The 56320-nt window shown below is 61.5% G+C and carries 50 protein-coding genes, 5 tRNA genes and 2 pseudogenes (2 of these 57 running past the window's edge); 29 read left to right on the top strand and 28 right to left on the bottom strand.

Features of this window, described 5'->3' with window-relative positions; all coding sequences use genetic code 11:
* The 5 genes from ccoG to ccoN form a co-directional block, all read right to left on the bottom strand.
* A protein-coding gene (gene ccoG, locus ACWHVV_RS03230) for a cytochrome c oxidase accessory protein CcoG (RefSeq protein ID WP_447928052.1) crosses the window boundary here: on the bottom strand, positions 1-1276 show its 5' portion. 119 nt of this gene lie to the left of the window's left edge; the window shows 1276 of its 1395 coding nt (coding positions 1-1276); it begins with the start codon at positions 1274-1276; the stop codon falls past the left edge of the window.
* A 118-nt stretch (positions 1277-1394) separates the two neighbouring features.
* Positions 1395-2342 (bottom strand): cytochrome-c oxidase, cbb3-type subunit III, encoded by a 948-nt coding sequence (gene ccoP / locus ACWHVV_RS03235; RefSeq protein WP_447928053.1) that lies wholly within the window; start codon positions 2340-2342, stop codon positions 1395-1397.
* The gene (locus ACWHVV_RS03240) at positions 2339-2521 is read right to left on the bottom strand and encodes a cbb3-type cytochrome oxidase subunit 3 (RefSeq protein ID WP_447928054.1); all 183 of its coding nucleotides are present in this window, start codon (positions 2519-2521) and stop codon (positions 2339-2341) included. Before ACWHVV_RS03240 ends, ccoP begins: the two co-directional genes overlap by 4 nt.
* Complete coding sequence (gene ccoO / locus ACWHVV_RS03245) at positions 2522-3130, bottom strand: cytochrome-c oxidase, cbb3-type subunit II (RefSeq protein ID WP_447928055.1); 609 nt, start codon at positions 3128-3130, stop codon at positions 2522-2524.
* Positions 3120-4592 carry a cytochrome-c oxidase, cbb3-type subunit I gene (gene ccoN, locus ACWHVV_RS03250; protein WP_447929114.1) on the bottom strand — a complete coding sequence of 491 codons (1473 nt, stop codon included), beginning with the start codon at positions 4590-4592 and terminating at the stop codon, positions 3120-3122. Before ccoN ends, ccoO begins: the two co-directional genes overlap by 11 nt.
* Before the next feature lie 299 nt (positions 4593-4891).
* Here ccoN and ACWHVV_RS03255 point away from each other — a divergent pair.
* The 5 genes from ACWHVV_RS03255 (at position 4892) to ACWHVV_RS03275 (ending at position 5455) form a co-directional block, all read left to right on the top strand.
* Positions 4892-4967 (top strand) — tRNA-Val (locus ACWHVV_RS03255).
* Between the two features lie 48 nt (positions 4968-5015).
* Positions 5016-5092, top strand: a tRNA-Asp gene (locus ACWHVV_RS03260).
* Positions 5093-5126: 34 nt separating this feature from the next.
* Positions 5127-5203, top strand: a tRNA-Asp gene (locus ACWHVV_RS03265).
* A 55-nt stretch (positions 5204-5258) separates the two neighbouring features.
* A tRNA-Val gene (locus tag ACWHVV_RS03270) sits at positions 5259-5334 on the top strand.
* Positions 5335-5378: 44 nt separating this feature from the next.
* A tRNA-Asp gene (locus ACWHVV_RS03275) sits at positions 5379-5455 on the top strand.
* Between the two features lie 177 nt (positions 5456-5632).
* On the opposite strand, the gene ACWHVV_RS03280 is transcribed toward ACWHVV_RS03275, so the two are convergent.
* The 4 genes from ACWHVV_RS03280 to glcD are packed head-to-tail and all read right to left on the bottom strand — an operon-like array spanning position 5633 to position 9960.
* On the bottom strand, positions 5633-6034 hold the full coding sequence (locus tag ACWHVV_RS03280) for a heme-binding protein (RefSeq protein WP_447928056.1): 402 nt from the start codon (positions 6032-6034) through the stop codon (positions 5633-5635).
* 57 nt (positions 6035-6091) lie between these two features.
* Positions 6092-7321 (bottom strand): glycolate oxidase subunit GlcF, encoded by a 1230-nt coding sequence (gene glcF, locus ACWHVV_RS03285; RefSeq protein WP_447928057.1) that lies wholly within the window; start codon positions 7319-7321, stop codon positions 6092-6094.
* 11 nt (positions 7322-7332) lie between these two features.
* Positions 7333-8427 carry a glycolate oxidase subunit GlcE gene (gene glcE / locus ACWHVV_RS03290; protein ID WP_447928058.1) on the bottom strand — a complete coding sequence of 365 codons (1095 nt, stop codon included), beginning with the start codon at positions 8425-8427 and terminating at the stop codon, positions 7333-7335.
* Positions 8428-8460: 33 nt separating this feature from the next.
* Positions 8461-9960, bottom strand: a complete 1500-nt coding sequence (gene glcD / locus ACWHVV_RS03295) for a glycolate oxidase subunit GlcD (RefSeq protein WP_447928059.1) — start codon at positions 9958-9960, stop codon at positions 8461-8463.
* 184 nt (positions 9961-10144) lie between these two features.
* Between glcD and glcC the strand changes: the two genes are divergently transcribed.
* On the top strand, positions 10145-10885 hold the full coding sequence (gene glcC / locus ACWHVV_RS03300) for a transcriptional regulator GlcC (RefSeq protein ID WP_447530495.1): 741 nt from the start codon (positions 10145-10147) through the stop codon (positions 10883-10885).
* 106 nt (positions 10886-10991) lie between these two features.
* Entirely contained in the window at positions 10992-11516 is a 525-nt protein-coding gene (locus ACWHVV_RS03305; RefSeq protein WP_447928060.1) for a gamma carbonic anhydrase family protein, read from the top strand.
* Here the strand turns inward: ACWHVV_RS03305 and ACWHVV_RS03310 are convergent.
* The 7 genes and pseudogenes from ACWHVV_RS03310 to ACWHVV_RS03340 form a co-directional block, all read right to left on the bottom strand.
* A pseudogene (locus ACWHVV_RS03310) lies at positions 11500-12844 on the bottom strand (IS4 family transposase). The gene ACWHVV_RS03305 and the pseudogene ACWHVV_RS03310 sit on opposite strands and share 17 nt — an antisense overlap.
* A 117-nt stretch (positions 12845-12961) precedes the next feature.
* A complete protein-coding gene (locus tag ACWHVV_RS03315) occupies positions 12962-13528 on the bottom strand; it encodes a hypothetical protein (protein WP_447928061.1) in 567 nt (188 codons plus the stop codon).
* Position 13529: 1 nt separating this feature from the next.
* On the bottom strand, positions 13530-14249 hold the full coding sequence (locus ACWHVV_RS03320; protein ID WP_447928062.1) for a hypothetical protein: 720 nt from the start codon (positions 14247-14249) through the stop codon (positions 13530-13532).
* Positions 14250-14864: 615 nt separating this feature from the next.
* Positions 14865-15299 (bottom strand): type II toxin-antitoxin system death-on-curing family toxin, encoded by a 435-nt coding sequence (locus ACWHVV_RS03325; protein WP_447928063.1) that lies wholly within the window; start codon positions 15297-15299, stop codon positions 14865-14867.
* A gap of 5 nt (positions 15300-15304) precedes the next feature.
* Positions 15305-15472, bottom strand: a complete 168-nt coding sequence (locus ACWHVV_RS03330) for a hypothetical protein (protein ID WP_447928064.1) — start codon at positions 15470-15472, stop codon at positions 15305-15307.
* Positions 15473-15701: 229 nt separating this feature from the next.
* Positions 15702-16537: pseudogene (locus ACWHVV_RS03335) on the bottom strand (IS4 family transposase).
* A 136-nt stretch (positions 16538-16673) separates the two neighbouring features.
* Entirely contained in the window at positions 16674-18365 is a 1692-nt protein-coding gene (locus ACWHVV_RS03340) for an L-lactate permease (protein ID WP_447928065.1), read from the bottom strand.
* Positions 18366-18727: 362 nt separating this feature from the next.
* Here ACWHVV_RS03340 and ACWHVV_RS03345 point away from each other — a divergent pair, with 362 nt between their 5' ends.
* Positions 18728-19420, top strand: a complete 693-nt coding sequence (locus ACWHVV_RS03345; RefSeq protein ID WP_447928066.1) for a glutathione S-transferase N-terminal domain-containing protein — start codon at positions 18728-18730, stop codon at positions 19418-19420.
* Positions 19421-19560: 140 nt separating this feature from the next.
* A complete protein-coding gene (locus ACWHVV_RS03350; RefSeq protein ID WP_447928067.1) occupies positions 19561-19917 on the top strand; it encodes a phasin family protein in 357 nt (118 codons plus the stop codon).
* 63 nt (positions 19918-19980) lie between these two features.
* Here the strand turns inward: ACWHVV_RS03350 and uraD are convergent, their stop codons facing one another.
* Complete coding sequence (gene uraD, locus ACWHVV_RS03355) at positions 19981-20532, bottom strand: 2-oxo-4-hydroxy-4-carboxy-5-ureidoimidazoline decarboxylase (protein ID WP_447928068.1); 552 nt, start codon at positions 20530-20532, stop codon at positions 19981-19983.
* A 106-nt stretch (positions 20533-20638) separates the two neighbouring features.
* Between uraD and uraH the strand changes: the two genes are divergently transcribed.
* A complete protein-coding gene (uraH, locus tag ACWHVV_RS03360) occupies positions 20639-20992 on the top strand; it encodes a hydroxyisourate hydrolase (protein WP_447928069.1) in 354 nt (117 codons plus the stop codon).
* A 50-nt stretch (positions 20993-21042) separates the two neighbouring features.
* On the top strand, positions 21043-21762 hold the full coding sequence (locus ACWHVV_RS03365; protein WP_447928070.1) for a GntR family transcriptional regulator: 720 nt from the start codon (positions 21043-21045) through the stop codon (positions 21760-21762).
* Positions 21763-21833: 71 nt separating this feature from the next.
* On the opposite strand, the gene ACWHVV_RS03370 is transcribed toward ACWHVV_RS03365, so the two are convergent.
* A complete protein-coding gene (locus ACWHVV_RS03370) occupies positions 21834-22730 on the bottom strand; it encodes a LysR substrate-binding domain-containing protein (RefSeq protein WP_447928071.1) in 897 nt (298 codons plus the stop codon).
* A gap of 131 nt (positions 22731-22861) precedes the next feature.
* Here ACWHVV_RS03370 and ACWHVV_RS03375 point away from each other — a divergent pair, with 131 nt between their 5' ends.
* Positions 22862-23758: a DMT family transporter gene (locus tag ACWHVV_RS03375; protein ID WP_447928072.1), complete on the top strand. Its 897-nt coding sequence runs from the start codon at positions 22862-22864 to the stop codon at positions 23756-23758.
* Positions 23759-23873: 115 nt separating this feature from the next.
* Here ACWHVV_RS03375 and ACWHVV_RS03380 read toward each other — a convergent pair whose 3' ends face one another.
* The 3 genes from ACWHVV_RS03380 to ACWHVV_RS03390 all read right to left on the bottom strand — a co-directional run bounded on the left by ACWHVV_RS03380 (position 23874) and on the right by ACWHVV_RS03390 (position 27647).
* The gene (locus tag ACWHVV_RS03380; protein WP_447928073.1) at positions 23874-25349 is read right to left on the bottom strand and encodes an NCS1 family nucleobase:cation symporter-1; all 1476 of its coding nucleotides are present in this window, start codon (positions 25347-25349) and stop codon (positions 23874-23876) included.
* A 57-nt stretch (positions 25350-25406) separates the two neighbouring features.
* Complete coding sequence (locus ACWHVV_RS03385; protein WP_447928074.1) at positions 25407-26768, bottom strand: NCS1 family transporter; 1362 nt, start codon at positions 26766-26768, stop codon at positions 25407-25409.
* A 123-nt stretch (positions 26769-26891) separates the two neighbouring features.
* Positions 26892-27647: an aspartate/glutamate racemase family protein gene (locus ACWHVV_RS03390; RefSeq protein ID WP_447928075.1), complete on the bottom strand. Its 756-nt coding sequence runs from the start codon at positions 27645-27647 to the stop codon at positions 26892-26894.
* Between the two features lie 260 nt (positions 27648-27907).
* Here ACWHVV_RS03390 and puuE point away from each other — a divergent pair, with 260 nt between their 5' ends.
* The 12 genes from puuE to exaC all read left to right on the top strand — a co-directional run bounded on the left by puuE (position 27908) and on the right by exaC (position 41538).
* Positions 27908-28855 (top strand): allantoinase PuuE, encoded by a 948-nt coding sequence (gene puuE / locus ACWHVV_RS03395; protein WP_447895214.1) that lies wholly within the window; start codon positions 27908-27910, stop codon positions 28853-28855.
* A gap of 12 nt (positions 28856-28867) precedes the next feature.
* Complete coding sequence (locus ACWHVV_RS03400) at positions 28868-29698, top strand: bifunctional allantoicase/(S)-ureidoglycine aminohydrolase (protein WP_447928076.1); 831 nt, start codon at positions 28868-28870, stop codon at positions 29696-29698.
* A 75-nt stretch (positions 29699-29773) separates the two neighbouring features.
* A complete protein-coding gene (locus tag ACWHVV_RS03405; protein WP_447527858.1) occupies positions 29774-30265 on the top strand; it encodes an ureidoglycolate lyase in 492 nt (163 codons plus the stop codon).
* A 71-nt stretch (positions 30266-30336) separates the two neighbouring features.
* On the top strand, positions 30337-31812 hold the full coding sequence (pyk, locus tag ACWHVV_RS03410) for a pyruvate kinase (protein ID WP_447928077.1): 1476 nt from the start codon (positions 30337-30339) through the stop codon (positions 31810-31812).
* Between the two features lie 14 nt (positions 31813-31826).
* The gene (locus ACWHVV_RS03415; protein ID WP_447928078.1) at positions 31827-32357 is read left to right on the top strand and encodes a DUF192 domain-containing protein; all 531 of its coding nucleotides are present in this window, start codon (positions 31827-31829) and stop codon (positions 32355-32357) included.
* A gap of 155 nt (positions 32358-32512) precedes the next feature.
* Positions 32513-33523: a DctP family TRAP transporter solute-binding subunit gene (locus ACWHVV_RS03420; RefSeq protein WP_447928079.1), complete on the top strand. Its 1011-nt coding sequence runs from the start codon at positions 32513-32515 to the stop codon at positions 33521-33523.
* Between the two features lie 61 nt (positions 33524-33584).
* Positions 33585-34064, top strand: a complete 480-nt coding sequence (locus ACWHVV_RS03425; protein WP_447928080.1) for a TRAP transporter small permease — start codon at positions 33585-33587, stop codon at positions 34062-34064.
* Positions 34054-35358, top strand: coding sequence for a TRAP transporter large permease (locus ACWHVV_RS03430; protein WP_447928081.1), 1305 nt, complete (start codon positions 34054-34056; stop codon positions 35356-35358). Before ACWHVV_RS03425 ends, ACWHVV_RS03430 begins: the two co-directional genes overlap by 11 nt.
* Positions 35359-35716: 358 nt before the next feature.
* Positions 35717-36697 carry a TAXI family TRAP transporter solute-binding subunit gene (locus ACWHVV_RS03435; RefSeq protein ID WP_447928082.1) on the top strand — a complete coding sequence of 327 codons (981 nt, stop codon included), beginning with the start codon at positions 35717-35719 and terminating at the stop codon, positions 36695-36697.
* A 141-nt stretch (positions 36698-36838) separates the two neighbouring features.
* On the top strand, positions 36839-39442 hold the full coding sequence (locus ACWHVV_RS03440) for a TRAP transporter permease (protein ID WP_447928083.1): 2604 nt from the start codon (positions 36839-36841) through the stop codon (positions 39440-39442).
* Positions 39443-39454: 12 nt separating this feature from the next.
* The gene (locus ACWHVV_RS03445; protein WP_447527863.1) at positions 39455-39883 is read left to right on the top strand and encodes a universal stress protein; all 429 of its coding nucleotides are present in this window, start codon (positions 39455-39457) and stop codon (positions 39881-39883) included.
* A 134-nt stretch (positions 39884-40017) separates the two neighbouring features.
* Complete coding sequence (exaC, locus tag ACWHVV_RS03450) at positions 40018-41538, top strand: acetaldehyde dehydrogenase ExaC (RefSeq protein WP_447928084.1); 1521 nt, start codon at positions 40018-40020, stop codon at positions 41536-41538.
* A 55-nt stretch (positions 41539-41593) separates the two neighbouring features.
* On the opposite strand, the gene dauA is transcribed toward exaC, so the two are convergent.
* Positions 41594-43354 carry a C4-dicarboxylic acid transporter DauA gene (gene dauA / locus ACWHVV_RS03455; RefSeq protein WP_447928085.1) on the bottom strand — a complete coding sequence of 587 codons (1761 nt, stop codon included), beginning with the start codon at positions 43352-43354 and terminating at the stop codon, positions 41594-41596.
* A 217-nt stretch (positions 43355-43571) separates the two neighbouring features.
* Entirely contained in the window at positions 43572-43958 is a 387-nt protein-coding gene (locus ACWHVV_RS03460) for a hypothetical protein (RefSeq protein WP_447928086.1), read from the bottom strand.
* 151 nt (positions 43959-44109) lie between these two features.
* On the opposite strand from ACWHVV_RS03460, the gene ACWHVV_RS03465 reads away from it, so the two are divergent.
* From ACWHVV_RS03465 to ACWHVV_RS03485, 5 genes are all read left to right on the top strand, one after another.
* Positions 44110-45054 (top strand): alpha/beta hydrolase fold domain-containing protein, encoded by a 945-nt coding sequence (locus ACWHVV_RS03465; protein WP_447928087.1) that lies wholly within the window; start codon positions 44110-44112, stop codon positions 45052-45054.
* 116 nt (positions 45055-45170) lie between these two features.
* Positions 45171-46184 (top strand): Bug family tripartite tricarboxylate transporter substrate binding protein, encoded by a 1014-nt coding sequence (locus ACWHVV_RS03470; RefSeq protein WP_447928088.1) that lies wholly within the window; start codon positions 45171-45173, stop codon positions 46182-46184.
* Positions 46185-46228: 44 nt separating this feature from the next.
* Positions 46229-46681, top strand: a complete 453-nt coding sequence (locus tag ACWHVV_RS03475) for a tripartite tricarboxylate transporter TctB family protein (protein WP_447928089.1) — start codon at positions 46229-46231, stop codon at positions 46679-46681.
* A 9-nt stretch (positions 46682-46690) separates the two neighbouring features.
* Positions 46691-48196 carry a tripartite tricarboxylate transporter permease gene (locus ACWHVV_RS03480; RefSeq protein ID WP_447928090.1) on the top strand — a complete coding sequence of 502 codons (1506 nt, stop codon included), beginning with the start codon at positions 46691-46693 and terminating at the stop codon, positions 48194-48196.
* 3 nt (positions 48197-48199) lie between these two features.
* Positions 48200-49216: an AbrB family transcriptional regulator gene (locus tag ACWHVV_RS03485; protein WP_447928091.1), complete on the top strand. Its 1017-nt coding sequence runs from the start codon at positions 48200-48202 to the stop codon at positions 49214-49216.
* On the opposite strand, the gene ACWHVV_RS03490 is transcribed toward ACWHVV_RS03485, so the two are convergent.
* From ACWHVV_RS03490 to ACWHVV_RS03510, 5 genes are all read right to left on the bottom strand, one after another.
* Positions 49200-50645, bottom strand: a complete 1446-nt coding sequence (locus tag ACWHVV_RS03490; protein WP_447928092.1) for a sensor histidine kinase N-terminal domain-containing protein — start codon at positions 50643-50645, stop codon at positions 49200-49202. The genes ACWHVV_RS03485 and ACWHVV_RS03490 overlap by 17 nt on opposite strands.
* A gap of 16 nt (positions 50646-50661) precedes the next feature.
* On the bottom strand, positions 50662-51327 hold the full coding sequence (locus ACWHVV_RS03495; RefSeq protein ID WP_447928093.1) for a response regulator transcription factor: 666 nt from the start codon (positions 51325-51327) through the stop codon (positions 50662-50664).
* Between the two features lie 189 nt (positions 51328-51516).
* Positions 51517-52251 carry a response regulator gene (locus ACWHVV_RS03500; protein ID WP_447928094.1) on the bottom strand — a complete coding sequence of 245 codons (735 nt, stop codon included), beginning with the start codon at positions 52249-52251 and terminating at the stop codon, positions 51517-51519.
* 12 nt (positions 52252-52263) lie between these two features.
* Positions 52264-53685 carry an ATP-binding protein gene (locus ACWHVV_RS03505; RefSeq protein WP_447928095.1) on the bottom strand — a complete coding sequence of 474 codons (1422 nt, stop codon included), beginning with the start codon at positions 53683-53685 and terminating at the stop codon, positions 52264-52266.
* On the bottom strand, positions 53682-56320 hold the 3' portion of the coding sequence (locus ACWHVV_RS03510; RefSeq protein WP_447928096.1) for an efflux RND transporter permease subunit. Its footprint extends 463 nt past the window's final position; 2639 of the gene's 3102 nt are visible here — the last part of the coding sequence; its start codon lies off the right edge, out of view — the gene reads right to left on this strand; the stop codon is at positions 53682-53684. Before ACWHVV_RS03510 ends, ACWHVV_RS03505 begins: the two co-directional genes overlap by 4 nt.

The raw sequence follows: 56320 nt of genomic DNA on the forward strand, positions 1-56320 counted from the left end.
CATTGACCACCTGGGTGCGCGAGGCCCCAGCGGGCACCCTTAAGCTTTGGGTGTCGAGCTGCGCGTCGGCCACGCCCTCGACGCTTAGCCGGTAGGTATGGGCCTGGCGGTCGCGGTTGCGCACGGTCAGCCGGTAGACGTTTTGAATGTCGCCGCCGGCGGTGGTGGTATAAAGCGAGGCCCGGGGGCGCTCGGCCTCGAAGCTTACCGGCACGCGCTGGCCAAGGGCAAAGGCAAGTGCGGCCAGCGCCACGGTTAACGCCGCCAGGTAGCCTAAATACCTTAAGCGGTAGCGCGAAGAGGGGCGGCCCTCCAGGCGGTTTTGGGTGGTGTAGCGGATCAAGCCGCGGGGTTTTTCGAGACGGTCCATCACCGTGTCACAGGCGTCCACGCAGGCGGCGCACTGGATACAGGCGTACTGCAGCCCTTCGCGAATATCGATACCGGTAGGGCAGACCTGCACGCAAAGCGAGCAGTCGATGCAGTCGCCGCCGGTGCCTGGGGCGTTCGAGGCCTTTCGCCCCCGGGGCTCGCCACGGCGGGCGTCGTAAGCCACGGTGAGCGTGTCGCGGTCGAACATTACCGACTGAAAGCGTGCGTAGGGGCACATGTGAAGACACACCTGCTCGCGCAGCCAGCCGGCGTTGAGGTAGGTGAAAAAGCCAAAAAAGCCCACCCAGAACAGCGCCCAGCCCTGGGTCTGGAGCGTGGCAAGTTCCGCGACCAGCGCTTGGACGGGCGTAAAATAGCCGACGACCGTGACGGCGGTGACCAACGCCATCGCCGCCCAAAGGGCGTGCTTGACTGCCTTGCGCGCGAGATGGCCTTTTGGGCGGGTGCGGTCACGGCGGATACGCCGGTGGCGCGACCCCTCCAGGCGGTGTTCGACCCACATGAACGCAAAGGTCCACACGCTTTGGGGGCAGGTGTAGCCACACCACACCCTGCCGGCCAGCGCGGTGATAAAGAAAAGCCCGAAAGCAGCGGCGATGAACAAAAGCGCCAACAGGATGAATTCCTGGGGGTAGAACGTCGTAGAGAACAGGTGAAATTCCCGCCCCGGGATATCGAGCCATATGGCCGGGCGCCCCTGTACCTCGAGCCAGGGCAGCAGGAAAAAACCCAGCATCAGCAGCGTATTGAGCCCGCGGCGAAGTGCCTGGAAAAATCCTTTGCTTTCGCGCACGTAAAGGCGGCCGTGCTGGCTTTGCGGCGCTTTGGTCGTCGGTGGTTTCTCGGCGCGAGGGGTTATGTCCTGGGCGGGTATCGGCTGCATCGAACTCCGGCCTTATCGGCGGTGGCGCAAAAGCGTAGGGCCATGATAGCAATAATCGCGGCCAGATTAGATGGCCTGGGTTAGGTGGGCGCCAAGTGATGGTGCGGCAAATGCGCGCCTACTCGCGCTGAGTGGCGCTAAAGCGCAGGCTGTAGACGTAGGCGGCCACCAGGTGAATGCGCTCCTCGTTAATGAACGGCGCCTGAGGCGGCATTTGGCCGGTTCGGCCTTCGTTCAGGGTCTGGCGGATCGCCTGGGCCACGCTTTGGCCCGGCGCCTGGTGTAGCCAAATGTCGTTGGTCAAATTCGGCGCCCCCAGGGCCTGGTTGCCGGTGCCGTCTGCACCGTGGCAGGCCACGCAAAAACGGGCATAGCTTTGTTCGCCGCGTTCGGCCCCGGGGCTTTCGTGTTCGCGGCCGGCCAGGGCGAGCACGTGCTGGGTGAGGTCTTCGAGAGTCTCGTCGCCCAACTGCGCCCAGGCCGGCATCACCCCGCGCCGGCCTTCGCTAATCGTCGTTACCAGCGTCTGTGGGTCGCCGCCGTAAAGCCAGTCGTCGTTGGTCAGGTTGGGAAAGCCATCGCCGCCCTGGGCGTTAACGCCGTGGCACATGGCGCAGTTGTTCATGAACAGGCGCTCGGCGATCTGCATGGCCTCAAAATCCTCGGCGAGCTCGGGGATAGGAACGTCGTGGTACTGGGCGAAAATCGGCCCGAAGCGCGCCTCGGCGGCGGCCACTTCCTCTTCCCATTGATCTTCCTGGGACCAGCCGAGCAGCCCTTTAAAGTTGCCAAGCCCCGGGTAGAGCGCGAGGTACCCCAGCGCGAACACCACCGTGGCCGCGAACAGGTAGAACCACCACCTGGGGGTGGGGTTGTCGTACTCTTCGATGCCGTCGACCTCGTGGCCGGTGGTCTTGCGCTCCGCCTCGCCGTCAGCGCCCGGCGGGCCACCGTGGCCGACATTGGCCGCCACGATCCAGACCACCAACGCCAGGGTGATCAGCGTGAGCGCGATGATCCAGGCGCTCCAGAAACCGGGCAGGGCGTTATCCCACAAATCGCTCATGGGTGGTCCTCGCGCTCGGCTTCGCGGGGGCTTGCGCTTTCGTCGTCGTCGGCGAAGGGAAGGTGGGCGGCTTCGCTGAAATCGTCGCGGCGGCGTTTTGAGTATGCCCATACCACGATGCCGATAAAGGCGATGATGAGAAACAGGGTGATGAGCCCGCGAAAGGTGCCGGTATCCATTTAGCGTGCCCCCTCGAGTACCGTGCCGAGCTGCTGCAGGTAGGCGATGAGCGCGGTGATTTCCGGGGTGCCCTCGACCTGCTCCTGGGCGCTTTCGATCTCTTCATCCGAGTAGGGCACGCCCAGGCGCTGCAAGGCACGCATCTTGGCGGGCGTGGCCTGGCCGTCGAGCTCGCGCTCGAAAAGCCAAGGGTAGGCGGGCATGATCGACTCCGGCACGACGTCGCGCGGGTCGTACATGTGCCGACGGTGCCAGGTGTCGGTGTAGCGCCCGCCGACCCGGGCAAGGTCCGGCCCGGTGCGCTTGGACCCCCACAAAAAGTTGTGCTCGTAAAGACCTTCGCCGGCCACGTTGTAGTGACCGTAACGTTCGGTTTCGGCGCGAAACGGGCGAATCATCTGGGAGTGGCAGCCCACGCAACCTTCACGGCGGTAAATATCGCGCCCTTCGAGCTCCAGGGCACTGAGCGGGCGCAGCCCATCCACCGGCTCGGTGGTGTCTTTTTGAAAGAACAGCGGCACGATCTCGGCAAGCCCGCCGAAGCTGATCGCCACGAGTATCAATACGCCCAAAAGCCCGGCGTTTTTCTCGACCAGCTCATGCTTCATGGCGGCGGCCCTCCAACGCTTTTGTGCGCGGTGCCGGCGCCGAGGTTTGGCGGTACTTCACCGTCATGTAGACGTTGAACGCCATCACCAGCATGCCCGTCAAAAAGAACAGCCCCCCCAGCATGCGCACCACATAGCCCGGATGGCTCGCCTCGACGGCGTCGACAAAGCGATACATCAATGTGCCGTCGGCGTTGATCGCGCGCCACATCAGCCCCTGGATCACCCCGTTGACCCACATGGCGGTGATGTAGAGCACCGTACCGATGGTCGCTAGCCAAAAGTGCAGCGCAATCAGCCCCACCGAGTGCATCTGGGTGCGCCCGTAAAGGCGCGGGATCATGTGATAAAGCGAGCCGAAGGTGATCATCGCCACCCAGCCAAGAGCGCCTGCGTGGACGTGGCCGATGGTCCAGTCGGTGTAGTGGGAGAAGGCGTTGACGGTCTTGATCGCCATCATCGGGCCCTCGAAGGTCGCCATACCGTAGAAGGTGAGCGCGACCACCAGAAAGCGCAGGATCGGATCGGTACGCAGCTTATGCCAGGCGCCGGAGAGCGTCATGATGCCGTTGATCATGCCTCCCCAGGAGGGCACCAGCAGGATGATCGACATCACCATGCCAAGCGACTGTGCCCAGTTGGGCAGGGCGGTGTAGTGAAGGTGGTGCGGCCCGGCCCACATGTAGATCATGATCAGCGCCCAGAAATGGACGATCGAGAGCCGGTAGGAGTAGATCGGCCGCTGGGCCTGCTTGGGCACGAAGTAGTACATCATGCCCAGAAAGCCCGCCGTCAGGAAAAAGCCCACGGCGTTGTGGCCGTACCACCACTGCACCATGGCATCCACGGCCCCCGCGTAAAGCGAGGTGGAGTACATCGGCGTGACCGGAAGAGCCGCATTATTGACGATATGCAGCACGGCGATGGTGAGAATGAACGCCGCATAAAACCAGTTGGCCACGTAGATGTGCGAGGTGTTGCGCCGCTTCAGGGTCATCAAAAAGACCACCGCGTAGCTTACCCATACCACCGCCAGCAGGATATTGATCGGCCATTCGAGCTCGGCGTACTCCTTGGTGGTGGTGTAGCCCATCGGCAGCGACACGAGCGCGGCGACGATCACCGCCTGCCAGCCCCAGAAGGTGAACGCCGCCAATCGGTCGCTATAAAGCCGGGTCTGGCAGGTGCGCTGGACCACATAGTACGAGGTGGCGAATAGCGCCGAGCCGCCGAAAGCAAAGATCACCAGGTTGGTGTGCAGCGGGCGAAGGCGGCCAAAGCTCGTCCAGGGCAGGCCCAGGTTGAGCTCGGGCCACACCAGCTGGGCGGCCAGCAAAAGGCCCACCGCCATGCCAACGATCCCCCAAACGACGGCCATCATCGCGAACTGACGCACGACCGTGTAGTTGTAAACAGAGTTATAAACCGAGTTGTAAACCGGGGCCGAGGGCGGTGGCGGCATTGTATGGGCGTCGTTTTGTGGGGCGCTTTGCATAATGGCTTTCCATGAAACGGGGAGGGCATGAAGCCCTGGGCGAGTCTAGCCTGGCGGCGCGTTAAGCTAAATAGCACGTGTAGTGAAAACCGCTGCTCGATTGTGACACTTTTGATTGACGAAGCGGGGGCAGTTGCGGCATTCTGCCTCGGCGCTCAAGGCAGGCGGATCGCGCTCTAGCGGCAACACGTTAATTTGAATCAAAAATTCATTAGCGTATTGACACCAGACCGGAACCCTGTAGAATGCAGCGCCACGTGACCAGCGGGTGGTTAGCTCAGTTGGAAGAGCACCAGCCTTACAAGCTGGGGGTCACTGGTTCGAACCCAGTACCACCCACCATTTTTTAATGGGTTGGACACGTGTAGCAGTAAAAGTTGGTGTATCAGCGGACCGGTAGTTCAGTTGGTTAGAATGCCGGCCTGTCACGCCGGAGGTCGCGAGTTCGAGTCTCGTCCGGTCCGCCATCATCGCTTTTGTTGCACTATGTTATCGTTATTCGGACCGGTAGTTCAGTTGGTTAGAATGCCGGCCTGTCACGCCGGAGGTCGCGAGTTCGAGTCTCGTCCGGTCCGCCATCGATAACAGTCGCCGTAGATGTAAAGTGATTGAACGTTTTCGACGTTAGATCATGGGTGGTTAGCTCAGTTGGAAGAGCACCAGCCTTACAAGCTGGGGGTCACTGGTTCGAACCCAGTACCACCCACCATTTAAAAGCGCCTCTGAACCGCGATTAAATGGTCGTTTCAAAGTGGACCGGTAGTTCAGTCGGTTAGAATGCCGGCCTGTCACGCCGGAGGTCGCGAGTTCGAGTCTCGTCCGGTCCGCCATCAAGTTTCCTTCCTGTTTTATCCTCTTCTTTGTTTCTCCGCGCCACCGCGCACCCTTACGCTGTTCACGCTTCACGCTTCACGCTTCACGCTTCACGCTTCACGCTTCACGCTTCACGCTTCACACATAAAAAAACCCCGAGCCATTGCCCAGGGTCGTTTTTGCGTGCCTGACGTTTAGCCGATCGCGGCGACACCGGCCTTGGCGACCTGCGCGTCCTGGTCCGGCTTCACGCCGGAAACGCCCACCGAGCCTACGACCTGGCCGTCGACGATGATCGGGACGCCGCCGGTCAGCGTGCCCTCGAGCGGAGCGGAGAGAAACGCCGTGCGGCCGTTGTTGATCATCTCCTCGAACACCTGGGTCTCTTTACGACCAATGGCGGCGCTGCGCGCTTTTTGCGTGGCGACTTCGGCGCTGAAAGGCGCGGCGCCGTCCAGACGGCGAAGGCCCAATAAGTAGCCGCCGTCGTCGGCGACCGCAATGGTCACCGACCACCCCTGACCTTCGGCTTCCTTTTGCGCCGCGTCGAGGGCGGTGAGTACATCGGTCTGGCTCAAAATGGCTTTGGTTTGCATGCTGTTTCCTTTTTGATGTTGTAAAAGTGCTTGGATCGCGCGGGGGGTTAAAACGGGTCAGTTAAGCGCGGCATCGACGATTTCTACCCAGTGACGAACCGGTGTGCGGTTGGCGCCGGCCAGGTGCGTTTGACAGCCAATGTTAGCGGTGACGATCATCTCCGGGTCGCCGGCTTCCAGGGCGTTGAGCTTGTTGTCGCGAAGTTGCGTGGCAATTTCGGGCTGGGTGATCGAGTAGGTACCTGCGGAGCCGCAGCACAGGTGGCTATCCTGCACCGGTGTCAGCGTAAAGCCGAGCTTGGTCAGTACGCCTTCTACCGCGCCGTTGAGCTTTTGGGCGTGCTGCAGCGTACAGGGGCAGTGAAACGCCAGGCGTTTGTGCTCTTTCACGGCAAGCTTCTCCAGCGGCTCCTCGCGCAACACTTCGACGATGTCGCGGGCCAAAGCGCTTACGCGCTCGGCTTTGGCGGCGTACCGCGGGTCGTGTTTGAGCATCTCACCGTACTCCTTCACAAACGCCCCGCAGCCGCTGGCGGTTTGCACGATCGCCTCGACCCCTTGCTCCACTTGGGGCCACCAGGCGTCGATATTGGCGCGCATGCGTTGGCGTCCCGCCTCCTGGGCGTTCAGGTGAAAGTCGATCGCCCCGCAGCAACCCGCCTCGCTAACCGGCGTCAGGCCAATGCCCAGCCGATCCAGCAGCCGGGCGGTGGCGGCGTTGGTGTTGGGCGAAAGCCCCGGCTGCACGCAGCCTTCCAAAATCAGCATCTGGCGGGCGTGCTGAGTGGTCGGGCGCGTGCCCGCATCCACCGGGGGCGGCGGCATTTTGTCTCTGAGCGTAGCCGGCACCAGCGGCTTGAAGGTTTGGCCGAGTTTCAAAAGCGCCTTGAAGCGTTTGGGCTCGACCATCATCTTGCGTAGCGCAAAGCGCGTGGCGCGTTGGCTTGCCGGTCGCGGCACCCGGCGCTCGATCTCCGCGCGGCCGATGTTCAAAAGCTTGTGATACTCCACCCCCGACGGGCAGGTGGTTTCACAGTTTTGGCACGTCAGGCAGCGGTCCAGGTGAAGGCGCGTTTCTTCGGTCACCTGGGTATCGTCGTCGCGGCTCTCCAAAAGCTCCTTCATCAGGTAGATACGCCCGCGCGGGCCGTCGCGCTCGTCGCCTAAAAGCTGGTAGGTCGGGCAGGTGGCGTTGCAAAAGCCGCAGTGTACGCAGGTGCGCAGAATGCGCTCGGCTTCCTGAATGTGCGGTTTCTGGCGGTCGGCATCGGTAAAGTGCGTTTGCATGAAAGCTCTCCTCAAAGCCCCGCGTAAAGCCGGCCCGGGTTGAAAATGCCGTAGGTATCGAGCTCGGCCTTGAGCTTCTTGTGATACTTCTCGACGACCGGGTCAAGCGGTGTAAAGGGCGATTCATCGCCCCCCTGGGCGTGGGGCGTAAAGCAGGTGGCGTGTCCGCCTTTGGCCTGGCACGCCTGGCGCAGCGCCTGGCCGTCCCGGGTTTTTACCCAGCGCTGGCAGCCCGCCCAGTCGTAAAAAACGTCGGCCTCGCCGGTATCCAGCGCCGCGGTATGCGCAGGGAGCGAGGCGCGCCAAAGCGTCTGGCCTGCTTCGAGAGTGAAGAAGTCGTGGCGGTGGTCGCGAAGGGCCGTCCAGACATCCGCCTCCAGGGTTTCGCCGCCCAGGCGCTCGCGGGTCGCCTTGACCGAGCTTTCTCCCCCTTCGAGGCGAATATAGAGCGCATCCTGGTGCCACGCCGCGCCGGTGATCGGCAAGGGCTCGCGGCCGAGTGTGGAAAGCGTCTCCAGCGCTTGTTCGATGCCCAGATCGTCAAGGCGCAGGCTGTGGCGGGCGCTGGGTTGGGGCAGCACCTTGAAAGAGATATCGGTCAGTACGCCTAGCGTGCCTTGGGCGCCGGTCATCAGCCGTGACACGTCGTAGCCGGCCACGTTTTTCATCACCTCGCCGCCAAAGCGCAGCTGTTTGCCTTGCTGGGTGATCACGTGGCTGCCCAGCACGAAATCGCGCACCGCCCCCGCCCAGGGGCGGCGCGGGCCGGAAAGCCCGGTAGCCACGGCCCCGCCGATGGTGCTGGCCGGGCCAAAGCGCGGCGGCTCGAAGGGCAGCATTTGATGATGCTCGCCAAGCGCCGCTTCCAGGGCGTCGATGCGCGTGCCCGCGCGCACGGTGACGACAAGCTCCACCGGGTCGTAGCTTACGATGCCGCTATGCTCGGCGAGGCTGAGCTCGATACCCTCTACCGGGCGCCCGTAAAAGCCGCGGGTGTCGCCGGCTTTAATACGCAGCGGCGCCCTGGTTTGGTAAGCGTTGGCGACCTGCTGGCAAAGCGCCTCGCTAATATCGCGATCAAAAGCCTGTATCGCTGGTTCGGTCATGGTCACTCCTTTATGTCGCAAACCGGGCCGGCGTTAAAAACGCGGCAGCTCCGGGTGGGGCAACTCGTTGTTATGGACGTGCATCGCCCCGAATTCGGCGCAGCGCGCAAGCGTAGGAATGTTCTTGCCCGGGTTGAGCAGGCGCTTTTCATCGAAGGCCGCCTTTACGGCGTGAAAAACGCTGATCTCATCGGCCTGGAACTGGCTGCACATCTGGTTGATCTTCTCGCGGCCCACGCCGTGTTCGCCGGTGATCGACCCGCCGGCGGCCACGCAAAGCTCCAAAATCTTGCCGCCCACGTCCTCGGCGAGTTCGAGCTCGCCCTCCTTGTTGGCATCGAACAAAATCAGCGGGTGCATATTGCCGTCGCCGGCGTGGAACACGTTGGCCACGCGAAGGCCGCTCTCCTGGGAAAGCGCGGCAATACCCTTGAGCACCCGGGGCAGCTCGCGGCGGGGGATGGTACCGTCCATGCAGTAGTAGTCCGGCGACATACGCCCCACGGCGGGGAAGGCATTCTTGCGCCCGGCCCAGAACTTGGCACGTTCGATATCGTCCCGGGCTTGCTGTATATCCGTGGCGCCGGCCTTTTCAAGCACCCGGCGTACCGTTTCGCAGTCGTCGTCCACGTCCGCCTCGACGCCGTCGAGCTCGCAAAGAAGGATTGCCTCGGCGTCCAGCGGATAGCCCGCTTTGACGAAGTCCTCGGCGGCCTGGATGGCGAGTTTGTCCATCATCTCGAGCCCGCCGGGAATGATGCCCGCGGCGATGATGTCACCCACCGCTTTGCCGGCTTTTTCCACGTCATCGAAGCTTGCCATCAACACCTTGGCGGTTTCCGGCCTGGGCAGAAGCTTCACGGTGATCTCGGTGACCACCCCAAGCATGCCTTCCGAGCCGTTCATCAGTGCGAGCAGATCAAACCCGGGGGCATCGAAGGCCTCCGAGCCCAATGTCATGTGCTCGCCCTCGATGGTCAGCACGTCCACGCGCAGCACGTTGTGCACGGTCAGGCCGTACTTCAAACAGTGAACGCCGCCGGCGTTTTCCGCCACGTTGCCACCGATCGAGCAGGCGATCTGCGAGGAGGGGTCCGGGGCGTAGTAGAGCCCATAGGGCGCGGCGGCTTCGGAAATCGCCAGGTTGCGTACCCCGGGTTGTACCCGGGCGATACGGGCGTCCGGGTCGACCTCGACGATTTTGTTGAAGCGCGACATCACCAGCAGCACGCCTTGCTCGAGCGGCAACGCCCCACCGGAGAGCCCGGTGCCTGCGCCGCGGGTGACCACGGGCACACCCAGCGCGAAACAACACGTCAAAAGGCGTTCGACCTGCTCGAGGTTCTCGGGTAGCGCCACCAACATGGGCAGCACGCGGTACGCCGCCAGCCCGTCGCATTCGAAGGGGCGCAGGTCCTCTTCTCTGTGCAGAAGGGTCAGTGTGGGGGCCGCGCTTTGCAGCTCGCGCAGTACCTCGGTCTTGTCACGGTCAGCCAGCTCGCCGTCCAGGCGGGCGTCGTAGAGGATGTTCATATCCCCTCCTGTTTTTGTAATATCGATTTTTAAACGCGGCGTGACACCGCTGATATCGAATAATCTGGGCTTTTTTCGTGCAGGTGTCTAGCCTGTGGTGCAGTGGTCTGACCAGTTATTCGAGCCCGCCCTGGAGGAGACGAGCGTGAGCCAGATACCTTTCGAGACGCCGCTTGGGCGGCGCATGCCGGAGCAGGTAGCCGCGAAAATCGAGGCGCTGATTCTGGAGGGCGTGTTCCGCCCGGGCCAACTGCTGCCCTCGGAGCGGCGCCTTTGTGAGCGCCTTGACGTCTCCCGCGCCTCGCTGCGCGAAGGCCTGCGCATTCTGCGCAGCAAGATGATCATCGAAACCCGTCAGGGGCGCGGGTCTGTGGTCGCCTCGCTGCTGCCCATGCCGCAGCAAGGCCCGCTCATGCATCTGTTTCGCGATCACCCGCGCACGCTGTTCGATCTTTTGGAGGTGCGCGCGCTGCTGGAAGGCGAGTCCGCCTACCTGGCCGCTCGACGGGGCACCTCGATGGACCGGGTACTGATTACCCGCCGTTTCGAGGCAATGGCCGATTACGTCGCCAACGCTGAAGAAGTGGATGTCGAGAAGCTGGCACGCTTCGACCATGCCTTTCACCTGGCGGTCTCTCAGGCTTCGCACAATCCGGTGCTGGTGCATACGCTTCAAGGGTTGACCGATCTGCTGTTGAGCTCGGTATTCGCCTCGGTGAAGCACCTTTACCACCGCCCGGGCCCGCGCGCGATGATCAACCACCAGCACGAGCAGCTCTTTCACGCGGTGGTGAAAGGCGACGCCGAACAGGCCAAGCGCATCGCCCTCGAGCATTTGAGCAGCATCACCGAGCTTTTACGTGAGCTCGACGCGGAAAACGAACGTCTCGAGCGCTCCTCGATGCGGCTGGAGGAGTGGCGTTAGCCAATATCCGATACCCGATACGTTGCCGGTTTGACGAGCCAGGCGTTAGCCTGAACCTGCGCGACAGAACGAATAACTCAGCACACAACGAACAAGAGGAGCCAACGTGGCCATTTATCAATTAGGTGAGCACCAGCCAACGATTGCCGACGACGTCTACATTGCCGAGACTGCCGACGTGATCGGGCAGGTTACGCTCGAGGCGTGCTCGAGCGTGTGGTATCAGGCGGTGCTGCGCGGGGATACCGAACGTTTGGAAGTCGGCGAGGAGAGCAATATCCAGGATGGCGCGGTGCTCCACGCCGACCCCGGCTTTCCTTTGAAAGTCGGCAAAGGGGTCACCGTGGGCCATCAGGCCATGCTTCACGGCTGCACGGTGGAGGATGGCTGCCTGATCGGTATTCAGGCGGTGATCTTGAACGGCGCGGTGATCGGCGAGAACAGCCTGGTCGGGGCCTGTTCGTTTGTGAAGGAGGGCGCGGTGTTTCCGCCCAACTCGCTGATCGTCGGCTCCCCCGCCCGGGTGGTGAAAACGCTGCCCGAAGGCGCGGTGGAGGGGCTCAAACTCAACGCCCAGAGCTATGTCGAGCGGGGGCAGGAACACGCGAAAAAGCTCAAGCGCATCGGCTGAACCAGTATCGACCCATAAAAAACCACCCCGAAGGGTAATGCCAGTCAGTTAGAGCTGACTGGCTTTTTTTGACCGGATATTTTTGCGGGCGTGCCCGGACTGCGCGTGGGTACGACCGCTCCCGTCGATCCGGCAGCACGAAGGCTGGCGCCATCTCCGTGATGGTTTGAACGACCGCCGGCACCCGGCCCGACGATACCGCCGGTAGAATCGATAACTCCTTGATAATAAAGCTGGCCGCCTGATGAAAACTCAGCTGGTTGGGATGAATACTGTTCAGACTGTAGGCCATACGCGCCATCTGAAAGCGGATCAGGTTGTAGGCCAGCAGCGTGCCCCACAACTCTTGGCGCACCATCTCCGGTGTACGGCTGCGCAATGTGAGCCGGTTATCCAGCAGCGCCTGTTTGATCTCCCGATACCCCAGCTCGATCTCCCAGCGGTAGCTGTAAAGATCCACGATGTCGGCGGCCGGAAAGCGCATTGGATCCGTCATCGAGGTCAATACCGTCACCTCCCGCCACCTGACCTGGCGGCGCAGCAGCCGCGCTTCAAACGAGGCCGGTAGATCCGGCCATTTGGTGCGCGCCTGGGGCGAGGTCGTCAGCCGAACGAGCCGGTCCTGGCGCCCTGGCGAACGGATCTCTTCGTAGCGTGTTCCCTTGCGTAACGGGATCATCCAGTGGCGCTGCTCGTCGGCCTGCTGCCATGCATGCAGCAGGCCCAGCGAATAAAAACCGCGATCGAACAGCGTGAGCGAGTGATCCGGTGTGCCGGCGATCAGGTCTTCCGTCAGGGCCACTTCACCGGTCGAGACACTGTCAAACGCGGCCCCGTGACCAGGTGGCTGGTTACCTCCATCTGGCACACCATGCGCACCTGCGGATAACCGGCCTCGCGCTGCGCATTACGTGTGCGAACGAAGGCCGCCTGATTGTCAGGCGAGTCGGGGGTGCGCCAGACCACTCCATCCACGGCCAGCAGGGTGAGCCCACACCAGTGGGGGGGGGACTGAGTCTGCTCGAAGACCCGCCTGACCGCGTCGTTGCCCAAGCGCTGACGCGCCTGCACCACGGCACTTGGGCGCTTGCCGGGTAACACTATATCGAGTTGGTTGACCACCTGCCCCATGGGAATATGGCGAAACAGAGCCATGCCGACGATCGACCAGACGATCAGATCCAGCGGCAGTCGCCGCTTGCGAAGGGTCGCGACACCGGCTTGCTCCAGGCAGGTGTCGATGAGCTCGGGGGAAGAACCTCGGAAAGGCTTGAAAAGCTGTCGGGGCTCACACGGTTGATGGCATCGATGGCCTGACTGAAATGCATAAAAAAGCCCGGTATCAGCAAGTTGCTGATACCGGACTATCGCATCGTTAGGCCGTATGTGAAAACCTTAATTGACTGGCATTACGCTTGGGCGGGGTTTTAGGGCGACTAAAATACTCATCTACGTCGACTGTCCATACTAACGACTTCACCGGGGCTGCTTTCTTCTGGAAGCTCCATCTGACTCATGTTGGAAGCGACATCAGCTAATGACTTCACTACAATGCCGACCGCCTCGGCCTTCGCAAGCATTTTTTTATCATGCGTCCATAGCTCGTCACCGCCATAGGCTTGAGTCATCGCAATTATCTGCCTGTCAAAGCTGACCTTTTTCTTTGGATCGTCAACGCCCTTCAACTGCTTGAGCTCTGAATTATTGACGAGCTGGGCGCAGTTGATGGCACTGATCGCATCAAAATTGATCAAGTCGAAACATGCCATGCTGTTGATTACTGATAAGTACTCACGATGCAGTTCGTGATCCTCCACCCTGACAAGAATTTCAGATAATGCGGGAGTCGGGATCAGTATGCGATCGGCTTTGGTGTTCATCAGATCAAGTAGGGCTTCTGCTCGCCCTTCTGGATTCTCAATGACCTCGTCCGTACGCGGGCACATCAAGTCGTTGCGGCCACCTGCTTTGAGAATCTGCATGAGTATATTGGCATCAACGACTAGCCGCACGTTAGCTCCTGTTATCCAGTATGTCGGTGTGAACTCCCTTGTCGTTTGGAAGTTTTATACCGCCCAACGCCCTAAGCTTGTTGAAGGCTGACTTGGGGTCAAGGTTTTCGATGACGTCATAGCTGTGAATCACTATCTTACGGAGCTGCCAATCGCCACCGATTTCCATCTGTTCCCACTCGCCTTCTCCATGCGCGTGGATATGCTTGAACAGATCTTTACCAAGGGCAGTAGCGAGGGTCTGATTCGTATCCCCGTAAACGACTTTGCCTTCCATATCCTCTATTCGAACTGGAATGGTATCGTCTTTGCCGCCCACTGAGTACAAACGTCCCTTAACCGAGGAAGCCATCTTTTGAGAGAGCGCACTGCTATGAGCGCTTCTCTTTTTGGAAGGCAAACACACTATCCGAACCTTACCCGCATAAAACTCACCCTCGTAGCCATCTTTTTCAATTTGGCCTAGAAGCTGATTGTAGGGGTCCATGTATTTTCTGGCAGCCTTACCCTCGGAAGCCTGCCTGACATGCTGTAAAGCTTCCTCATAATCGGAATCGTCAACGGCAATTTTCAAACACGCGCAGCCAGGCTCTACTTCGGTAAGGGTTTTGACTTCCTTACCGCCGTAGAGCTTGTCCAGGCAACCGAGATACTTCGACAGGCTTGCCAAGGGCAGCTTGTCTGGATCGGTCCCATGTAGCTTGAGCGTGAGGTGCTTCATCGCGTGTGACTTCTACCGTATGAGTACACTTAAAGTGTCATGCAAAATAGCGCATCCATGCGCCAGACTCAAAGAAATTTTCGGATGCTTTGGATGCGCCTTAAAGGAGCGCATGGACCAAGGCGGCAACGGAGGCAATTACCGTTGCCACCCCTACCAGTAACCTACCCATCGCCAGAATGGTTCCCGCACGATCCGCGCCTTTTTCAGACATACGACCTCCTACGCGCAATCGCGTTTTGCCGCCACTGCGCTTATAATTGCTCATACATCGCCTCCATGCCCTTTCATGGGGAACTGATTAGAAGCCTCGCTGAGTTGGCCCTCAGCGGGGCTTCGCTGTGTTTGGGCATAAAAAAACCCCGGCGCGTGCCAGGGTTCAATTATGTCATCGCCTATCTGATAGGCCCGGGACGTTGAGGCGCCCTTAAGGGTACTCCCGAGAACTTTCAGTCAAAAAGTGGGACATTTTGCACTTGTAAAAAGGGCCCGCGTTTCAAACGAAGCATGCTGTCATCGTTAGGCCTCAGCATAAGGTTGATGGACTATCAGCCGAATTAAGAGAGCGTCCGCCATGTTCGACAGCTGGGCATGAAAAACCCCGCTTGTGCGGGGTTAGTCGTTCAGGGAAGACGTATCGAATTCTCGTGACCAGTAGGCCAAGAGGCTAGCTACGTCCTTTTCACTATACTCATGCATCGCTACACCTTCCCAAAGCAGCACTACATCCTGCCCAGGCATAGTCAGTTCGTAGCCATTCAACAGAAGGAAGCGGTAAACAGCGTCCGCAGCAGTGCGCTTATTGGCATTCAGGAAGGGGTGGTTTTGCACTATCCCAAAGCCTAGGACACTCGCCAGCATTGCTAAATCTTCGGTCTGAGTATAGTAGCGGTGCATGCATGGCTTTTGCTGCGCGCTTTCAAGGCCGCCCTGATCGCAGATACCAAAAGGCTCACCCGGGGTGAGCCTCAACATCTCTTTATTAATTTCGATCAATTCTAGCACGACGAGGTAGCGGATACCGTCGTTGTCAGAGCCACAGCCGCTCATAAAGGCTACACCTTGGCAAGCTCACGATAGGCGCTTTCATACCGCTCCATCGACATTTTGCCCGCTTTTTTTAACTGGGCTTGATGATCGCCAAGGCACGGACGAGCTTTCACGCTTTCACCTTCCTTTCGCGCAGGAATGATCAGGCGTTCTTTTTTCAACAGTGCGGTCATGGCAACCTCCAAATATTCATGTCCATTTGACGAAAAAAACCCGCAACGAGTTCGTTACGGATTTGCAAATGACTTGATAAGGTTACGCAATGGATGCTTTTCAAGCAACCTTTTTGGCGGTTGAAAATTTTGTGTAAATGATCACTTCGAATCAAATACCTTCTACCATCCGAACGTCATGCCAAAAAAATAATAACATGCAATTATTTACGTTTTCACAGCTCATTTTTCACAGTCGCGCAAAAAATAGCATGCTACGATTTTTTTCATTCTTGCGAGCCGTTATGGACTCTTTCTCGGCCGATGTTCGTCGAACCTGGCGTCCCAGCGAGCGGCTCTCCTCGTAGCGTGTTCCCTTGCGTAACGGGATCATCCAGTGGCGCTGCTCGCCGGCCTGCTGCCATGCATGCAGCAGGCCCAGCGAATAAAAACCGCGATCGAACAGCGTGAGCGAGTGATCCGGTGTGCCGGCGATCAGGTCTTCCGTCAGGGCCACTTCACCGGTCGAGACACTGTCAAACGCGGCTCCCGTGAGCAGGTGGCTGGTCACCTCCATCTGGCACACCATGCGCACCTGCGGATAACCGGCCTCGCGCTGCGCGTTACGCGTGCGGGCGAAGGCGGCCTGGTTGTCAGGAGAATCCGGGGTTCGCCAGACGACGCCGTCCACGGCCAGCAGGGTGAGGCCACACCAGTGGGGTTGAGGGGTTTGCGCGTGCCAGAGGGCCTGGGTCTGTTCGAAGACCCGCTTGACCGCGTCGCTGCCCAGGCGCTGACGCGCCTGCACGACGGCGCTGGGGGCCACGAAAGGACGCTTGCCCGGGAGGACGATATCGAGCTGGTTGACCACCTGGCCCATGGGAATATGCCGAAACAGGGCCATGCCCACAATCGACCAGATGACCAGATGACCAGATCCAGCGGCAGGCGCCGCTTGCGAAGGGTCGCCACGCCGGCCTGTTCCAGGCAGGTATCGATAAGCTCGGGTGAAAGGACGTCCGCAAGGCTGGAGAAGTGATCGGGGCTTATACGGGCAATGGCATCGATGGCCTGGCTAAAATGCATAAAAAAGTCCGGTATCAGTCAGTTACTGATACCGGACTATCGCATCGTCAGCGGGTGAATGAAAACCTTAACTGACTGGCATTAACCCCGAAGGGTGGTTTTTTTACGCTGCTTTGCAAGTGGCGCGGTGTGGGGACTACATCAGCGCGTCGCTGACGCCGAGGGCGTAGAAGGCGATCATCGCGATGATACCGGCAAAGGTCAGATAGTAGATCGTCGGCAGGATGGTGATGCGGATCGTTGCGCCCTCGCGCCCCAGAAGCCCGACGGTGGCCGAGGCCGCCACCACGTTGTGAATGGCGATCATGTTACCCGCCGCTGCGCCCACGGCTTGCAGGGCGACCATCATCGCGGTCGATACGCCCAGGCTCTGCGCCACGTTGAACTGGAACTCGGACAGCATCAGGTTCGAGACGGTGTTGGAACCGGCGATGAACGCCCCCAGTGCCCCTACGGCGGGCGCAAAGATCGGGTAGATATCGCCCACGCCGTTGGCCACGGCCTGGGCCATCATGACCGGCATGGAGACCAGGTCCGCCTCGTTGACCCCGGAGTTGATCAGAATCCGCACCATCGGCACGGTGAACACCAGCACGAAACCCGCGCCGAAAATGGTTTTGGTGGACTCGGACACCGCCGCCTTGAGCTGACCGCCGTTCATCTTGTGCAAGAAGTAGGTGATCAATACCACGGCGATGATGATACCGCCGGGCAGGTAAAGGGGCTGGACGCCGCCGCTGACCCCGGTTTCCCCCAGGATGTTGGCCCAGTTCAGGTTGATCGAGGTGAGGGCGGCTTGCAGCGGCTCCACGGTGCGCGAAGCGACCAGGAAAACCGCCAGCAGCACGTAGGGGATCCAGCCTTTAAGCGTGGACATGGGCGCCTGACCCGTCACGTCATCGAGTTTGATCTGCAGCTTACCGATCCACTCGTCCGGCCAGGCACTCGCCTCGGGGAAGTCCCAGGTATCCTTGGGCAGCAAAAAGCCTTTGCGCGCCGCCGGCACCACGATGGCAAGACCGACCATCGCGCCGATCATAGAGGGGAATTCCGGACCGAGGAACACACCCACCAGCATGTAGGGCACCACGAAGGAGATACCCGTGAAGATCGCGAAGGGCGTGATCGACAGGCCCTCTTTCCAGGACTTGTTGGCCCCGAAGAAGCGCACCATCACGGTGACCAGAATCAGCGGCATCAACACGCCGATGATGCCGTGGGTAATGACTACTTCGCTGGTGATCAGCTGAAAGAACACGTCCCAGGAGGAGCCGGCGGCTTCCAGGTCGGCGCTGATGCCGGCGCGGTCCACCCCGGTGCCCACGCCCACGATGATCGGTGTACCCACCGCGCCAAAGGAGACCGGCGTGGACTGCAGCATCATGCCCACCACCACGGCGGCCAGGGCCGGAAAGCCCAGCGCGACCATCAGCGGCGCCGCCACGGCGGCGGGGGTGCCAAAGCCCGAAGCCCCTTCGATAAAGCAGCCAAACAGCCACGCCACGATCAATGCCTGTACGCGACGGTCCGGGCTGATGCCGGAGAAGCCGTTACGAATGGCGGTGATGCCCCCGGAGTGCTTGAGGGTGTTGAGCAGTAAAATCGCCCCGAAGATGATCCACAAAAGCCCCGCGGTCTGGATCAGGCCCTGAAGGGTGGAGGCGGCCACGCGATTGAACGTCATGTCCCAAGCGGTCAGGCCGATAATGGCGGCGGTCAAAAATACGATCGGCATGGCGATCCTGGCGGGTATCTTGAAACCAATCAGCAAAATACCCGCAAGCAGTAGCGGCAAAAACGCCAGTAGCGCAAGTATCGTATCGTTCATTAAACAGCCCCTTAATGGTTAATCGGCGACGCTTTTTGGTTATTTCACGCCCGGTATGTCCGCCACCCGACGCTTTCATCTGCACGATACGGCCAGCTTGGCGTTCTGACTAGATTGGAAAACGGGCCTTGCCGATCAAGCGGGCTCGGTGATGGCTTTAAATGAAACGGCGTGTTTGGCAAGCTTCTGTATTTAAAGAATTTAAGCCGTATGGGCGGTGAGGGGTGCTGCCTCTCTCATTAGACTAATAGATAGTAGTGGCCAAGAGCGGCGGAAAGCGTTTACGGCTTGCCGGAAGCGTGTCCGACGCCCATGCTGGTCGTAGGGTCCCGTCAACATGGCTATTTCAGAGAGGTATACCGATGGATCGCATTGTTTATGATTTGTGTGGGCGCGACGAACGGCTGCGTTTTTCACCCTTTTGCTGGCGGGTGCACATGTCGATGGCCCATAAAGGGCTTGCGTATCGCACCGAACCCTGGCGCTTTCAGGAAAAAGAGAAAATCGCCTTCGCCAACCACGACAAGGTGCCGGTGCTGGTGGATGGCGAAACCGTGGTGACCGATAGCTTCGATATCATGCGCTATCTGGATAAGACCTACCCCGAATCGCCTATTCTGGGGGAAGGGCAGGACTACCAGCGCGCGCTCTTTTTCAAGCTTTTCGTGGAGCGCAGCGTCACCCCCGCGCTTTTTCGTATCGTAGTGATGGACCTGCTCGATGCGATCCATCCGGACGACCGCGATTACTTTCGTCAAAAGCGTGAAGCGAGCTTCAACATGCGTTTCGAAGAGCTGCACAACCCCGAACAGGGACGCGCGCAGCTTGCAAAAGCGCTGGTGCCGGTCAATGCGCTGCTCGAGGAGAGCCCTTTCATCGACGGCCAGGCCCCGGGCGGCGCCGACTATCTACTGTTTGGCAGCATGATGTGGGCCCACGTGGTATCCCGGGAGGCACTGTTCGAAAATGACGCGCCGATCGCCACCTGGTTCGAAAAAATGCTGGGTGTTCATGACGGTATAGCGGGCAAGGCGCCGACCGTTCGCGACGTTTAAAGCCCACGAGCGGGGCGTTTGAAATTTTATGTTGCGCTGCACAAAAAGCACTGCTAGCTTTAGCAGAACAAGGCAATTGCTTTGCTCTCGACCGCCAGGCTACATGCGTGTCGAATCGCTAACTTGCAGGAGGTTACGTGATGGATAGGACCGCAGAAAATACCAAGCAGCAGTTCGAGTCGGCTTTCGTATCGCCGATGCGCTCATACACGCTGGCGGCGCTTGATTACTACGAGCGTCTGGTAAGTGCCCAGATCGACGCAGCGCGCGCTTACTCCGACATGAGTATTTCCCAGGCACGTACCTGGCTTGATGTAAAAGATTCGGACAGCTTCAAGCGTGCAATGCAGACCCAGCAAAAGACCGCTTCTGACTTCGTGGAGCGCGTAAAAGGCGACTCCGAGAAAGTCACCTCGATCGGTCAGGACTTCATGCAGGACAGCCAGAAAATGGCCGAAGAGAATACTCAAAAAGCCGCCGACAACCTGAACAAGTAATCAGGCGTTAGCCGCTTTTCAAGCCGCGCTTTTTAGCGCGGCTTTTTCGTGGGTAAAAGAAACTCAAGAAGCCTCTTCGCTACGCGCCACCAGGCGAAAGCGCGCGATGCGAATGATCTGCTCGACAGCGGTTTGCCGCTCGGCGGCGGGGGTGTTCTCCAGGCGCGTTTCGAACGCCTCGAGAATCGCGTAGCGATCCAGGCCCTTCACCGCGGCCACGAAGGGAAAGCCGAACTTCTCTTTATAGGCGCTATTGAGCGATTCAAAACGGGCAAGTTCCTCTGGTGAGCACTGATCGAGTCCGGCGCCGGCCTGCTCGCTTGTCGACGATGAGGTAAGCTCCCCGGCCAGCGCCGCCTTGCCCGCTAAATCCGGGTGGGCGCGAATCACCTCGATCTGGCGCTCCGGGCTAGCCGCCAGCAGCACCCTGCCCATCGTGTCGGCCAGCGCCGCCGGCGCGTCGTGGGTGGCGTTCAGCCCTTGCTGCCAGGCGCGCTCGGCAATCCAGGGGGAGTGCTCGAAGATGTCGCCATAGTGCGCTACAAAATCATCCCGCCCGCACTGGCTGGGTGCTGGCGTAAGAGGGCGGTAAGCATCGCGGTTAGCATGGGGCACGGCGTCTTCTCCTGGACGTACGTCGAGGGCGTTAGCGTATACAATCGATAGTATCACCCGTAATCTTTGACCAATAGGTCAAACACAACCCCAACAAGGAGACGCTATGGGACGGCTTACCACCCACGTGCTGGATACGGCGAAAGGCCAGCCCGGCGAAGGCATTACCATCGAGGTTTTTCGGCTTTCCGCCGGCTCGCGCGAGCACTTGGGAAGCGTAGTGACCAACGCCGACGGGCGCTGCGACGGCCCGATTTTGGAAGGCGACACGTTTAGTGCCGGCGAGTACGAGCTGGTGTTTCACGCCGGCGACTACCTGCGCACCCGCGGCGTCGAGGCCATCGAGCCGCGCTTTTTGGACGTAATCCCGCTGCGTTTTGGCGTGGCCGACGCCAGCCAGCACTACCACGTACCGCTTTTGCTCTCCCCCTATGGCTATTCGACGTATCGCGGCAGCTAACCCTTAATGCGTGGCTAGCGCAGGACGTTCAACCATTGCAAGGAGAGGGCATGAGCGACGAGGCAACAACGAAACGCCGCACCTTCGAGAAAGAGGGCGAGGCGCGCCATGAAGCGATCTATCGCGCGGTGAGCGACGCTATCGTCGAGCAGCGGCTACCTCCCGGCGCGCGTCTGCGCGAAGACGCGCTATCAGACGTATTCGGCATTAGCCGCACCGGTATTCGCAAGATTCTACAGCGTTTGGCGCTCGAGCAGTTGGTCACGCTCACCCCAAGGCGCGGCGCCAGCGTCACCCGGCCGACCGCGGACGAGGCCAAGGATGTATTCGACGCCCGCCAACTCGTGGAGTGCGGGCTGATGGCGGACATCACCCGGCGCATGGGAGCGAAGGAGGCGGACGAGCTGCGCAGCCTGGCCCATCAAGAGCGCCAGGCCCTGCGAAGCGGCCAGCAGAGCGTAGCGATTCGCCTCTCGGCGGATTTTCACGTGCACCTGGCAAGGCTTTCCGGCAACGCCACTTTGGCCGAGTTCGTCGAGCGGCTCTGCTCGCGCTCCTCGCTGATTCTCGCGGTCTACGGCCACCGCGGCCACCTGGGCTGTGAATCCCACGACCACGACGACTTGATCACCTATCTCGAAGCCGGCAACGCCGCCCGCGCCCAGGCCTTCATGAGCCGCCACCTGAAAGCGATCGAAGCGTCGCTTTCGATGGTGGAAGAGCAGGAAAGCACGCCGGACTTAAAGAAGATATTTGCAGAGCCGCGCTAATATTAAAGACTTAACACTTTAAGAGAGGCGATCACAATGGCTGGGCGGCTTTGATACGTCTTGTCGGCTTCTCAATGGATCGGCGTAACGTCAGTTTGTAGCTCGGCGTGGAGCCACTGGTGAAACGCATCGAAAAGAGCAGGTGCCTCGCGCTCGCTCGTGCGCACCAGATAATGGCTGCGCGGCGCTTTTATCCATTGATCGCTTAAAAGCTGTAGCTTCTGCTCTTCGAGAAGCGAATGGACTTGGGTAGAGCGCCCGAGAATGACGCCCCAGCCCGTGCAGGCGGCTTCTGCCAAAGTGTTAGCGTCCTGCAAATTGACGCCTGTCAGCGCGTTGGGTTTTGTGGCGGCCACCGAACCGTGCCTTTTGCGATGCTGAGAAAACCAGAGCGACCACCAGTCATCCGGATCGTTGAGTAATGGCCACTGGTCGGGTCGGTCTGTTTGAAGTTCGAGGCGCTCGATCAGGGCGGGGTGGGCAACCGGTGCGATCCACTCATCGAAGAGATGCTCGGCGTGCGTATCCGGCCACTCCCCCTGGCCAAAACGCAGCGCCGCCGAGACCTCGCCGCTTTTCAGGTCGGCCAGCGCGCTACTCGTTTCGACCCGGATCACCGCTTCCGGGTGGGCCTGGGTAAAGCGGTGAAGCCGTGGCATGAGCCAGCTCGACGCAAGCCAAGGCATCACGCTGATGGTAAACGGGTGGCGGTCGCCGCTCACCTCATAAAGGGCCTCTTCGATCGCCGCCATATGCCGCTCGACCCGGCTATAAAGCGCTTCGCCTTGCGGTGTGAGCCATACGCCTTGGCTGTGTCGTTTGAGTAACGCAGTGCCCACTTTGTCTTCGAGCGCCTTGAGTCGCAGGCTAACCGCGCCGGTCGTAATACACAGACGTTTGGCGGCACGCGTGAGATTGCCGGTCCTGGCGACAAGCAAAAAGGTTTGCAAATGAACAAGATATTTCATGGCTTTAGCCCGCTTAAAGACGCCTTGAATAAAACTCCATAGAGACGCCCTGGGTATCTCGTTAACCTTTTCTAGAGCATCGACCCGATAGGGTTGCATGTTGCCCTCACCATGAAAAGGTCCCCCGTGTAATGCGCGCCACTCTCTATCTTCTAGCCGTCGTCCTGTTCTTCTCCGGCAATCTGCTGGTCGGCAAGACGGCCACCGAATCACTGCCTCCCTTCGCCCTGGCCACCGCGCGTATGGGTGTGGCGTTAATAGCCGCCACGTGCTGTTTTGGTATGGCCAGTTGGCGTTGGCGACACCGGCTGATCGCTCAGTGGCGAGCCCTTGTGCTCATGGCCGTCATGGGGATGGCGCTTTTCCAAGCGCTCATTTATGCAGCGCTTGCCACCACCAGTGCCAATAATGTGGCCGTGCTCGAAACCGGTATTCCGGTCGCCACGGCCGTCGTCATGGCGCTCATCTTCAGGGAGCGGTTAAGGGGCGCACAGTGGGCCGGTGTGTTGCTCTCCGTAGTGGGGGCTATCTGGGTCGTGACGAAGGGGCAGCCTGCTCAGGCACTCGATAACGCAAGCGTAGGCAGCGCCATCATGGTGCTGGCAATCGCCTGCTGGGTGGTGTACTCCCTGGCGGTCAGGCGTTGGTGGGCAGGGCTACCTATCTATGCAAGCCTACCACCCATGGCGGCGATCGGCGTGCTGGTGCTTTTACCGTTGGCGTGGGTAGAGTATTGGATTATCGAGCCAACCTTGAGCCTGGATAGCGCGACGCTTGGTGCGGTGGTCTATCTCGGCCTTGGGCCCTCGCTGGTTGCGTTCGTCTGCTACAACCGGGCGGTGGCGCTGGTGGGACCTAGTCGGGCGTCGCTGGCGCTCAATTTACTCCCCGTGGCGACCATGCTGCTCGGGTATGCGGTGTTTGGCTACGGCGTCACCTCGGCACAAATCATTGGCAGCGTAATGACCATCACCGGCGTCTGCCTGGTGGTCGCGCCTCGCTTTTGGCCAGCGCGGGGGCGCCTATAAAGCTTGGCAGGCGCAGGGTATACCGCTCATAAACTCCCCAATAAAAAACGCCACCGGGGAGTCCCGATGGCGTTTTTCAAACCGCTGATTTTTTTAGCCTGAGCGCGGCGTTGCCTCAGGTGTTTCGAGAGGTGGTAGCGGGCTCCTCCACTCTGAATCGGCGCATCAGTACGAAGTAAATCAGCCCGCCCAAACCGGCGCCGATTAGCCAGCCGTAGCCATCGAGCCCGGAAAGCGCAGGCACCAGCACGGTGGAAAGCGAGAACAGGGCCGCACCCAAAAACGCGATTAGGGCGCGCTTGTTCCAGCCCTTCACGTAGTAGTAAGCGCCCCCCGGCGCGGAGGAGAAAAGCTCCTGCATGTCCAGGTGCTGGCGCTTGATCAGGTAGTAATCCACCACAATGATGCCGTAGAAGGGCGCGACGATGGCGCCGAGGGCATTCACGAAGCCCGGTACGCCGATCTCACTGATCACCGACACCCACAGCGCGCCAACAAAAAACGCGATAATCGCGGTGATCAAGCCCCCGGTCTTGAAACTGATCTTGCTGGGGAACAGGTTCGCCAGATCATAAGCCGGGGGAATGAAGTTGGCCACCAGGTTGATGCCCACCGTGGCGGCGAAGAAGGTCAGCGCGGCGACGATGGTCAGCGGCAGTGAGTCCACCCGCTCGACGATGTCCGCCGGGTTGGTCAGCGCCTCGCCGAAGAGCACCAGCGTACCGGCGGTGATGATCAGCGCGATGAACGAGAAAAACGCCACGTTCAGCGGCAGGCCCAGCAAATTACCCAGCTTCATCTGACGCTCGGTTTTCACAAAGCGAGTGAAGTCGCCGAAGTTGATCACCACCGCCGCAAAGTAGGCGATCATGGTGCCTACGATGGCGAAAAACGCTGCCACCGCGCTTCCCCCGGGGCTCTCATTGCCGCTAAAAATCGATCCGATAGCGGGCAGCAACTCGTCACCGGCCTGGTACCAGACCACGCCCATCAGCACCAGCATGACCACGTAGACCAGCGGCCCCGCCCAGTTCAAGAAGTGTTTGATGCGCTCGATGCCCTGCCAGAAGATCGCGATCTGAAAGACCCAGACGATCACAAACGACACCCAGGCCACCGGCGAGAGCCCCAGAAACTCACCGCTGCCTTCACCCACGAACGCGGTAATCAAAAGCGCCACCGCCGTCGAGGCGAAGTAGGTCTGCACGCCGTACCAGAATATCCCCACGATGGCGCGCAGCATGGCGGGCAGGTTGGCGCCGCGCACGCCAAGGCTTGCCCGCACCATCACCGGAAAGGGAATGCCGTACTTCACGCTGGGCTTGCCGGTCAGGTTGACCAGAAACATGACGACCACACCGGCCAGAATGATGGCCGCCATCACCGCCCAGCCGTTCAGGCCGTAGGTTAAAAAAAGCGAAGCGGCCAGGGTATAGCCAAACAGGCTCTGAATATCGTTGGACCAGACGTTGAAGATCTCGAACGCCCCCCAACTGCGCGCCTCGGGCTTTAGCGGCGCCAGGTCCTCGTTGTAAAGGCTTGGGTCGATCTGCTTGATATTGAGCTCGGGGGAGAGCGGCTTCTCATTCATTGTATGGTCCTTGGGTCGAGAAGCTGCCGCCCTGGCGGGCGGCAGGGGAACACGTGCTTACTGGTTGAACCGCTGACACACCGGCCAGTACGCCATCAACAGGTAATAAACCACGCCGGCGGGGATAAGGCTTGCGTACCAGGAGACCGCCGAAAAAGAAAGCGCGGCGACGATGCCTACCGCCATGGCGATCAGCGCGGCCAGATTGACGCCTTTATACGGCCCTTGCGGGTCGTAGAGCTTGTCGATATCCAACGTGCGACGGCGAATCACGTAGTAGTCCACCACCAGGATCGCGAAGATCGGGCCGAGAAACGCAGAGTAGGTCTGTACGAACAGCTGAAGACCGGCGGCGGACTCCGGCTGAACCAGCTTCCAGGGGAAGGTGGCAAACGCCAGCAGCCCGACCAGAATCGTCGCCGTGGGAAAGCGCATCTTGAACACGTCCATCAGCACGTAGGTGGGGGGCACCACGTTATTGAGCACGTTGGTGGTCACCTGAGCGAAGGCGATGAACAAAAGAGTGGTCATCAAAAGCGGGGTGTTGTCCACGGCGTTGGCGAACACCTGGATGGGGTCCGCGGTGCCGGTGGCTTCCGACACCATATAGCCGATCAAGCCCATGAACAGGGTGCAGGGCAGAATCGACATGGCGTAAATGGTCGCCAAAAGCCCGCCGCCGGTGCCCTTTTTATGCTCGCGCGCGTAGTCGCTGACGTTGAGCATCATGGTGCTATAAATGCCCAAAAACAGCATGGTCGCGCCCCAGAACGGCATGCCCCAGGAGCCTTCCATAGTGAAAAGGCTGGCCGAGAGCTCGTCGCCATAGCGCTGCACGGTGGCGTAGAACATGTAGGTCAGCGAGCAGAGGATGAAGGCGCTGCCGATGTTCTCCAGCCACTTGATGCCCTGAAACCCGGTCACCGACAGCGCGATCTGCAGAAGCTGAAACGCGATGAAGTAAAACACCAGGTGGTCGAAGCCGAACAGCGTGGCGGACACCATGTTAAGCGCCCCGGCGCCGATCCAGCTTTGAAAGCCGTACCACACCACGGCGGGCACCGCGCGCACGAGCCCCGGAATGCGCGTGCCGGTAAATCCGAAGGCGGATCTGGCCTGTACCATGAAGGGAATGCCGTACTTGTAGCCGGCGGCGCCGTTGATGGCCAGCGCCACGCCGATCACGAAGCAGCCGATGGCGATGGCAAGCGTTGCCTGCAAAAGGTTGAGGGTGCCCACCACGCTCGAGCCCATGGCGAAGGTGCCGATTGACACGCACCCCCCGAACCAGGCCAGAAAGTAGGAGCCGCGCCCCATGATGCGGGTCTGCTGGGGCGCCAGGCTTTCGGCGCCCATTGCCTTGTGGGCAGGGTCGAGCGTGGGCCCTGAGGCCCCTGATTTGGGTTCAGACGTGCTCATCGTACCGTCCTCGCAAGATTTTATCGGCGTTATAGTTTTGCCCGGTGGCCGGGCGACGCTTGCGGCGTGGCGTACTAACGGTGTTTTTAATTGTTGATGTGTTATGGGTTAAATCGAGCGAAATTAGGGTTTGGGCGGCAAACGAAGCTCGGAGAACTCGGCGAATTTCCCGGTGAAGGGTTTCGGACGCGGGTAATCCAGGTCGCCGTGCTTGCTGGTCGTCAGGTTCAAACTCACCAGCGACTCGGCCAGTTTCAAGGCGGCACTGACGCCTTCGACCACCGGCAGGCCCACTTGCTGGCTAATCGCCTGGGTCAGGTTCGCCATACCGCCGCAACCCAGTACGATCGCGCCGATACCGTCTTCGTCCCGGGCTCGGCAGCACTCTTCGACAATACGCTTGAAGGCCGCATCCGGGTCGTGCTCCAGGTCCAGCACCGGAATTTCCGCCGCGCGAATACGCCGACAGTGGTGGCGAAAGCCGTACTGCTCCAGCAGGTGCTCGGCGATGATGCCGGTACGGCCAAGAGTGGTGACGATCGAAAAGCGCGTGCTGATCAGCGTGGCCAGGTGAAAACCGGCTTCGGCAATGCCGATGACCGGCTTGGCGGTCAGCTCCCGGGCGGCCAGAAGCCCCGGGTCGCCAAAGCAGGCGACGATGTAGGCGTCGATACCGCCTTCGCGCTCGCCCTTGAGCACCTCTTCGGCCACGCCTACCGCGCTAATGGCCTCGTCGAAGTGGCTTTCGATCGAGACCGGGCCGGACTCGGGCTGCGTCGCGCTCAGCGTCGTGTCCGCGCCTTTGAGCGCCTGCGCGGCCCGTTGAATCGCCTGGGTCATCGAAGCGGTAGTATTGGGATTGATGATGCGTATATGCACGTTGAGCGGCTCGCAGGTAAACGTTAACGGGAGTCTTGTATACGAAAATAGGGCGGTTTAAAGCCCGGCGCAACCCCTTTGGCGTCGAACCCTGGCCAAACACGTAGGCGCCGCTGAGCGGCGCTTACTGGCAACTTAAAACCAGGTCGCCAGGCGCAGCGGCGGCGTCGAAGCTTATCGTTTCGCGCGTTGCGGTGCGGCTTTGAAATCGTATACCTTGTATACAAAGAGAATGAATCGACAAACGACGGGGAAACGCCATGGCGGCTGACAATGAACAAACCGAAAGCTTTTATCCGCGGGATTTGATCGGCTACGGCCGGACGCCGCCCCACGCCAACTGGCCCGGCAACGCGAAAATCGCCGTTCAGTTCGTGCTTAATTACGAAGAGGGCGGGGAGAACTCCGTGCTGCACGGCGACGTCGGCTCGGAGCAGTTTCTATCCGAGATCATTGGCGCCGCCAGCTACAGTGACCGCCATCTGAGTATGGAGTCGATCTACGAGTACGGCTCCCGCACCGGGGTGTGGCGAATTCTGCGCGAGTTCGAGCGTCGCGGCCTGCCGCTAACCGTATTTGGCGTGGCCATGGCTTTGGAGCGCAATCCGGACGTCGCCCAGGCGTTCAAGGAGCTGGGCCACGAAATCGCCTGCCACGGCTACCGCTGGATTCACTACCAGGAAGTCCCCGAGCACATCGAGCGCGACCACCTGCAAAAAGCCGTGGCGATCTTCGAGCGTCTTTACGGCGAGAAGCCCGAAGGGTGGTATACCGGGCGCGACAGCCCCAACACCCGGCGTCTGATTGCTGAGGAAGGCGGCTTTTTGTACGACAGCGACTACTACGGCGACGACTTGCCCTTCTGGACGCGGGTCACCGACCGCCAGGGCTGCGATCACAACCACTTGATCGTGCCCTATACGCTGGACACCAACGACATGCGCTTCGCCTCGCCACAAGGCTTCAACACCTCGGATCACTTCTACAACTACCTGCGCGACGCCTTTGATGTACTCTACGCCGAAGGCGAAGAGGCGCCGAAGATGCTCTCGATCGGCATGCACTGCCGCCTGCTCGGCCGCCCGGGGCGCTTTCGCGCGCTGCAGCGCTTTTTGGATTACATCGAAACTTTTGATCGCGTATGGGTCGCCCGGCGTATCGACATCGCCCGCCACTGGGCCGAACACCATCCTGCGCCGACTCTTTAAAAGGTGACTGCCATGACGACACCCCGTTATTACGCCCCTAAAGGCGGCCATCCGCCGCAAACCCAGCTGACCGCCGACCGCGCGGTGTTTACCGAGGCCTATGCGCTGATTCCCAAGGGCGTGATGCGCGATATCGTGACCAGCAACCTGCCGTTTTGGCAGGGCACCCGAGCCTGGGTGCTGGCGCGGCCGCTGTCGGGTTTTGCCGAGACGTTTTCCCAGTACATCATGGAAGTGCAGCCAGGCGGTGGCAGCGACAAACCCGAGCCGGAAGCGGATGCAGAAGGCGTGCTGTTCGTCGTCGAAGGGGAGTTGACGCTGACCCTCGACGGGGTGCGCCACACCCTGGCGCCGGGCGGCTATGCGTTCATCCCGCCAGGCTGTGAATGGCGGGCGGGTAACGACAGCGGCGAGCCGGTGCGCTTTCACTGGATTCGCAAGGCGTTCGAGTTCGTCGAAGGGCTCGAGGTGCCGGAAGCCTTCGTCACCAACGAGCAGGCCATTACGCCCTTTGAGATGCCCGGTACCGAGGGGCGCTGGTCGACCACCCGTTTTGTCGACCCTTCTGATGTGCGCCACGACATGCACGTGACCATCGTCAACTTCCAGCCCGGCGGCGTCATTCCCTTCGATGAAACCCACGTCATGGAGCATGGCCTGTACGTGCTGGAAGGCAAGGCGGTGTATCACCTTAACCAGCAGTGGGTGGAGGTCGAAGCGGGGGATTTCATGTGGCTGCGCGCCTTCTGCCCCCAGGCCTGCTACGCCGGCGGCCCGGGGCCGTTTCGCTACCTGCTCTACAAGGACGTCAACCGCCACGCGAAGCTCAAGCTTTTCCGCTAACGGGCTTTTTGCTGCCAGAACGTTGCTTTCAAAACGTTGTTGCCAAAACCTTGTGGTCAAAACAAAGGAGCCGCCATGCTAACCCTGACCGCGACGCCCCTCACCGCCGAGGCTTTTCGCCCCTTTGGGGAGGTCATCGACGCGCGCGCATCAAAATCCTTTCCCATCAACGCCGGGCGCACCCAGCGCCACCACGATCTGGCGAAGGTCGAGACCCTGGGCGAAAGCGCCCATACGCTGATCAACATCTTCGTCAGCCAGCCGGTCACACTTCCGCTGGAACTTACCTTTTTGGAGCGCCACCCCCAGGGCAGCCAGGCCTTCATGCCGCTGCACGGCGAGCGCTTCATCGTGGTAGTCGCGCCCGCCGGCGAGACGATCGACGAAGGCGCGGTGCGCGCCTTCGTCACCGACGGCCGCCAGGGCGTGAACTACGCCGCGGGCACCTGGCATGCGATCAATTCGGTCCTTGAGCGTGAAGGGGAGTTTTTGGTGGTCGACCGCGGCGGCGAGGGTAATAACTGCGACGAATATCCGCTCGCGATCACGGTCACCCTCGACGACTAACGACGCAACCCTTTGTTCGTCACATTATTTTGCTAAGCTGATAGCCCACTTCCCGACCGATCGAGAACGCCATGAGCCAGTACACCGCTACCCCGATTCGCCGTACCAAAATCGTCGCCACGCTAGGTCCCGCCAGTGACCGGGAGGGCGTACTGGAAGCCATGTTGAAGGCGGGGGTGGATGTGGTGCGCCTCAACTTCTCCCACGGCACTGCGGACGATCACCGCCAGCGCCTGGCGCGGGTGCGCGAAATCGCCGACAAGCTCGGGCGCAGCGTAGCCGCACTTGGCGACCTGCAGGGGCCCAAGATTCGCGTTGCGCGCTTTAAAGAGGGCGCGGTGGTGCTCCAGGAAGGCAAGCCCTTCGTGCTCGATATGGCGCTGGACAGCGACGCCGGCGACATCGACAAGGTCGGCTGCGAATACAAAACGCTTGCTCAGGACGTGGTGGCCGGCGACCGGCTGCTGCTCGACGACGGCCGGGTCGTGCTCGATGTCACCCGTGTCGAAGGCCAGCAGGTTCACACCCAGGTGGTGGTCGGCGGCAAGCTCTCCAATCACAAGGGCATCAACAAGCAGGGCGGCGGGCTTTCGGCCCCGGCGCTGACCGACAAGGACAAGGAAGATCTCAAGACCGCCGTCGAGATCGGCGTGGACTACCTGGCGATCTCGTTTCCTCGCTCGGCGGCGGACATGCAGGAAGCCCGGCGCTTATTGGGTGAAGAAGGCGCCGAGATCGGCCTGGTCGCCAAGGTCGAACGCGCCGAAGCGGTGGCCGATGAGGCCACCCTCGACGGCATCATCGAAGCCTCACAAGCGGTGATGGTGGCGCGGGGGGATCTCGGCGTTGAGATCGGCGACGCCAAGCTCGTCGGCGTGCAAAAGCGCATGATCAAGCGTGCGCGTACGCTCAACCGCGCGGTGATTACTGCCACCCAAATGATGGAGAGCATGATTTCGGCGCCGCTACCCACCCGCGCCGAGGTGTTCGACGTGGCCAACGCAGTGCTCGACGGCAGCGACGCGGTGATGCTTTCCGCCGAAACCGCCGCCGGCGACTACCCGGTCGAAACCGTCGAGGCGATGAACCGGGTGTGCCTGGGGGCCGAGCGCGAGCGCCTGATTCAGGAGTCCGGCCACCGCATTCACGAAGGCTTTGCCCGTCCGGACGAAACCATTGCGCTCTCGGCGATGTACGCCGCTAACCACATGGAAGGCGTGGCCGCGATTGCCTGTATGACCTCGTCGGGTTATACGCCCTTGATCGCCTCGCGCATAAGCTCGGGTCTGCCCATCGTCGGTCTTGCCCACACGCCCATCGCCCAGCGGCGCATGGCGCTTTACCGGGGCGTGGTCTCGCTGCCCTTCGATACCAGCGAGATGAGCCCCACCGAGCTCAACGACCGGGCGATGGATGTATTGGTCAAGCAGGGCGTGGCCAAGCCGGGGGATCACGTGATTCTGACCCGGGGCGATCACATGAATGCCCACGGCGGTACCAACACCATGAAAGTAGTGTCGATTACCGACGAGCACGCCAGCGCCTGACCGAGGAAACCGCCATGAACGTATCGCGTCGCCAACTCATCAAGACCGCGGTTGCCGCTTCGCTGCTGGCAAGCGTCGCTTCACCGCTGTTAAACGCCTTTGCCGAACCAAAAGCCGAGGACCCCACCGCGTCCACGTTGCCGCTGACCCTTCACACCGAGCAGGGCCCGCACCGCCTCGACGTGGAGGTAGCCGAAACGCTCTCCCAGCGCCAGCAGGGTTTGATGGGCCGCGAACACCTGGCCGAAGAGCGCGGGATGCTGTTCCGCTTTGAAAACGAACAGCCCGCCAATAACGCTTTTTGGATGTATAACACCTTGATCGCGCTGGATATCGCCTTCATCGACGACGAAGGCCGAATCGTTGCGATCACGACCATGCCCCCCTGCGAGGCGGACAGCGCCCAGGAATGCCCCACCTACCCGGCGGGCGCGGCGTACTACTCCGCCCTCGAGGTGAACGCCGGTTATTTCAAAGAGCGCGGGGTTCAGGTGGGCGACTGCGTCTCGGTACCGGCGCTGGCCGGGTTTTGCCGGCCCGAGTAATTCCCTGCCCGGCGTACGCCGAAAGTCGAGCCTGTAAAGCGGGCCGGCCACCTATCTTTCGATTTTCAAACCCATAAAATAGAAGCAGGCGGCCGCTCGAGCGGCCGCCTGCGTTTCTATCGTACTGCCATAAATTTATAATAAGGATGACCCCTATGACGCTGACTCGCTCGATCGCCCCGCTGGCCGCCGGTTTGATGGGGGCGGCACTTTTAAGCACCGCCTTCAGCGCCCAGGCCCGGGAACTCTCGGTGTCTACCGTGCTGTCCGACGCCTTCCCCTGGGGCCAGGCCGCCGAAAAGTGGGCCGAACTTCTGGAAGAGCGCAGCGAGGGGGAGCTCACCCTGCGCGTTTACCCCAATTCGCAACTGGTGTCGGGAGACCAAACCCGCGAATTTTCCGCCATGCGCTCGGGGCTGATCGACGCCGCGGTGGGTTCGACCATCAACTGGTCCCCCCAGGTGCCGGCACTCAATATGTTCTCGCTGCCGTTTTTCATCCCGGATACCGAGGCCGTGGACGCCGTCACCCAGGGCGCGGCGGGCGACATGGTCTTCGAGGCGATCGAATCCCGCGGCGTGGTGCCGCTGGCCTGGGCCGAAAACGGTTTTCGCCAGATTTCCAACTCGAGCGGCCCGATTAGCTCACCCCAGGATCTGGAGGGGCTGAAAATTCGCGTGGTGGGCTCGCCGCTTTTCCAGGATACCTTTAATGCCCTGGGCGCCGACCCGACCCAGATGAGCTGGACCGATGCCCAGCCCGCGCTCACCACCGGCGCGGTGGATGGCCAGGAGAACCCGATGTCGGTGTTCGACGTGGCGCGCATCGACCAGGCCGGCCAGGCATACCTGACGCTCTGGAACTACATGAACGATCCGCTGATCTTCGCCGTGAGCCAACCGGTTTGGAACTCGCTGGACGAGGAGGAACAAACCATGCTGCGCGAAACCGCCGAAGAAGCCGGCGCCTGGGAAATCGACATGACCCGCGAGCAGCAAAGTGAGCGGTTGGCGGCGATCGAGGAGCGTGGCGTCACCGTCACCGAGCTAAGCGAGGCCGAGTACCAGGCGTTCGCCGACGCGACCCAGGCCGTTTATGACAAATGGGCGCCGCGTATCGGTGAAGAACTGCTCGAGGCCGCCAGGTCGTCGATGGACGAGCGCTGAACGCCCTTGATACTCCTTCCCCGACCGGCTTTGGGCCGGTCGTTTTCTTGTAGAGGCTCTCATGCAAGCGTTTTCCGATGCACGTTTCGAGCGATGGCTGGGTGCGCTATCGCTGATCGTGATCTCCCTTATTAGTCTTGGAAACGTCGTGACCCGGTACCTGACCGGCGGCTCGTTTTCGTTTACCGAAGAGTTCTCGGTGTTCCTGCTGGTCGTTTTGACCTTTGCCGGGGCAAGCGTTGCGCTGCGCCGCAACCGCCATATCCGCATTGGTCTGGTGGAGCGTTTGTTGCCCGAGCGCTGGCGCAAGGCGTTGATCGTCTTTCAGGGGCTTTGCGGCCTTGTGGTGCTTGGCTTGATCACCTGGTACGGCGGTCAGCTTGCCTGGCAGGAGTACCAGTGGGAGTCGCTGTCGCCGGGCCTTGGTCTGCCCCAGTGGTGGTATCTGGTTTGGCTGCCGGTGCTCTCGGCGGCCATGGTCTGGCGTTTGCTTCAGCAAACCCGCGAGCGGCTAAGCGGAGGGCTGCGCCATGACCCCTGATACCTGGATGATTCTCGCCTTCGCCGGGTTCTTGATCGCCGGCGTGCCGGTGGCGTTTTCGCTGGCCCTGGCGGGGTCGGTCGGCATCGTCACCGGGCTTTCGCCGGATATGCTGGCGACCCTGGGCACCAACACCTACAACAGCATCGCCAAATATCCGCTGATCGCGATTCCGCTGTTTATCCTGACCGGGCTGATCTTCGAGCGCTCCGGCGTGGCGCTGCGCTTGGTGCGCTTCGCCCAGGCCCTGATTGGCCCACGCCACGGCGGTTTGGCGCTGGTGGCGGTGCTCGTTTGCATGATCATGGGCGGCATGAGCGGCTCGGGCCCGGCTGATGCCGCGGCGGTGGCTATGGTGATGCTGCCCAGCATGACCAAAGCGGGCTACCCCAAGCCGTTTTCGGCGACCTTGATCGCCGCCTCCGCCTCGACGGCGATTCTCATTCCGCCGTCGGTTGCGTTGATTCTCTACTCCATCGTGGTGCCCGGGGTGGACCTTCGCGCGCTGTTCGCCGCCGGGCTGTTTCCGGGGATTCTGGCCGGGCTATCGCTGCTGGTACCGGCCATGCTGCTGGCCAAACGTTACGGCTGGGAAGGCCCTACGCCGGAAAGCGAGGCCGAGCGGCTGAGCGTGGGCGAGGCCTTCAAGCAGGCCTTGCCGGCGCTGTTTGCGCCCGTGCTCATTCTGGGCGGACTGCGCTCCGGGCTTTTCACGCCAACCGAAGCCGCGGTCGTCGCGGTTGCCTACGGCACCCTGGTGGGGCTTTTCTTCACCCGGGAGCTTTCACTGCGCGACCTGTGGGCGCTGCTGGGCGAGGCGTCGATCATCTCCGGGGTCGTGATGCTGATCATCGCGCTGGCGGGGATCTTTGCCTGGGCGGGGACCATGCTGGGGACCTTCCGCCACTTGGCCGAGTGGATGATCAGCCTCACCGATAACGGCACACTGCTGCTGGTGCTGGTCATGCTGGCGGTACTGCTCGCCGGGATGCTGCTCGATGCGATCTCGATCTATCTCATCCTGATGCCCATTTTGATCCCGGTGATGCAGCACTTCGAGTGGAACCCGGTTTGGTTCGGCATTTTGCTGGCCATGAATATCGCGATTGGCCAATTTACGCCCCCGGTGGCGGTGAATCTGATGGTCACCACCGAGGTTGCGAAGATTCGCCTCGAGCAAACCCTCGGCTGGGCACTTTTGTTCGTGGCCGCGATGGCCTGTGCCATGGCGGTCGTGGCGATTTTTCCGGCCATTGCCCTGTGGCTGCCCGGGGTGCTGGGCTATAACGTGTGAGGGCATCCGTGCTAGCGTTTAAAAAAGACGAATCGCTAAACGCATGTTTAGCCAGCGATTTTTTATACTCCTTAAAAAGGTTGGACAGGGGCGCACAAGAAGCGCTATAAGCCTAAAGTGCCATGGCGAGTTAAGCCGTATTAATCGCGGATGAAAGCGAGTAGGGTGCAATGCTTATGGCGTTCGCGCCCACGGCGGTTTCGCCAAGCGACGGTTTTTTCGCTAAAGTGACCAGTGCTCTGCCGCCATTGGCAGGGTTAACAGTCTGTATTACAAACGTTTTGAACGAAATAGCCCAGGGGATCGGTAACGGGTGTTCAAAGCGAATAATGCTCATAAAAGATAAAGAGGTGTGTCCATGAAGCGCCATGTATTTTCAACCGCCGCCTTTTCAGGCGCGCTGATTGCCGCGGCCAGTTTTGCAAGCCCGGCCGTTGCACAGGAAAGCTACATCACCATCGGTACCGGCGGCCAAACCGGCGTTTACTACGTGGTCGGCCAGTCGGTTTGCCGCATGGTCAACCGCGGTAGCGAAGACCACAGCATCCGCTGTAACGCGCCCTCGACCGGCGGCTCCGTTGCCAACGTCAACGGCATGAAAAACGGCGACCTGGATATGGGCGTGGTGCAGTCCGACGTTCAATACCGCGCCTACAACGGTGAAGCCAACTTCGAAGGCGATGGCCCTTGGGAAGAGATGCGCTCCGTGTTCACCATGCACGGCGAGCCGCTGACCGTGGTCGCCCGCGCCGATGCCGGTATCGACAACATCAGCGACTTCCCCGGCAAACGTGTCAACATCGGCAACCCCGGTTCGGGTCAGCGCAACACCATGGACGTGGTGATGGACGCCTTCGGTTGGGATGAAGACACCTTCGCCCTGGCCTCGCAGCTCGACGCCGCCGAACAGGCCGCCGCGCTTTCCGATAACAACATCGACGCCATGGTCTATGTGGTCGGTCACCCCAACGGTTCGATCCAGGAAGCGACCACCACCATCGACGCCAAGCTGGTCTCGGTGACCGGTGACGAGATCGACGGCCTGATCGAAGAGTACCCGTACTACACCCGTTCCGTGATTCCGGGCGGCTTGTACCGGGGTAACGACGAAGACGTCGAAACCTTCGGCGTGGCGGCAACCTTCGTTTCCTCGACCAATGTCGACGAAGAAGTGATCTACGAAACCGTTAAAGCCGTGTTCGAAAACTTCGACCGCTTCAAGCGCCTGCATCCGGCGTTCGAAAACCTGGACGAAGAAGAGATGATCTCTGACGGCTTGACCGCACCGCTGCACGCTGGCGCCGAGCGCTACTATCGTGAGCGTGGCTGGATCGAGTAAGTCGTACCCGGCGCTAAACGGTGAGTGCCGGTAGCGCCGTTGAGTAAAACGCAAAGCGCGGGCACCCTGGGTGTCCGCGCTTTTGTTGAATGCGCTGATGATAAATGCTCATGATCGGCGTGGACTTCAAAGGGCAAGCGTATGCAAGATGAAAAGAAATCCTCGGCGGACGCGCACCACGACCTGGAGGATATGGTCGCCTCCAGCGACACCGGCGCGCGAAAACCCCTCGGGGCTCCCGGCAAATTACTGGTGGGAATTGCCGCTGCCTGGTCGCTGTTTCAGCTTTGGATCGCCTCACCGCTGCCCTACATGTTGCGGGTGGGCGTCTTCAGCGCGACCGAGGCGCGCTCGATCCACTTGGCCTTTGCGCTCTTTTTAGCCTTTATGGCCTACCCGGCGCTCAAGCGCTCGCCGCGGGACCGGGTGCCGCTTCAAGACTGGGCGTTTGCCGCCGTGGCGGCGTTTTGCGGCGCCTATCTGTTCGTTTTCTACGACGACCTGGCCAGCCGGGCCGGGCGGCCGATCACCCAGGATATCGTGATCGGCGTGATCGGTATCGTCATGCTGTTGGAGGCGACCCGGCGCGCGCTTGGCCCGCCCTTGATGGCCGTGGCCGCGATCTTTATCGCCTATTCGCTGTTCGGGCCCTACATGCCCGGTATTCTCGCCCACCGCGGTGTAAGCCTGGGCGGGTTGATCAACCACCAATGGCTGGGTACCCAAGGGGTGTTCGGCATTGCGCTGGGCGTGTCGACCAGTTTCGTGTTTTTGTTCGTGTTGTTCGGTGCGCTGCTCGATAAAGCCGGCGCGGGTAACTATTTCATCAAAGTGGCTTTTTCGATGCTGGGCCACTTCAAGGGCGGCCCGGCCAAGGCGGCGGTCGTGGCCTCGGGCATGACCGGGTTGATCTCCGGCTCCTCGATCGCCAATACCGTGACCACCGGTACCTTCACCATTCCCATGATGAAACGCGTGGGCTTTAGCGCAGAAAAAGCCGGTGCCGTCGAGGTGTCTTCCTCGGTGAACGGCCAGATCATGCCGCCGGTCATGGGCGCGGCGGCGTTTTTGATGGTCGAGTACGTGGGTATCTCCTACGTCGAGGTCATCAAGCACGCCTTTTTGCCCGCCCTGATCTCCTATATCGCGCTGATCTATATCGTTCATCTGGAAGCCCTCAAGGCGGACATGAAAGGGCTGCCCTCGAGCAACCCGGCGCGCCCGCTCTTGAACAAGGTCATCGGTTTTTTGACCGGGCTTTTACTGCTGATGGGGCTTTCGGTCGGCGTCTACTACGGCCTTGGCTGGCTGAAGCCGGTGCTGGGCGATGCAACGCCTTGGGTCGTATCGGTGGGCCTCGCCGTCGTCTATGTCGGGCTTTTGAAAATCGGCGCCCGCTACCCGGAACTCGAAATCGACGACCCCAACTCGGCGGTCTTGACGCTGCCGCAAACCCGGCCGACGGTCATGGTCGGGCTTCACTACATTCTGCCGGTGGTCGTGCTGGTGTGGTGTTTGATGGTCGAGCGTCTGTCCCCCGGGCTTTCGGCGTTTTGGGCCACCATGTTCATGATCTTCATCATGATCACCCAGCGCCCGATCATTGCGCTGTTCCGGGGCCGCAGCCAGCTGGCGGCGGATATCAAGGAAGGCCTTTTCGATCTGTGGGATGGCCTGGTGACCGGCGCGCGCAATATGATCGGCATCGGTATCGCCACCGCCACCGCGGGTATCGTGGTGGGGGCGGTCTCGCAAACCGGCGTGGGCCTGGTGCTGGCGGACGTGGTCGAGCTTCTTTCCGGCGGCAACCTGATGGTGATTTTGCTGCTCACCGCCGTGTTGAGCTTGATTCTGGGCATGGGCCTGCCCACTACCGCCAACTACATCGTGGTGTCGGCGCTGATGGCGCCGGTGATCGTGCTGCTTGGCCAGCAAAACGGGCTGATCGTACCGCTGATTGCGGTGCACCTGTTCGTGTTCTACTTCGGCATCATGGCGGACGTGACGCCACCGGTGGGCCTTGCCTCCTTCGCGGCGGCGGCGGTCTCCGGCGGGGACCCGCTGCGCACCGGTTTCCAGGCGTTCTACTACAGCCTGCGCACCGCGGCGCTACCGTTTCTGTTCATCTTCAATACGGATCTCTTGCTGATCGATGTGACGGTGACCCAGGGGATCGTGGTGTTCATCGTGGCCACCATCGCCATGCTGATCTTCGCTGCCGGCACCCAGGGCTACTTCATCACCCGTAACCGCTGGTACGAGTCGATTCTGCTGCTGTTGGTCGCCTTTACGCTGTTCCGTCCGGGCTTTTTCATGGATCGCATCCACGACCCGTACAACTCCGTGCCACCGGCGCAGTTCGCCGATGCGCTGGGCCAGGTCGATGAAGGCAGCAACCTGCGCATCCAGATTGCCGGTGAAGACGACTACGGCGCGCCGATGTCGACCTATATGCTCATTCCGGTGCCCGCGGGTAACACCGGTGAGGAGCGCCTGGAGAACCTGGGGTTAGAGCTTTATACCGACGGCGACCAGACCCTGGTCGATTTCGTCGAGTTCGGTAGCCCCGCGGCGGACCTGGGGCTCGATTTCGACCAGGAGATCATCGAAGTGCTCGCCCCGGTGGACCGCTGGACCAAAGAGTGGATGTGGCTGCCAGCGCTTGGCGTGTTCGCCCTGGTGGTGCTGATGCAGCGTCGCCGCCGTGGCCGCAAAACGCCGGACCACACCCCGGCCAGCGCCTAAGGAGGCCGTGCGATGTATCAGAAAATTCTGCTTCCTGTGGATCTCAACGAGGCGGCGTCCTGGCAAAAGGCGTTGCCGGTGGCGGTAACGCTTTGCCATACCTTTGGGGCGTCGCTTCATTTGGTGAGCGTACTGCCGGAGTTCACGATGCCGATGGTCGGGGCCTACTTTCCGAAAAACTTTTCGAAAAAGGCTCACGAGGCGATGCACGAGGCGCAAAACGCGTTTATCCAGGAGCACGTGCCCGAGGATATCCAAACCCAAAGCGTGATCGTCGATGGCTCGCCCTGGGAGGCGATCATCAAGATCGGCAAGAAAATCGACGCCGACCTGATCGTCATGGCCTCCCACACCAAACGTAAGTTCGCCGACTACGTGCTCGGCCCCAACGCCGAGCACGTGGTGCACCACGCGAAAGTCTCGGTGATGATCGTGCGCTGATCCGGCGCCTGGTCAAAAAAGACGGCTTCGGCCGTCTTTTTTTATGGGCTGCGACTTTTGGGTGATTTCGTTTGGACGCTGGGTGACCAACACTGAGGGGTGGTTCAATAATCATAACGCTCAGGAGCTTAACCATGATCTACGCAAACCCAGGCGATAACGGCGCCCTCGTCACCTTCGAAAAACGCTACGGTAACTACATCGGCGGCGAGTTCGTCGCACCCGAGAAAGGCCAGTATTTCGACAACATCAGCCCGGTGAACGGCCAGGTGTTCTGCGAGATCCCCCGCTCCAGCGCCGAGGATATCGACAAGGCCCTGGACGCTGCCCACAAGGCCGCCCCCGCCTGGGGCAAGACCTCCGCCGCCGAGCGCAGCAATATTCTGCTCAAGATGGCGGATCGCATCGAGCAGAACCTGGAGATGCTGGCCGTGGCGGAAACCTGGGACAACGGTAAGGCGGTGCGCGAAACCCTGAATGCCGACCTGCCCCTGGCGGTGGATCATTTCCGCTACTTCGCTGGCTGCATCCGCGCCCAGGAAGGGAGTGCTGCAGATATCGACGCCAACACCGTGTCGTATCATTTTCACGAGCCGCTGGGCGTGGTGGGGCAAATCATACCCTGGAACTTCCCCATCCTGATGGCGGTATGGAAGCTGGCGCCGGCGCTGGCCGCGGGCAACTGCGTGGTATTGAAGCCCGCCGAGCAGACCCCGGCCTCGATTCTCGAACTGATGAAGGTCGTCGGCGACCTGCTGCCGCCCGGCGTGGTCAACATCGTCAATGGCTTTGGCGAGGAGGTGGGCGAGAGCCTGGCCACCAGCAAGCGCATCGCCAAGATCGCCTTTACTGGCTCAACGCCGGTGGGCTCGCATATCCTGAAGTGCGCCGCCGAGAACATCATTCCCTCCACGGTGGAGCTCGGCGGCAAGTCGCCGAACATCTACTTCGCCGACATCATGAACGCCGAGCCCACCTTCGTGGATAAAGCAGTCGAAGGCCTGGTGCTGGCGTTTTTGAACCAGGGCGAGGTGTGCACCTGCCCGTCCCGGGCGCTGGTCCAAGAGAGCATGTACGATGACTTCATGGTCAAGGTGCTCGAGCGCACCAAGGCCATCAAACGCGGTAACCCCCTGGACACCGACGTGCAGGTCGGCGCCCAGGCATCTCAAGAGCAGTTCGACAAGATCATGTCCTACATGGACGTGGCCCGGGAAGAGGGCGCGGAGTTTTTGACCGGCGGCAACAAGGCGAGCATCGAAGGGGATTACAACAGCGGCTACTACATCGAGCCGACGATTCTCAAGGGCAACAACAAGATGCGCATCTTCCAGGAGGAGATCTTCGGCCCGGTCGTGTCGGTGACGACCTTCAAGGACGAAGAAGAAGCGCTGGCGATTGCCAACGACACCGAGTTCGGCCTGGGCGCGGGCGTGTGGAGCCGCGATATCAACGTGGCGTTTCGCATGGGCCGCGGCATTCAGGCCGGGCGCGTGTGGACCAACTGCTACCACCAATACCCGGCCCACGCGGCCTTCGGGGGTTACAAAAAGTCCGGCGTGGGCCGTGAAACCCACAAGATGGCCCTCGAGCACTATCAGCAAACCAAGAATCTGCTGGTGAGCTACGACATCAACCCGATGGGTTTTTTCTAAGCCTGACACCAGGCCCGGCTTGGCCGGGCGAATAAGCGCGCTATAAACGCCGGGGCTACCCCGGCGTTTTTTCGCCTGCCGCTTGGCTGTCGGCAAGCCACCGCTCGGCCAGGCGGCTTGCCTGATCGAGGCTGGCCGTGACCGCGAGTTTTCCGGTTGCGCGGCGGATACCGGCGCGCTTGAGTTTCAACACCATGCGCGGTGCCAGCCCCACCATGATTACCCCAACGCCCCGTTCATCGAGCTCGCCTAGAAGGGTATCCAGCGCGATCATGGCCGAGGCGTCCAGGCTGGGTACCGCGTGCATATCCAGCACCACCACGCGCACGTCCTGGTCGACTACGCGCAGCGTGGCCATAGCTTTCTCGGCGGCGCCGAAAAACAGCGGCCCGCTGATCTTGTAGCGGGCCACACCGGGGGCAAAGGCAGCGCTGGAGCCAGCTGCTTCGACACGCTGCGTCTGGGTCAACTGGGCCATGCGCCGGATGAACAGCGCCGCCGCCAGGCCCATGCCGACGGCCACGGCGATGACCATATCGAACACCACGGTGAGCAGAAAACAGATCACCAGCACCGCTACGTCGCTGGCCGGGGCGCTTTTCAGCGTGTGTACGAAATGGCGCGCCTCGCTCATGTTCCAGGCGATGATGAATAAAAGCGCCGCCAGTGCCGCCATGGGCACGTAGCCCATCGCCCCCGCCAGGGCGATCACCGCCAGCAGCACGACGAATGAGTGGACCAGCGCCGCGATGGGGGAGAAGCCGCCGCTTTTGATATTGGTCGCGGTACGGGCAAGCGCCGCGGTGGCGGTAATGCCGCCAAAAAAGGGCGCGACCACGTTGCCAAGCCCCTGGCCGATCAGCTCCACGTTGGGGTTGTGGCGGGTGCGGGTCAAACCATCGGCGACCACGGCGCACAAAAGCGACTCGATTGCCGCCAGTAGCGCGATGGCAAGCGCCGGGCCGAGCAGCGCCTGGATCAGCGCGAAGTTAACGGTGAGCGGCTCGCCCTTGGCCCCGGGCAACTGCCAGGGTAGCGCAAAGCCCGGTGCAAACGGCGGGATACCGCTGCCGGTCACGCCCTGGGATTCCCAGCTAAAGCGCGAGGCGATGGTCGCGACATCGCTTCCCAAAAGCGACAGCAGTAGCGCCACCAACGTGCCCGCCGCCAGCCCCACCAGGGGCGCGGGGATCGGCGTTTTCAAACGCGGCCACGCAATCAAAACGCTCAAGGTCGCCACGCCCACGCAGAGATCGGCAAGCGAAAGCCCGGGCAGCGCCTGGGCGATAACGAGCAGGTTGTGCGGGGTGCTACTGCCCAATGTAATGTCGGTCAGGCCCAGAAAATCCGGCACTTGCAGCAGCGCGATGACCACGCCGATCCCCGCGGTGAAGCCCAGAATGACCGGGTAGGGCACGTACTGAATCAGCGTGCCGAGTCTGGCGAGCCCCAGCGCCACCAAAATGGCCCCGGCCATGAGCGTGGCCAAAAGCAGCCCGCCCAGGCCAAACTCCGCCGCAATGGGGAATAAAATTACCACGAAGGCCGCCGTGGGCCCGGAGATATTGAAGCGCGAACCGCCGGTCAGGGCGATGATCGCCCCCGCTACGATTGCCGTATAAAGGCCGTGCTGTGGCGCTACGCCGGTGGCGATTGCCAGCGCCATCGAAAGCGGTACGGCCACCACGCCCACGGTGATGCCCGCCAAAACGTCGCGCTTGAGTTTGCCAAGGGTGTAACCTTCGCGCCAGGCACTCAAAAGTGCACTGCCAGGCACGGGAAAGCCCCCTCCCGAGGGGCGGCGGGCGCGGGACATGGAGAACCTCGTAGCCGGTTGGAAACGTTAGCCTTTTAACTTACTCCCCGGCGCTGCGATGCACAACTGCGCCGCCGATATTCGCCGCTCACGAAGGGGAGACGAGAAAAAAGCCAGGCCTACAACGGCGCCATGCCCGGGCTTGGCCGGGCATGGCAAGAGGGTGTGCTAAGAGGGTGTAACGAGAGAGTATAACGAGAGGGTCGCGCAGAGAGACTTACTGCGTGGTGATCGGCTCGTCGCTTTCACTATCGCCTTCGCCGTGGTGGCGCTCGCCGCGTCTTTCTTCGTGCATTTCGCGCATGGCCTCTTTCAGAGCCTCTTCTTCGTCGTCGGTGAGAATCTCGCTGACGCGCTCCTTGTGCTCGTCGCGAAGCGTCTTCATCGCCTCGTAAAACTCGGCGTTGGCTTCATTGAGCTCTGTCTGTTTCTCTTCGTTGATCTCGGCGCGCTGATACACTTCATCGCGCTGCTCCTGCATGTGTTCGCGCATCTGCTCGCGGTCCTTGCCGTCGTGCGGCCCGGCCTGAGCGGTCAATGCCACCGGAATCAAAGCGGCGGCGAGCAGGGCAGGAGCGGCGATTTTACGAATGGATAGCGTCATGGCGTACCTCTTTTGTCGATGCAGTTGAATGTCTTGACTCCTGCAGTATCAAACGCCTCGGTGTAAAGTCGTTGCACGAAGTGTGCAAACAACGTGACCTTCGCTTCTCGATGCGAAGACATGAAGGCGCGAAAGATAAAAGGAGTTATCGATGCAAGCATTGCGTGGGATCCGCCAAACCCTGGGCGCGGGCAGTCTGGCGCTGTTGCTCGGCGGTTGCGGCGCCACCCATCTCGCCTCGAACGGCGAACCCGCCCAGGCCCTGGCCCAGGAAAAGCTCGCCGTGTGCTCCACGGCGCTGGCCCCCCAGCGCTACACACCGCCCGAGTGGCCCGAGGCGCTCACCGCCAGAGTGCGCCTGCCGGATACCCAAGGGGAAGGCCTGCGCCCGGCGGCGCTGATCGTTCACGGCGGCGGCTGGCGCGGACGAAACCCAAAGGATATGGACAAAATCGCCAAACGACTGGCGGGCCAGGGCTATGTGACGGTCAATGTCGCCTACCGCTTCGCCCCCGAGTACCGCTTCCCCGCCCAGCTTCATGATTTGCAGCAGGCAATGGCCTGGATTCATCAAAACGCCGGGCGCTTTCGCATCGATACCGACCGCATCGTGGGTGTGGGCTACTCCTCCGGGGCGCACCTGGTGAGTTTGCTGGCGCTGGCAAGCGAACACGGCCCGCTGGCCGAGCCTTTTGGGGGCGCGCATACCCGGCTGCGCGCGGCAGCGGTGGGGGGCCTGCCAAGCGATCTTATGAAGTTCGACGACGGCGAACTGGTGACCGACCTGATCGGCGGTACCCGGGATGAAGAGCCCGAGGCGTACAGGTTGGCCTCGCCCGCGCGCCAAATCACCCCGCAAGCCCCGCCGTTTTTCGTCTTCCACGGTAACCGGGACCGCTTGGTACCGGTGGACCACGCCAAGGATTTCTACCAGGCGCTCGCGGACCAGGGCACGCGCTCCGAACTTTATGTGCAGCACGGCCGCGGGCATATCGGAAGCTTTCTGCTGCGCGGCGGCGCCATCAAAGCGGCCATCGCTTTTCTCGATAGAGAGGTAGATCGCGAGGTGAATCCTGAGGCGGGGCAGGGCGATTAGACTTTAGTTGGCTTTTGAAGGTTTGCAAGGTTGGTGAAAGCTTCGTGGCATAGCGTAGGGGCACTGCAGGCACAGACCTGCCCAAAATCTATAAATTTATAAAAAGTGAGAACGCTATGCCCAAAAACAGTGTCACTTCGCTTGGTATGACCGTGAAATCGCTGCTGGTCGGCGCTACCGCCGCCGCTGCCTCCCTTGCCATGGCGTTACCCGCCGCCGCGGACAACTACCCCGAACGCCCGATCAACATGATCGTAGGCTTTGGTACCGGCGGCAGCGCCGACCGCCTGGCGCGCTTGATGTCCGGCTATATTTCCGAGGAAATCGGCGTGCCGGTCCAGGTCAGCAACCGCCCGGGCGCCGGCACGCAGGTCGCCTCCAACTACGTGCTGAACATGCCCGACGATGGCTACACCGTGTACGCCTCGACCTTCGCCCCGTACCTGACCAACTCGATTTTGACCGGCGGCGCCAACTTCAGCGTGGATGACTTCAACTACATCAATTTCCAGTGGTTCGACCTGGATTTGATCGCCGCCAACGAAGACAGCGGCTATGAAGACCTGCCCGAGCTGCTCGAAGCCATTCGTGAAGAGGACACCCAGGTACGCGGCGCCGTGGTTCAGGGCTCCGCCGGCCACCTGATGGTGCGCTTGCTGCTCGACCAGGCCGGTATCGACCAGGACAACCTGAACCTGGTGACCTACAACAGCGGCGGCGAAGCGCGTTCGGCGGTCGCTGGCGGTCAGGTCGATTTCGTTTCGATCAGCGCCCAGGGCAGCGAAGGCATTCGCGAATTCCTGACGCCGCTTGCCATCGTCAGCGACGAGCGTATCGAGCAGTGGGACGTGGCGCCGATCAACGAAGCCCTCGCCCCGATGGACGTCGAAGTACCGGTGCTGCAGGGCTCGATGCGCGGCTTCGCGGTCACCAGCGAAATGGAGCGCGAGCATCCGGAGCGCTTCGAAACGCTCTCTTCCGCCATCCAGAGCGCGCTGGCCCGTAAAGAGGTGCAGGACCACCTCGAGCGTAACGACATGGGCGGCGTTTGGGTCGGCCCGGAGCGCGCCAACGAGCTGATGCGCGAAAACTACGAGGTCTTCGAGCAGTACGCCCACCTGCTTAACTGATCCGCTTGAAGGCCGGCCCGCCAAGGCCGGCCTGGAGAATCACCATGTCCGCAAACAAACGTGACTATGGGGACTTTCTGGTCCTCATGGCCTTGGCGTGCTTTACCCTTTGGTATCTGTGGGATGCCTATAGCGTCTCGGCAAGCGCCCAGAACTTGCTGCTGATTTTGCCGCTTTCGCTGGTCGTGCTGGCGGTCATTGCCCTGGAGCTTGGGCTACGCATCAAGCACGGCACGCTTTTCCGCCCCAGCGAGGAAGAGGAGCCGCTACACCAGACACTGCCGGTGGTCGGGCTCTTCGCCGCCTACGTGATCTCGCTGGAAACATTGGGCTTCGATATCGCCACCGTGGCGTTCATCGCGCTTTTTCTGGTGCTCAAAGGCGAGCGCAATGTCTGGCTGGTCACGGGCTTTAGCGCCGTTTTCGGGCTGGGCTGCGCGTTTTTCTTCTCGCAGATGTTGCCCTATCCCATGACCCTACTGCTGCTGCCCAGCTAAGGAGCCGCCATGATCGATTTTGCCGCAGTAGAGCAGAGCCTGGCGCTGCTTTTTTCCAGTTTCAGCCCCTGGCTGGTGGTCATCCCTGGCATCATTTTGGGGCTGATTTTCGGCGCCACGCCCGGGCTTCAAATCTCCATGGCCATGGCGATCTTCTTGCCCATGACCATGTACATGGACTTCATTCAGGCCATGCTGTTTTTGACCGCCATCTTCACCGGCGGCTCGTTCGGCTCGGGGATTCCGGCCATTTTGATGAACATTCCCGGTACCTCGTCGGCAATCGCCACCGCTTTCGATGGCTACCCCATGGCGCGCAACGGCCAGCACAACGAAGCCCTCGGCGTAGCGCTTGCTTCTTCGGTCATCGGTGTGCTGATGGGCTACGTGATCCTGTTCATCATGATCCAGCCGCTCTCGGTAATGGTGTTGAAGCTTGGCCCCGCCGAGATGTTCATCGTCATTTTGTGGGGCATGACATTGATTGCAAGCCTCAAGGGCGAGCAGGTGCTCAAGGGCTTGATGGCCGGCTTTGTGGGCCTTCTGGCGGGTACGATCGGTTTTAGCGAAGTGGGCCTGGCGCGCGGCACCATGGGGCAAACCTACCTGCTCGACGGTATCCCGGTCATCCCCGCCATGATGGGCATGTTCGCCGCCTCGGAGCTTTTCAAGCTGGCCAATAAAAGCTTCATCGTCGAGTCCGAGGCGTCGCGCAAGGTTAGCATCGGCCAGATTCTCGGTGGCTGCCGGATGGCGCTGAGCCACCCCTGGGTGATGATTCGCGGCGGCTTGATCGGCGTATTCGTCGGTGCGGTGCCAGGTGTGGGCTCGTCGGTATCGAACCTGCTCTCTTATGTGGAGACCAAGCGCCGCGATAAGGACCCGGAGTCGTTTGGCAAGGGCAACCCCAAGGGCGTGGTGGCCTCGGAATCCGCCAACAGCACCTCGGAAGCCGGTTCGATGGCGACGCTCCTGGCGCTGGGTATTCCCGGCGGCGGCGCTACGGCGGTCATGCTGGCGGCGTTTGCCATGCACAACATCACCGGCGGCCCGCAGTTCATTCGCCAGCAAACCGATGTGGTCTACGCCATTATATTTGCCAACTTCGCCCAGGTGTTTTTGCTGGTCGTCGTGGGGCTTTTGTTCATTCCGCTGTTGGCTAACATCATCAAGGTGCCGATGCGCTATCTCATTCCTTCGGTGCTGGTGCTGGCGGTGATGGGCTCGTTCGGGCTGACCGGCAACATGACCGGCCCGGCCACGGTGCTGGTGTTCGCGGTGATCGGTTGGATTTTCCGCCACTACGGCTACTCGGTGCCCGCCGCGGTCATCGGGCTTTTGCTGGGCTCGCTTGCCGAGAAGTCGCTTTTGCATTCGTACCAGATCAGCGGCGGCGATTTTAGCTATCTGTTCACCCGCCCGGTGGCGCTGGGCATTCTGGCGCTGCTGCTGATTTCACTGCTCGGCAAACCCTTGATGCAGCGCTTTCAAACGCGGCGCGCACAAAAGGCGTAGCGGATGGTCGGGCGAACGCTTAAAACCCTGGGCCTGGGTTGTGTGGGTGGCGTGGTCGCCACCCTTTTTTCACTGCCGCTGGCCTGGATGCTGGGCGCGCTGTTTCTGGTGATGGGGGCCTCGCTTGCCGGGGTGAAAACCGGCGTCGACAAGCGCGTTCACCTGGTCGCCATCGGGCTGCTGGGGCTTTTTATCGGCAGCCGCATTCAGGCCCATGAGCTGGCCGGGCTGATTCACTGGTACCCAAGCGTTCTGGCCATGCTCGTGTATATGGCGATGATGCTGGCCGGTGGCTACTGGATCTTCACGCGCGCCGGGGTGGGGCGGGTAAGCGCGATGTTCTGCGCCTACCCGGGCAGCATGAACTCGGCGCTGGTGCTAGCCGAGGGTGCCAATGGCGATTTGCGCTGGATCGCCATTTCCCACTCGCTGCGCCTGGTGACCGTCGTTTCTGGGGCGGCGCTGATGGCAAGCCTTTTGGTGGGCGAGGCAACGCTTTCAAGCGATTCCCACGCCCCGAACCTGATGGACGCCGCCGCACTGCTGCTGGCGCCGCTTTTTTGGTGGCTGGCGCGAAAGCTCAACGTGCCGATACCGGAATTTCTGGGGCCCATGGCCGCCGGGGCGGTGCTGGCCAACGCCGGTCTCGACTACTCGGTGCCGGTCTGGCTGGTGTTCGGCGCTTTCTTGATACTTGGCTCCTCGGTGGGCTCGCGCTTTTCCAACACGCCGTTTTCCCAGGTGCTCAAGGTCGGGCGCTTCGGCATCGCCTATGCGCTGTTCGCTTTGGGAGCAGCGGCGGCCATGGCCTGGTTGGTGGCCTCATTCACCGCGCTTTCCTTCGTGGCGGTGCTGCTCGCGCTGATTCCCGGCGGGGTAGGGGAGATGGCGGTCATCGCCACGGTCATGGGCATCGACCCGGTCTACGTGGTTTCCCACCACGTGCTACGGCTACTGATTCTGATCTTCATGACGCCGGCGATGGTGCGCCTGGCAAGCGCGGTCAACCAGCCGGAATAGCCGGAAACGCGAGCCGCACGACCAGCCCGCGCCCATTCTGGGCGCCCGCCTTGGGCTTATCGACGTCTCGATTGCCAAGCGTTAGCGTGGCCGAGTGGGCGGTCGCCACCTGCTCGACGATCGCAAGCCCCAACCCGCTACCCGGGGTTTGTGGGTCATGGCGGTAGAACCGCTCGGTCAGTTGGCCAAGGCTTGCCGGGTCGACACCAGTGCCGTGGTCGCTGACGGTGAGCACGGCGCCGCCCGGCTTCTCTTCGAGCACGATGTCGATACTGCCCCGGTAGGGGCGGCCGCCACCGGCGTGAACGCTGGCGTTCTCGATCAGGTTGGTGACCATCCAAAGCAGCATGATCGGGTCGCCCAGCACCCCGGGCGGCGTACCGGTCTGCTCGAAAGAGAGCTCCTGACCCTTTTGATAGATGCCGGTGGCCGTTTGGGCGCAGGCCTGCCGGCAGATATCGACCAGGTCGACTTCTTCCAGGTGGGTCGCGTCGAAAAGCTCGTGGCGGGTCTTGGCGTATTTGAGAAGCTGCTGCACGGTGTGGCTTGCGTGCTCGGCGATGCGCTGCATTTCGATCAGGTTGGCGCGGGTGTCGGGCTCCTGAGTGGTCTTGAGCGAAATCTCGGAGAGCGCGCGCAGCTCGGAAATTGGCGTTCGCAGTTGATGTGATACATCGGCGTTGAGCTGTTGCGTGCTCTCGATGCTGCGGCGGATACGCTGCATCAGCTGATTGAGGCTATGGATCAGCGGGTGAATTTCCCGGGGCGCGTCGTCCTCGATGGGGTGCAGGTCGTTGGGCGAGCGCTGGCGAAGCGATTGGCTGACCGCGTTGAGCGGCCCAAGCCCCCGGTAAATGGCGAAAAGCGCCAGCGTCATGGCCAAAATACCCGTTACAGCCATCAGGCTGCTCAAGGTCAGCATGAAGTCGTTGGCCAGGGTGTAGCGCGCCTCTTTCGACTCGGCGACGATCACCTCGATGTCGGTATGGGTGCGGCTGCGGTTGAAAGGGAAGGTGAGCGCCACGGCGCGCAGCTCGTTGCCGGCGTAGGTGACGTCGTAAAAAAGCGGCTCGTCGAGCGGCCCGGGTGGGTCGCCAAGGCCCGGGAAGCCGGCAATGATGCCGCCGTCGATATTGCGAATGCGGTAGAAGATTTTGCCTTCGCCGCGACTACCCAGGGTGCTCACGCTGAAGTAATGCATGTTGATCTGAAGCTCACCGTCCACGGTGTAAATGCGCCGCTCCAAACGGTTGGCCGCGTTGAGCAGCATGGCATCGAAGGTTTCGTTGATCTGGCGGGTAAGCAGCACGTGGCTCGAGGCCAGCATCACCAGCGCCAGCCCAATGAAGGGCAAGCCGATCCAGAGCAGCAGGCGCCCGCGAATCGAGGTGGGCATGCGCTTTTTTAGTCGGGTCGCGACGTTCAACATCCGGTGACGCTCGACATCAAGACGGGGGCGCCAGGTAGTAGCCCAGCCCGCGCACCGTTTTCAGGCCGAACTCCTGGCCAATCTTTTTACGAATACGCGAGATATAGGTTTCCACGGCGGCGGCGCTGACCGGTTCGTCCAGGCTCGAGAGCCGGTCGATGATCTGGTCCTTACTCACCAGGCGGTTCTGGTTGATCATCAGGTATTCGACCACCTCGAGCTCGCGGCGGTGCAGGGCGATGGGCGCGCCATTGACGCGAAGCTCCCTGGCGTCGGGCAGAAACTCAAGCGGGCCGCAGGTGAGCGACTCGCCGCCGAAATGCTTGGCACGGCGCACCAGCGCCCGGGCCCGGGCGGTCACTTCATCCAGCGAAAAGGGCTTGCACAGGTAGTCGTCGGCGCCCTCTTCCAGCCCCGAGATGCGCTGGTCGAGCGTGTCCCGGGCGGAGATGATCAGTACGGGCACTCTGTCGTGCTGGTGACGCAGGCGCCTCAACAGGGTGATACCGTCGAGCTCGGGCAGGCCCAGGTCCAGCAGCAGTAGGTCGAAGCCGCCCTGGGCCAGCATGTGCTGGGCCTGGGCGCCATCGCTTGCCAGGCTGATCGTGAAGCCTGCCTCGGTCAGCGTCGTGGCGATCGAGCGCGCCAGGTTGTCGTTGTCTTCTACAATGAGCGCTTTCATCAACGCCTCTGCCGATGTCCTTGATAAACGCCCAGGGGCTGTCTGAAAAGTCGACGAGCGAAGACAAGACAATGCAAAAATTGGCGAAAAAACGGAGTTTACATGTGTAAATGAGTATTTTGATCGGACTCGCGCACGAGCCAATTTTTAACGCCGTATTGTCGAGCGTAGGCACTTTTCAGACAGAGCCTAACCTTCGGGCTGATACTTGTAGCCCACCCCGTACACCGAGCGGATGATCTCCTGCTCGGGCAGGGCTTCGGTGATTTTCCTGCGCAGCTTCTTGATGTGGCTGTCCACGGTGCGCTCGGACACGATGCGGTTGTCGCGATACATGTGATCCATCAGCTGTTCGCGGCTGAAGATGCGCCCGGGGGCGTGCATCATGACGCGAAGAAGCTGAAACTCCACCGCGGTGAGCCCTAAATCCTGGCCCTTGGCCAGCGCCACCCAGCCATCGTCGTCCAAAGTGACCGGTGACGGCGGCGCCGCTTGCGGGGCAGGCTCGGCGGCGGCGCGGCTGCGCCGCAATACCGCCTTGACGCGCGCCACCACTTCCCGCGGGCTGAAGGGTTTGCAGATGTAGTCGTCCGCGCCCATTTCGAGCCCCACCAGGCGGTCCACCTCTTCGACTTTGGCCGTCACCATGATGATCGGCAGCGCCGGCCACTGCTGGCGGATCTCGCGGCAAAGCGTCATGCCGTCCTTGCCCGGCAGCATCAAATCCAGCAGCACCAGCGCCGGGGTGTTCGCCTCGAGCCAGGGGAGTACCTCGTCGCCGTGCTCGATCAGTGTAGGCGTGAAATGGTGACTTGCCAGGTAGTCGGCCATCAGCCGGGCAATTTTTGGCTCGTCCTCGACGATGAGAAGCGTCGGGTTGGCGGGCGGCCGTGCGTCGGCGTGATGCGAATCGGTCGGTGACATAGGAAAGCTCGTCTAGCGTGAAGACAAAAGTGGAAAGCGCAGCGTCCATCGAAGCCCGCCCAGGGGCGCGGCGTCGGCGGTGAGCGTGGCGTTATGGGCGCCGGCCAACGCCTTGGCAATCGAAAGCCCCAGGCCGCTGCCGCCGCTTGCCCGGCTGCGCGAGCCCTCCACCCGGTAGAGCCGCTCGGTCAGCCGGGCAAGCTCGCTTTCGGGAACGCCCGGGGCGCTATCTTCCCATATCACCACGGCGTGTTGGCCATCTTTATAAAGGCGCACGTGCAGTTTTCCGGGGGGCGCGGTGTAGGCGCAGCTGTTGTCCAGCAGGTTACTCCAAAGCTGGCGCAGGCGCTGGGTATCGCCCAGTACGGTAAGGTTCGGGTCGATCCGGGTGGTCAGCGTCAGGCCGCTGTCGCTTAGCCAGCGGTCGGCGTCCAAAAGGCGCCGTTCCAAACACTCGCTCAAGTCCATGGGGGCGAGTCGAATGTCCAGCGCCCCGGCATCGCTTTGCGAAAGCAGGCGCAAATCCGCCACCAGCCGCTCCAGCTGGCTGACCTCCTGGGCAAGCGAGCCCAGGTTCTCCTGATTGAGCGCTCGCACGCCGTCCTGCATTGCTTCGATCTCGCCGCGCAGCACGGCAAGCGGCGTACGCAGCTCATGGGCGGTGTCCGAGACCCAGCGCGCTCGGGCGTTGCGGCTCGCTTCCAGGGTTTCGGCCAGCACGTTGAAGTCCTGGGCCAGCCGCGAGAGTTCGTCGCGGCCCCGGGCGCGCAGGCGCATCTCGTAGTCGCCTTCGGTAAGGCGGCGCGTGGCGCCGGCCAGCGCCCGGGTGCGTCCACCCAGCCACCAGGAGAGCCCGCCCGCCAATAAAAGCGAGGCCACGACCAGCGAGATCACGATGATGAACAGGTTACGCTTTTGGCGCTCCAGAAAGCGGCTCTCCATGCGCTCCATCATCTGCTGGGGCGAGCGAAAGCCCAAGCTGCCAATCGCCTGGGTGCCGCGCCCTGAGGCGCTTTCGCTGTAAAGGGTGAGCCAGCGCCAGTCGCTTTCGGCGCCGCTGGGGCGGGGGCGTACCACGTCGTCGCCCTGGGCGTCGCGCAGCGCGAAATCCTGCGCCTCGCCCAAAGGCGATGGGCGCTCGTTGTTCTCCTGGCCAAGCTCGAAGCGCACGACCCGGGGCCAGCGCTGCGGGTCGCGTTCGAGCCACGCCCAACTGCCCTGGGCGTTCCAGCGGCTGACCAGGCCGTCGGCCAGTAGCGCCGCGCGGCGCTGCTGGGCCTGGTTCAGGTACTCGATAAAGCCCCGGTCGATACTGTAAGAGACGGCCAGAAAAATACTCGCGGCAATCGCTACGTTCACGCTCAGGATGACCGCGAAAAGGCGCAGCCCAAGCGTGGAAGGCCGCCAGCGAGAAAGCGCACCGAGCCGGCTCATGAGGAGGCTCCTTCAGGTTGGGGGGCGGTTGGGGCGCTTAGCCGCTCGCGCAGGTTCTCGAGGCTCAGGTACAGGCAGGGCACCAGAATCAGCAGGATGACGGTGGCGAAAATCATGCCAAAGCCCAGCGAGATCGCCATGGGAATCATGAAGCGCGCCTGGCGCGAGGTTTCCAGAATCATCGGCGCCAGCCCCAAAAAGGTGGTCAGCGTGGTCATCATGATCGGGCGCAGGCGCCGGGTAGCGGCGGCCACGATCGCTTCCCGAGCGGCCATGCCTTCCCGGCGCTTGCGGTTGGCGTAGTCGATCAGCACCAGGGCGTCGTTGATGACCACCCCGGAGAGCGCCAGCATCCCCAGAAGGCTGATGATCGAAAGGCCAAAGCCCATCACCATGTGGCCAGCCACCGCCCCCACCAAACCAAACGGAATGGCGGCCAGTACTAAAAGCGGCTGCAGGTAGCTTCTAAACGGGATCGCCAGCAAGGCGTAAAGGGCGGCCAGCATCATCCACATCGCGGTGCGCAGCGTGGCGAGGTTGTCGGCGGTATCCTGCTGGCGCCCGCCCAGGGCCACTTCCAGCCCCGGCCAGGTGTTGGTCAACGTGGGGAAAACCTCCTCCTCGAGGGTGGCCAGCACCTGGTTGATCACCTGGCCGTCGTCGGAGTCGGCGGTGACGGTAATGATGCGCCGCCCGTCGATACGTTGAAGGCTGCTGGAGGCCTGGCTCAAGGTGATATCCGCCGCCCGCGAAAGCGGGATGCTCATGCCTTCGGAGGTGCGCACGGGCAGCCGGTAGAGCTCGTTCAAGCTCGCCCGGTCCTGCTCGGGCAGGCGCACCTCGACACTGACTTCCTGACGGCCGATGAACTGCTCGACGGCGGTGGCGCCTTGAAGCGGGCCGCGCAGCGCCTGGGCCAAGTCGCTACCGGTGAGCCCCAGCGCCCGGCCTTCGGCGGAAAGGCGCATTTCGAGCTGGGGTTTGCCGTCGCCCAGGCCGCTGTCGATGTCGGTGAGCCCGTATTCGCCGAGCTGCTCGGCCAGGCGCGTGGCGGCGGCTTCCAATACCTGGGTGTTGGGGTGGGAAAGGCGCAGGCTAAGTGCGGCGCCGCTGCCCGGGCCGCCCACGTCCGAGGCGAAGCGCACCGACTGCGCGCCGACCAAATCGCCGGTTAGCTCCCGCCAGTCGGTGGCAATGCGCGACGGCGGCCAGGCGTCCAGGCTTTCCCGGGCGATATCCAGGGTGACCTCCAGGGACTCGCCATCGAGGCGGCTACGGGTGCTCTCGAAAGCCAGCGTCGGCTCGCGCTCGCTCAGGGTTTCGGCGGCATCGATCAACTGCTGACCCAGTTCGCGGCTCACGCTTATGTTGCTGCCGATGGGCAGCGTGACCGTCGCCCGTACCTGGTCGGATTCCACCCGCGGCATCAGCGAGAACCCGAGGCGCCCGCTCATGGCCCAGGCCAGCACCACCAGTAAAAGCGCCACGCCCAGCGCCACGCTTAGCAGGCGCTGGTTGAGCGCACGCTGCAAAAACGGCTCGAAACCCTGGTAGGTAAAGCGGTGCAGCCCGCCCTGCAGGCGATGGCGAAGGCCTTCCAGCGGGCGCTGCCAGGCCGGGGTTTGGCGGGGTTTATGGCTGTGGGCCAGGTGGGCCGGCAAAATGAACAGCGCCTCGACCCAGGAGATCAAAAAGACCGTGACCACCACGACCGGCACGGTGGCGAAGATCATGCCCAAAAAGCCGGGCAGAAACAGCAGCGGCATGAACGCCACGATGTTGGAAAGAATCGCGAAGGTGAGCGGTACGGCGATTTCGCCGGCGCCCTTGACCGCCGCGTCGCGCAGCGAATAGCCCTCTTCGCGGTAGCTATAAATGTTCTCGCCCACCATGATGGCGTCATCGACCACGATGCCGAGTGCGATGATGAACGCAAACATCGACATCATGTTCAGCGACACGCCCACCCAGGGCAGAAACAGCATGGCGCCCAAAAAGGCCGTGGGAATGCCAAGCGTGACCCAAAAGGCGAGCCGCGCCTCCAAAAACAGCGCCATCAGCACCATCACCAGCGCCAGACCCATCCAGGCGTTTTTGAGCAAAAGCCCTAAGCGGTCTTCGTACACCTCGGAGCTGTCCCGGGCGACATCCAGGTGAATGTCGGCGGGCAGGTTGGCGCGCAGCCGCTCGAACTCGCTATTCACCGCGGTGGAGATACTGGTGGGCGTTTGATCACCGACCTGGTAGACATCCACCGAGAGCCCGCGCTGACCGTTATAGAACTCCTCGCGGTCGGCCTCGGCGAAGCCTTCGCGAACCTCGGCGATTTGGCCCAGTCGCACCGGCGCGCCCTGGGCGGTGGTCAGAATCGGCAGGTTCGCGAACTCGGCGGCGCTGTTGCGCCGGCCCTGGTAGCGAATCAGCCACTCCCCCTCGGCGGTGGTGAGCTGGCCGCTGGCCAAGTCCAGCGCCTCTTCGCCGATGCGCGCGGCGAGCTGCTGGTGGTCGAGACCAAACCGCTCGATCGCCTCCTCATCCAGCAGTACCTGGATTTCGCGCTCCCGGTTACCGGAAAGCTCCGCCCGGGAGATACCGCTCGAGGCCTGAAGCTCGGCGCGCACCTCTTCGGCGGCGT

Source organism: Vreelandella sp. EE27, assembly GCF_968206495.1.

Coding starts and splice junctions, on each gene's coding strand:
- ccoP (WP_447928053.1), bottom strand. CDS start 2,342: ATGAGCGATTTGTGGGATAACGCCCTGCCCGGTTTCTGGAGCGCCTGG.
- ACWHVV_RS03240 (WP_447928054.1), bottom strand. CDS start 2,521: ATGGATACCGGCACCTTTCGCGGGCTCATCACCCTGTTTCTCATCATC.
- ccoO (WP_447928055.1), bottom strand. CDS start 3,130: ATGAAGCATGAGCTGGTCGAGAAAAACGCCGGGCTTTTGGGCGTATTG.
- ccoN (WP_447929114.1), bottom strand. CDS start 4,592: ATGCCGCCACCGCCCTCGGCCCCGGTTTACAACTCGGTTTATAACTCT.
- ACWHVV_RS03280 (WP_447928056.1), bottom strand. CDS start 6,034: ATGCAAACCAAAGCCATTTTGAGCCAGACCGATGTACTCACCGCCCTC.
- glcF (WP_447928057.1), bottom strand. CDS start 7,321: ATGCAAACGCACTTTACCGATGCCGACCGCCAGAAACCGCACATTCAG.
- glcE (WP_447928058.1), bottom strand. CDS start 8,427: ATGACCGAACCAGCGATACAGGCTTTTGATCGCGATATTAGCGAGGCG.
- glcD (WP_447928059.1), bottom strand. CDS start 9,960: ATGAACATCCTCTACGACGCCCGCCTGGACGGCGAGCTGGCTGACCGT.
- glcC (WP_447530495.1), top strand. CDS start 10,145: ATGCCGGAGCAGGTAGCCGCGAAAATCGAGGCGCTGATTCTGGAGGGC.
- ACWHVV_RS03320 (WP_447928062.1), bottom strand. CDS start 14,249: ATGAAGCACCTCACGCTCAAGCTACATGGGACCGATCCAGACAAGCTG.
- ACWHVV_RS03325 (WP_447928063.1), bottom strand. CDS start 15,299: ATGAGCGGCTGTGGCTCTGACAACGACGGTATCCGCTACCTCGTCGTG.
- ACWHVV_RS03330 (WP_447928064.1), bottom strand. CDS start 15,472: ATGACCGCACTGTTGAAAAAAGAACGCCTGATCATTCCTGCGCGAAAG.
- ACWHVV_RS03340 (WP_447928065.1), bottom strand. CDS start 18,365: ATGAACGATACGATACTTGCGCTACTGGCGTTTTTGCCGCTACTGCTT.
- ACWHVV_RS03345 (WP_447928066.1), top strand. CDS start 18,728: ATGGATCGCATTGTTTATGATTTGTGTGGGCGCGACGAACGGCTGCGT.
- ACWHVV_RS03350 (WP_447928067.1), top strand. CDS start 19,561: ATGGATAGGACCGCAGAAAATACCAAGCAGCAGTTCGAGTCGGCTTTC.
- uraH (WP_447928069.1), top strand. CDS start 20,639: ATGGGACGGCTTACCACCCACGTGCTGGATACGGCGAAAGGCCAGCCC.
- ACWHVV_RS03365 (WP_447928070.1), top strand. CDS start 21,043: ATGAGCGACGAGGCAACAACGAAACGCCGCACCTTCGAGAAAGAGGGC.
- ACWHVV_RS03370 (WP_447928071.1), bottom strand. CDS start 22,730: ATGAAATATCTTGTTCATTTGCAAACCTTTTTGCTTGTCGCCAGGACC.
- ACWHVV_RS03375 (WP_447928072.1), top strand. CDS start 22,862: ATGCGCGCCACTCTCTATCTTCTAGCCGTCGTCCTGTTCTTCTCCGGC.
- ACWHVV_RS03380 (WP_447928073.1), bottom strand. CDS start 25,349: ATGAATGAGAAGCCGCTCTCCCCCGAGCTCAATATCAAGCAGATCGAC.
- ACWHVV_RS03385 (WP_447928074.1), bottom strand. CDS start 26,768: ATGAGCACGTCTGAACCCAAATCAGGGGCCTCAGGGCCCACGCTCGAC.
- puuE (WP_447895214.1), top strand. CDS start 27,908: ATGGCGGCTGACAATGAACAAACCGAAAGCTTTTATCCGCGGGATTTG.
- ACWHVV_RS03400 (WP_447928076.1), top strand. CDS start 28,868: ATGACGACACCCCGTTATTACGCCCCTAAAGGCGGCCATCCGCCGCAA.
- ACWHVV_RS03405 (WP_447527858.1), top strand. CDS start 29,774: ATGCTAACCCTGACCGCGACGCCCCTCACCGCCGAGGCTTTTCGCCCC.
- pyk (WP_447928077.1), top strand. CDS start 30,337: ATGAGCCAGTACACCGCTACCCCGATTCGCCGTACCAAAATCGTCGCC.
- ACWHVV_RS03415 (WP_447928078.1), top strand. CDS start 31,827: ATGAACGTATCGCGTCGCCAACTCATCAAGACCGCGGTTGCCGCTTCG.
- ACWHVV_RS03420 (WP_447928079.1), top strand. CDS start 32,513: ATGACGCTGACTCGCTCGATCGCCCCGCTGGCCGCCGGTTTGATGGGG.
- ACWHVV_RS03425 (WP_447928080.1), top strand. CDS start 33,585: ATGCAAGCGTTTTCCGATGCACGTTTCGAGCGATGGCTGGGTGCGCTA.
- ACWHVV_RS03430 (WP_447928081.1), top strand. CDS start 34,054: ATGACCCCTGATACCTGGATGATTCTCGCCTTCGCCGGGTTCTTGATC.
- ACWHVV_RS03435 (WP_447928082.1), top strand. CDS start 35,717: ATGAAGCGCCATGTATTTTCAACCGCCGCCTTTTCAGGCGCGCTGATT.
- ACWHVV_RS03440 (WP_447928083.1), top strand. CDS start 36,839: ATGCAAGATGAAAAGAAATCCTCGGCGGACGCGCACCACGACCTGGAG.
- ACWHVV_RS03445 (WP_447527863.1), top strand. CDS start 39,455: ATGTATCAGAAAATTCTGCTTCCTGTGGATCTCAACGAGGCGGCGTCC.
- exaC (WP_447928084.1), top strand. CDS start 40,018: ATGATCTACGCAAACCCAGGCGATAACGGCGCCCTCGTCACCTTCGAA.
- dauA (WP_447928085.1), bottom strand. CDS start 43,354: ATGTCCCGCGCCCGCCGCCCCTCGGGAGGGGGCTTTCCCGTGCCTGGC.
- ACWHVV_RS03460 (WP_447928086.1), bottom strand. CDS start 43,958: ATGACGCTATCCATTCGTAAAATCGCCGCTCCTGCCCTGCTCGCCGCC.
- ACWHVV_RS03465 (WP_447928087.1), top strand. CDS start 44,110: ATGCAAGCATTGCGTGGGATCCGCCAAACCCTGGGCGCGGGCAGTCTG.
- ACWHVV_RS03470 (WP_447928088.1), top strand. CDS start 45,171: ATGCCCAAAAACAGTGTCACTTCGCTTGGTATGACCGTGAAATCGCTG.
- ACWHVV_RS03475 (WP_447928089.1), top strand. CDS start 46,229: ATGTCCGCAAACAAACGTGACTATGGGGACTTTCTGGTCCTCATGGCC.
- ACWHVV_RS03480 (WP_447928090.1), top strand. CDS start 46,691: ATGATCGATTTTGCCGCAGTAGAGCAGAGCCTGGCGCTGCTTTTTTCC.
- ACWHVV_RS03485 (WP_447928091.1), top strand. CDS start 48,200: ATGGTCGGGCGAACGCTTAAAACCCTGGGCCTGGGTTGTGTGGGTGGC.
- ACWHVV_RS03490 (WP_447928092.1), bottom strand. CDS start 50,645: ATGTTGAACGTCGCGACCCGACTAAAAAAGCGCATGCCCACCTCGATT.
- ACWHVV_RS03495 (WP_447928093.1), bottom strand. CDS start 51,327: ATGAAAGCGCTCATTGTAGAAGACAACGACAACCTGGCGCGCTCGATC.
- ACWHVV_RS03500 (WP_447928094.1), bottom strand. CDS start 52,251: ATGTCACCGACCGATTCGCATCACGCCGACGCACGGCCGCCCGCCAAC.
- ACWHVV_RS03505 (WP_447928095.1), bottom strand. CDS start 53,685: ATGAGCCGGCTCGGTGCGCTTTCTCGCTGGCGGCCTTCCACGCTTGGG.